Source organism: Terrimesophilobacter mesophilus, from assembly GCF_014200375.1.
GTDB classification, from domain to species: domain Bacteria; phylum Actinomycetota; class Actinomycetes; order Actinomycetales; family Microbacteriaceae; genus Terrimesophilobacter; species Terrimesophilobacter mesophilus.
On sequence record NZ_JACHBP010000001.1, the window covers coordinates 2,329,962 to 2,384,835 of the forward strand.

62 protein-coding genes (2 of these 62 only partly in view) are annotated in these 54,874 nt (G+C 67.0%); 47 read left to right on the forward strand and 15 right to left on the reverse strand.

Annotated features, from left to right (window positions below):
* The 6 genes in view from BKA04_RS11435 to BKA04_RS11460 are tightly spaced (at most 1 nt apart) and all read left to right on the forward strand, a layout consistent with a single transcriptional unit that may run on beyond the window.
* Nucleotides 1–419, forward strand: partial view of a TetR/AcrR family transcriptional regulator gene (locus tag BKA04_RS11435; protein ID WP_104094499.1) — the 3' portion only. Its footprint begins 283 nt before the window's first position; only the last 419 of its 702 coding nucleotides appear in the window; its start codon lies off the left edge, out of view; its stop codon occupies nt 417–419.
* Nucleotides 416–1,162 (forward strand): 3-hydroxybutyrate dehydrogenase, encoded by a 747-nt coding sequence (locus BKA04_RS11440; protein WP_104094500.1) that lies wholly within the window; start codon nt 416–418, stop codon nt 1,160–1,162. The genes BKA04_RS11435 and BKA04_RS11440 overlap by 4 nt, the downstream gene beginning before the upstream one ends.
* Nucleotides 1,159–2,094 (forward strand): alpha/beta fold hydrolase, encoded by a 936-nt coding sequence (locus tag BKA04_RS11445; RefSeq protein ID WP_104096516.1) that lies wholly within the window; start codon nt 1,159–1,161, stop codon nt 2,092–2,094. Before BKA04_RS11440 ends, BKA04_RS11445 begins: the two co-directional genes overlap by 4 nt.
* Nucleotides 2,091–2,861, forward strand: coding sequence for a CoA transferase subunit A (locus tag BKA04_RS11450; protein ID WP_104094501.1), 771 nt, complete (start codon nt 2,091–2,093; stop codon nt 2,859–2,861). The genes BKA04_RS11445 and BKA04_RS11450 overlap by 4 nt, the downstream gene beginning before the upstream one ends.
* A gap of 1 nt (nt 2,862) precedes the next feature.
* Nucleotides 2,863–3,507, forward strand: a complete 645-nt coding sequence (locus BKA04_RS11455; RefSeq protein ID WP_174719799.1) for a CoA transferase subunit B — start codon at nt 2,863–2,865, stop codon at nt 3,505–3,507.
* Nucleotides 3,504–4,556 carry an alpha/beta hydrolase gene (locus BKA04_RS11460; protein WP_104094502.1) on the forward strand — a complete coding sequence of 351 codons (1,053 nt, stop codon included), beginning with the start codon at nt 3,504–3,506 and terminating at the stop codon, nt 4,554–4,556. The genes BKA04_RS11455 and BKA04_RS11460 overlap by 4 nt, the downstream gene beginning before the upstream one ends.
* A gap of 10 nt (nt 4,557–4,566) precedes the next feature.
* Here BKA04_RS11460 and BKA04_RS11465 read toward each other — a convergent pair whose 3' ends face one another.
* Nucleotides 4,567–4,923, reverse strand: coding sequence for a VOC family protein (locus BKA04_RS11465; RefSeq protein ID WP_104094503.1), 357 nt, complete (start codon nt 4,921–4,923; stop codon nt 4,567–4,569).
* A gap of 137 nt (nt 4,924–5,060) precedes the next feature.
* On the opposite strand from BKA04_RS11465, the gene BKA04_RS11470 reads away from it, so the two are divergent.
* Genes BKA04_RS11470 through paaZ form a run of 3 tightly spaced genes read left to right on the forward strand, consistent with a single transcriptional unit; the run spans nt 5,061 to nt 8,742 of the window.
* Nucleotides 5,061–5,828 carry an enoyl-CoA hydratase/isomerase family protein gene (locus BKA04_RS11470; protein ID WP_104094504.1) on the forward strand — a complete coding sequence of 256 codons (768 nt, stop codon included), beginning with the start codon at nt 5,061–5,063 and terminating at the stop codon, nt 5,826–5,828.
* Nucleotides 5,825–6,688: a 3-hydroxyacyl-CoA dehydrogenase family protein gene (locus BKA04_RS11475; RefSeq protein WP_104094505.1), complete on the forward strand. Its 864-nt coding sequence runs from the start codon at nt 5,825–5,827 to the stop codon at nt 6,686–6,688. The genes BKA04_RS11470 and BKA04_RS11475 overlap by 4 nt, the downstream gene beginning before the upstream one ends.
* Nucleotides 6,685–8,742, forward strand: coding sequence for a phenylacetic acid degradation bifunctional protein PaaZ (paaZ, locus tag BKA04_RS11480; protein ID WP_104096518.1), 2,058 nt, complete (start codon nt 6,685–6,687; stop codon nt 8,740–8,742). Before BKA04_RS11475 ends, paaZ begins: the two co-directional genes overlap by 4 nt.
* Before the next feature lie 2 nt (nt 8,743–8,744).
* On the opposite strand, the gene BKA04_RS11485 is transcribed toward paaZ, so the two are convergent.
* From BKA04_RS11485 to paaI, 3 genes are all read right to left on the reverse strand, one after another.
* Nucleotides 8,745–9,437, reverse strand: a complete 693-nt coding sequence (locus tag BKA04_RS11485) for a DNA alkylation repair protein (protein WP_104094506.1) — start codon at nt 9,435–9,437, stop codon at nt 8,745–8,747.
* Nucleotides 9,438–9,561: 124 nt separating this feature from the next.
* Complete coding sequence (locus tag BKA04_RS11490) at nt 9,562–10,155, reverse strand: TetR/AcrR family transcriptional regulator (RefSeq protein WP_104094507.1); 594 nt, start codon at nt 10,153–10,155, stop codon at nt 9,562–9,564.
* A complete protein-coding gene (gene paaI, locus BKA04_RS11495; RefSeq protein WP_198413275.1) occupies nt 10,152–10,625 on the reverse strand; it encodes a hydroxyphenylacetyl-CoA thioesterase PaaI in 474 nt (157 codons plus the stop codon). The genes BKA04_RS11490 and paaI overlap by 4 nt, the downstream gene beginning before the upstream one ends.
* Before the next feature lie 120 nt (nt 10,626–10,745).
* Here paaI and paaA point away from each other — a divergent pair, with 120 nt between their 5' ends.
* The 8 genes from paaA to BKA04_RS11535 all read left to right on the forward strand — a co-directional run bounded on the left by paaA (nt 10,746) and on the right by BKA04_RS11535 (nt 16,247).
* A complete protein-coding gene (gene paaA, locus BKA04_RS11500; RefSeq protein WP_104094508.1) occupies nt 10,746–11,756 on the forward strand; it encodes a 1,2-phenylacetyl-CoA epoxidase subunit PaaA in 1,011 nt (336 codons plus the stop codon).
* Entirely contained in the window at nt 11,756–12,061 is a 306-nt protein-coding gene (paaB, locus tag BKA04_RS11505; RefSeq protein WP_104094509.1) for a 1,2-phenylacetyl-CoA epoxidase subunit PaaB, read from the forward strand. Before paaA ends, paaB begins: the two co-directional genes overlap by 1 nt.
* Nucleotides 12,058–12,888, forward strand: coding sequence for a 1,2-phenylacetyl-CoA epoxidase subunit PaaC (gene paaC, locus BKA04_RS11510; RefSeq protein ID WP_104094510.1), 831 nt, complete (start codon nt 12,058–12,060; stop codon nt 12,886–12,888). The genes paaB and paaC overlap by 4 nt, the downstream gene beginning before the upstream one ends.
* The gene (gene paaD, locus BKA04_RS11515) at nt 12,888–13,415 is read left to right on the forward strand and encodes a 1,2-phenylacetyl-CoA epoxidase subunit PaaD (protein ID WP_104094511.1); all 528 of its coding nucleotides are present in this window, start codon (nt 12,888–12,890) and stop codon (nt 13,413–13,415) included. The genes paaC and paaD overlap by 1 nt, the downstream gene beginning before the upstream one ends.
* Nucleotides 13,416–14,573 (forward strand): 1,2-phenylacetyl-CoA epoxidase subunit PaaE, encoded by a 1,158-nt coding sequence (gene paaE, locus BKA04_RS11520; RefSeq protein ID WP_104094512.1) that lies wholly within the window; start codon nt 13,416–13,418, stop codon nt 14,571–14,573.
* Nucleotides 14,574–14,640: 67 nt separating this feature from the next.
* Nucleotides 14,641–15,411, forward strand: coding sequence for an enoyl-CoA hydratase/isomerase family protein (locus BKA04_RS11525; RefSeq protein ID WP_104094513.1), 771 nt, complete (start codon nt 14,641–14,643; stop codon nt 15,409–15,411).
* Nucleotides 15,412–15,489: 78 nt separating this feature from the next.
* Entirely contained in the window at nt 15,490–15,714 is a 225-nt protein-coding gene (locus BKA04_RS11530; protein WP_104094514.1) for a hypothetical protein, read from the forward strand.
* Between the two features lie 5 nt (nt 15,715–15,719).
* On the forward strand, nt 15,720–16,247 hold the full coding sequence (locus tag BKA04_RS11535) for a P-loop nucleotide/nucleoside kinase family protein (RefSeq protein ID WP_104094515.1): 528 nt from the start codon (nt 15,720–15,722) through the stop codon (nt 16,245–16,247).
* A gap of 357 nt (nt 16,248–16,604) precedes the next feature.
* Here the strand turns inward: BKA04_RS11535 and BKA04_RS11540 are convergent, their stop codons facing one another.
* The 3 genes from BKA04_RS11540 to BKA04_RS11550 all read right to left on the reverse strand — a co-directional run bounded on the left by BKA04_RS11540 (nt 16,605) and on the right by BKA04_RS11550 (nt 21,164).
* Entirely contained in the window at nt 16,605–17,453 is an 849-nt protein-coding gene (locus BKA04_RS11540; RefSeq protein ID WP_167309616.1) for an FRG domain-containing protein, read from the reverse strand.
* Nucleotides 17,454–18,216: 763 nt separating this feature from the next.
* The gene (locus BKA04_RS11545) at nt 18,217–19,710 is read right to left on the reverse strand and encodes an HNH endonuclease signature motif containing protein (protein ID WP_104094518.1); all 1,494 of its coding nucleotides are present in this window, start codon (nt 19,708–19,710) and stop codon (nt 18,217–18,219) included.
* A gap of 89 nt (nt 19,711–19,799) precedes the next feature.
* Nucleotides 19,800–21,164, reverse strand: a complete 1,365-nt coding sequence (locus BKA04_RS11550; RefSeq protein ID WP_104094519.1) for an MFS transporter — start codon at nt 21,162–21,164, stop codon at nt 19,800–19,802.
* Nucleotides 21,165–21,230: 66 nt separating this feature from the next.
* On the opposite strand from BKA04_RS11550, the gene BKA04_RS11555 reads away from it, so the two are divergent.
* The 7 genes from BKA04_RS11555 to BKA04_RS11585 are packed head-to-tail and all read left to right on the forward strand — an operon-like array spanning nt 21,231 to nt 25,943.
* A complete protein-coding gene (locus BKA04_RS11555) occupies nt 21,231–21,842 on the forward strand; it encodes a winged helix-turn-helix domain-containing protein (RefSeq protein ID WP_104094520.1) in 612 nt (203 codons plus the stop codon).
* 33 nt (nt 21,843–21,875) lie between these two features.
* Nucleotides 21,876–22,454 (forward strand): dienelactone hydrolase family protein, encoded by a 579-nt coding sequence (locus BKA04_RS11560; protein WP_104094521.1) that lies wholly within the window; start codon nt 21,876–21,878, stop codon nt 22,452–22,454.
* Between the two features lie 34 nt (nt 22,455–22,488).
* Nucleotides 22,489–22,743 (forward strand): Smr/MutS family protein, encoded by a 255-nt coding sequence (locus BKA04_RS11565; protein WP_104094522.1) that lies wholly within the window; start codon nt 22,489–22,491, stop codon nt 22,741–22,743.
* A 48-nt stretch (nt 22,744–22,791) separates the two neighbouring features.
* Nucleotides 22,792–23,520, forward strand: coding sequence for a LamB/YcsF family protein (locus BKA04_RS11570; protein ID WP_104096520.1), 729 nt, complete (start codon nt 22,792–22,794; stop codon nt 23,518–23,520).
* Entirely contained in the window at nt 23,517–24,146 is a 630-nt protein-coding gene (locus BKA04_RS11575; RefSeq protein WP_104094523.1) for a 5-oxoprolinase subunit B family protein, read from the forward strand. Before BKA04_RS11570 ends, BKA04_RS11575 begins: the two co-directional genes overlap by 4 nt.
* Nucleotides 24,143–25,012, forward strand: coding sequence for a 5-oxoprolinase subunit C family protein (locus BKA04_RS11580; RefSeq protein WP_104094524.1), 870 nt, complete (start codon nt 24,143–24,145; stop codon nt 25,010–25,012). The genes BKA04_RS11575 and BKA04_RS11580 overlap by 4 nt, the downstream gene beginning before the upstream one ends.
* Before the next feature lie 40 nt (nt 25,013–25,052).
* Nucleotides 25,053–25,943, forward strand: coding sequence for an MOSC domain-containing protein (locus BKA04_RS11585; RefSeq protein ID WP_232841898.1), 891 nt, complete (start codon nt 25,053–25,055; stop codon nt 25,941–25,943).
* Here BKA04_RS11585 and BKA04_RS11590 read toward each other — a convergent pair.
* From BKA04_RS11590 to BKA04_RS11605, 4 genes are all read right to left on the reverse strand, one after another.
* Nucleotides 25,940–27,247 carry a dihydrolipoamide acetyltransferase family protein gene (locus tag BKA04_RS11590; protein WP_104094525.1) on the reverse strand — a complete coding sequence of 436 codons (1,308 nt, stop codon included), beginning with the start codon at nt 27,245–27,247 and terminating at the stop codon, nt 25,940–25,942. The two genes, BKA04_RS11585 and BKA04_RS11590, sit on opposite strands and share 4 nt — an antisense overlap.
* Nucleotides 27,247–28,260 (reverse strand): alpha-ketoacid dehydrogenase subunit beta, encoded by a 1,014-nt coding sequence (locus BKA04_RS11595; RefSeq protein ID WP_104094526.1) that lies wholly within the window; start codon nt 28,258–28,260, stop codon nt 27,247–27,249. Before BKA04_RS11595 ends, BKA04_RS11590 begins: the two co-directional genes overlap by 1 nt.
* A complete protein-coding gene (pdhA, locus tag BKA04_RS11600) occupies nt 28,257–29,375 on the reverse strand; it encodes a pyruvate dehydrogenase (acetyl-transferring) E1 component subunit alpha (RefSeq protein WP_104094527.1) in 1,119 nt (372 codons plus the stop codon). Before pdhA ends, BKA04_RS11595 begins: the two co-directional genes overlap by 4 nt.
* A 108-nt stretch (nt 29,376–29,483) precedes the next feature.
* A complete protein-coding gene (locus BKA04_RS11605; RefSeq protein WP_104094528.1) occupies nt 29,484–29,978 on the reverse strand; it encodes an Lrp/AsnC family transcriptional regulator in 495 nt (164 codons plus the stop codon).
* 105 nt (nt 29,979–30,083) lie between these two features.
* Here BKA04_RS11605 and BKA04_RS11610 point away from each other — a divergent pair, with 105 nt between their 5' ends.
* From BKA04_RS11610 to rbfA, 9 genes are all read left to right on the forward strand, one after another.
* Nucleotides 30,084–31,859, forward strand: a complete 1,776-nt coding sequence (locus BKA04_RS11610; protein ID WP_104094529.1) for a proline--tRNA ligase — start codon at nt 30,084–30,086, stop codon at nt 31,857–31,859.
* Between the two features lie 81 nt (nt 31,860–31,940).
* Nucleotides 31,941–32,933: a transcription termination factor NusA gene (gene nusA / locus BKA04_RS11615; protein ID WP_104094530.1), complete on the forward strand. Its 993-nt coding sequence runs from the start codon at nt 31,941–31,943 to the stop codon at nt 32,931–32,933.
* A gap of 105 nt (nt 32,934–33,038) precedes the next feature.
* A complete protein-coding gene (locus BKA04_RS11620) occupies nt 33,039–33,410 on the forward strand; it encodes a PadR family transcriptional regulator (protein WP_104094531.1) in 372 nt (123 codons plus the stop codon).
* Nucleotides 33,407–33,775 carry a DUF1048 domain-containing protein gene (locus BKA04_RS11625; RefSeq protein WP_104094532.1) on the forward strand — a complete coding sequence of 123 codons (369 nt, stop codon included), beginning with the start codon at nt 33,407–33,409 and terminating at the stop codon, nt 33,773–33,775. Before BKA04_RS11620 ends, BKA04_RS11625 begins: the two co-directional genes overlap by 4 nt.
* Nucleotides 33,772–34,530 (forward strand): ABC transporter ATP-binding protein, encoded by a 759-nt coding sequence (locus BKA04_RS11630; protein ID WP_104094533.1) that lies wholly within the window; start codon nt 33,772–33,774, stop codon nt 34,528–34,530. The genes BKA04_RS11625 and BKA04_RS11630 overlap by 4 nt, the downstream gene beginning before the upstream one ends.
* Before the next feature lie 9 nt (nt 34,531–34,539).
* On the forward strand, nt 34,540–35,304 hold the full coding sequence (locus tag BKA04_RS11635; RefSeq protein WP_104094534.1) for an ABC transporter permease: 765 nt from the start codon (nt 34,540–34,542) through the stop codon (nt 35,302–35,304).
* A 41-nt stretch (nt 35,305–35,345) separates the two neighbouring features.
* A complete protein-coding gene (locus BKA04_RS11640) occupies nt 35,346–35,621 on the forward strand; it encodes a YlxR family protein (protein WP_104094535.1) in 276 nt (91 codons plus the stop codon).
* Nucleotides 35,622–35,709: 88 nt separating this feature from the next.
* Nucleotides 35,710–38,382 (forward strand): translation initiation factor IF-2, encoded by a 2,673-nt coding sequence (infB, locus tag BKA04_RS11645; protein ID WP_104094536.1) that lies wholly within the window; start codon nt 35,710–35,712, stop codon nt 38,380–38,382.
* Nucleotides 38,382–38,885, forward strand: a complete 504-nt coding sequence (gene rbfA / locus BKA04_RS11650; RefSeq protein WP_104094537.1) for a 30S ribosome-binding factor RbfA — start codon at nt 38,382–38,384, stop codon at nt 38,883–38,885. Before infB ends, rbfA begins: the two co-directional genes overlap by 1 nt.
* 36 nt (nt 38,886–38,921) lie before the next feature.
* Here rbfA and BKA04_RS11655 read toward each other — a convergent pair whose 3' ends face one another.
* Nucleotides 38,922–39,788 carry an HhH-GPD family protein gene (locus tag BKA04_RS11655; RefSeq protein WP_232841899.1) on the reverse strand — a complete coding sequence of 289 codons (867 nt, stop codon included), beginning with the start codon at nt 39,786–39,788 and terminating at the stop codon, nt 38,922–38,924.
* Nucleotides 39,789–39,805: 17 nt separating this feature from the next.
* On the opposite strand from BKA04_RS11655, the gene BKA04_RS11660 reads away from it, so the two are divergent.
* Nucleotides 39,806–40,441 (forward strand): nucleoside/nucleotide kinase family protein, encoded by a 636-nt coding sequence (locus tag BKA04_RS11660; RefSeq protein WP_104094538.1) that lies wholly within the window; start codon nt 39,806–39,808, stop codon nt 40,439–40,441.
* Here BKA04_RS11660 and BKA04_RS11665 read toward each other — a convergent pair.
* On the reverse strand, nt 40,438–41,457 hold the full coding sequence (locus tag BKA04_RS11665; protein WP_104094539.1) for a ketopantoate reductase family protein: 1,020 nt from the start codon (nt 41,455–41,457) through the stop codon (nt 40,438–40,440). The two genes, BKA04_RS11660 and BKA04_RS11665, sit on opposite strands and share 4 nt — an antisense overlap.
* Before the next feature lie 48 nt (nt 41,458–41,505).
* Here BKA04_RS11665 and truB point away from each other — a divergent pair, with 48 nt between their 5' ends.
* The 5 genes from truB to BKA04_RS11690 are packed head-to-tail and all read left to right on the forward strand — an operon-like array spanning nt 41,506 to nt 45,481.
* Nucleotides 41,506–42,429 carry a tRNA pseudouridine(55) synthase TruB gene (gene truB / locus BKA04_RS11670; protein WP_104094540.1) on the forward strand — a complete coding sequence of 308 codons (924 nt, stop codon included), beginning with the start codon at nt 41,506–41,508 and terminating at the stop codon, nt 42,427–42,429.
* Nucleotides 42,426–42,794: a hypothetical protein gene (locus BKA04_RS11675; protein WP_104094541.1), complete on the forward strand. Its 369-nt coding sequence runs from the start codon at nt 42,426–42,428 to the stop codon at nt 42,792–42,794. The genes truB and BKA04_RS11675 overlap by 4 nt, the downstream gene beginning before the upstream one ends.
* A gap of 38 nt (nt 42,795–42,832) precedes the next feature.
* Complete coding sequence (locus BKA04_RS11680; RefSeq protein WP_104094542.1) at nt 42,833–43,267, forward strand: hypothetical protein; 435 nt, start codon at nt 42,833–42,835, stop codon at nt 43,265–43,267.
* Nucleotide 43,268: 1 nt separating this feature from the next.
* Nucleotides 43,269–44,231, forward strand: coding sequence for a bifunctional riboflavin kinase/FAD synthetase (locus BKA04_RS11685; RefSeq protein ID WP_104094543.1), 963 nt, complete (start codon nt 43,269–43,271; stop codon nt 44,229–44,231).
* On the forward strand, nt 44,228–45,481 hold the full coding sequence (locus BKA04_RS11690; protein WP_104094544.1) for an MFS transporter: 1,254 nt from the start codon (nt 44,228–44,230) through the stop codon (nt 45,479–45,481). Before BKA04_RS11685 ends, BKA04_RS11690 begins: the two co-directional genes overlap by 4 nt.
* A 31-nt stretch (nt 45,482–45,512) precedes the next feature.
* Here the strand turns inward: BKA04_RS11690 and BKA04_RS11695 are convergent, their stop codons facing one another.
* Nucleotides 45,513–46,445 (reverse strand): ROK family protein, encoded by a 933-nt coding sequence (locus BKA04_RS11695; RefSeq protein ID WP_104094545.1) that lies wholly within the window; start codon nt 46,443–46,445, stop codon nt 45,513–45,515.
* 40 nt (nt 46,446–46,485) lie between these two features.
* Between BKA04_RS11695 and BKA04_RS11700 the strand changes: the two genes are divergently transcribed.
* The 8 genes from BKA04_RS11700 to BKA04_RS11735 all read left to right on the forward strand — a co-directional run bounded on the left by BKA04_RS11700 (nt 46,486) and on the right by BKA04_RS11735 (nt 54,021).
* Nucleotides 46,486–46,971 (forward strand): SRPBCC domain-containing protein, encoded by a 486-nt coding sequence (locus BKA04_RS11700; RefSeq protein ID WP_104094546.1) that lies wholly within the window; start codon nt 46,486–46,488, stop codon nt 46,969–46,971.
* A 114-nt stretch (nt 46,972–47,085) separates the two neighbouring features.
* A complete protein-coding gene (locus BKA04_RS11705) occupies nt 47,086–48,030 on the forward strand; it encodes a sugar-binding transcriptional regulator (protein WP_232841900.1) in 945 nt (314 codons plus the stop codon).
* Nucleotides 48,027–49,040, forward strand: coding sequence for a deoxyribose-phosphate aldolase (gene deoC, locus BKA04_RS11710; RefSeq protein WP_104094547.1), 1,014 nt, complete (start codon nt 48,027–48,029; stop codon nt 49,038–49,040). The genes BKA04_RS11705 and deoC overlap by 4 nt, the downstream gene beginning before the upstream one ends.
* A gap of 10 nt (nt 49,041–49,050) precedes the next feature.
* Nucleotides 49,051–50,604, forward strand: coding sequence for an aldehyde dehydrogenase family protein (locus BKA04_RS11715; protein ID WP_104094548.1), 1,554 nt, complete (start codon nt 49,051–49,053; stop codon nt 50,602–50,604).
* Nucleotides 50,601–51,473, forward strand: a complete 873-nt coding sequence (locus tag BKA04_RS11720) for an aldehyde dehydrogenase family protein (protein ID WP_104094549.1) — start codon at nt 50,601–50,603, stop codon at nt 51,471–51,473. Before BKA04_RS11715 ends, BKA04_RS11720 begins: the two co-directional genes overlap by 4 nt.
* 59 nt (nt 51,474–51,532) lie before the next feature.
* On the forward strand, nt 51,533–52,444 hold the full coding sequence (locus tag BKA04_RS11725) for a CAP domain-containing protein (RefSeq protein ID WP_232842049.1): 912 nt from the start codon (nt 51,533–51,535) through the stop codon (nt 52,442–52,444).
* Nucleotides 52,445–52,547: 103 nt separating this feature from the next.
* Nucleotides 52,548–53,453 (forward strand): glycerophosphodiester phosphodiesterase, encoded by a 906-nt coding sequence (locus BKA04_RS11730; RefSeq protein WP_104094551.1) that lies wholly within the window; start codon nt 52,548–52,550, stop codon nt 53,451–53,453.
* Nucleotides 53,454–53,457: 4 nt separating this feature from the next.
* Nucleotides 53,458–54,021 carry a GDSL-type esterase/lipase family protein gene (locus BKA04_RS11735; RefSeq protein ID WP_167309619.1) on the forward strand — a complete coding sequence of 188 codons (564 nt, stop codon included), beginning with the start codon at nt 53,458–53,460 and terminating at the stop codon, nt 54,019–54,021.
* Here the strand turns inward: BKA04_RS11735 and BKA04_RS11740 are convergent.
* Nucleotides 54,018–54,874, reverse strand: partial view of a M20/M25/M40 family metallo-hydrolase gene (locus BKA04_RS11740; protein ID WP_232841901.1) — the 3' portion only. The gene runs 487 nt beyond the window's last position; the window shows 857 of its 1,344 coding nt (coding positions 488–1,344); its start codon lies beyond the right edge, outside the window — the gene reads right to left on this strand; the stop codon is at nt 54,018–54,020. The two genes, BKA04_RS11735 and BKA04_RS11740, sit on opposite strands and share 4 nt — an antisense overlap.

A 54,874-nucleotide genomic window follows, 5' to 3' on the forward strand; every position in this document is an offset into this window, starting at 1 on the left:
CGTTCTTCGAGTTCACCGCGGAACATCCCGCGCTGTACCGCATCGTCCGTGAAGCGGAGTTCGTCTCCCCGAGCGCACTGCGGCTGCACTATTCGCGCATCGTCGAGGGGTACATCAGCGGTCTCGGTGGCGCTCAGCAGCAGGGCGAGGTCGGCGACTTCGACCCGGAGATCGTCGCCTGGATCCTCATGGGCATCGGCGAGATGGTCGGAATGCGGTGGGTGCTCTGGGGCAACGAGGAGGCCGCCGGCGCCCCGAACGACCCGACGGCGAGCGGTACATCGACCGTTCCGCAGGAGGTCTTCGAGCAGATGATGCAGTTCATTCAGCGTGGACTCGGCGCACCGTCCGGTGGCCGGCAAGGGGAAGCCGTCGGGGTGCACTCCGCCGGTGTCGAACAGGGGGAGGACATCCGATGACGGACCTCAGTGGACAGCGAGCACTCGTGACGGGCGGTGCGAGCGGGATCGGCGCCGCGTGCGCGTCCGCCTTCGCCGCAGCGGGCGCCCACGTGATCGTCGCCGACCTGAACGGCGACGCGGCGAACGAGCTGGCGGGAAAGCTCGGGGGGGAGGCGTGGCAGGTCGACCTCAGCGACACGCGTGCGCTCGCCGATCTCACACTCGACGTCGACATCCTCGTCAACAACGCCGGCGTACAGCACGTGAGTCCGATCGAGGACTTCGATCCCGAACGGTTCTCGTTCATTCTGAGGCTCATGCTCGAGTCGCCGTTCCTCCTCATCCGAGCGGCGCTCCCGAAGATGTACGAACGCGGCCACGGGCGGATCATCAACATCTCCTCGGCACACGGGTTGCGGGCATCCGCCTTCAAGTCGGCCTATGTCGCGGCCAAACACGGCCTCGAGGGACTCTCCAAGGTGACGGCGCTCGAGGGCGGGCCGCACGGGGTGACGAGCAACTGCATCAACCCGTCGTATGTGCGCACGCCCCTCGTCGAGAAGCAGATCGCAGACCAGGCGCGCATCCACGGCATCCCGGAGTCGGATGTCGTCGAGAAGGTCATGCTCGCGGAGATCGCGATCAAGCGCCTCGTGGAGCCGGGGGAGGTGGGCGACCTCGCCCTGTGGCTCGCCGGTGGCACGGCGGGGATGGTCACCGGCGCCTCCTACACGATGGATGGGGGGTGGACGGCGCGATGACCGACGGTTTCGAGTCCACGTACCGGCGCACGGCCGTTCCCGTGCGCGGCGGTGAGCTGACCGTGGGGCACTGGGGGCCGGAGGACGGCCCGGTCGTTCTCGCAGTGCACGGTGTGACGGCCAGCCACCTGGCCTGGCCGCTCGTGGCCGCGGGCCTTCCCGGGGCCCGCGTCATCGCGCCGGACCTTCGTGGGCGGGGCAGGAGCAACGAACTCCCCGGACCGTGGGGGATGCCGCAGCACGCGGATGACCTGGCCGACGTTCTCGACGCGCTCGGTGTCGACTCCGCGGTCGTGGTCGGGCACTCGATGGGCGCATTCGCCTCCCTCGTCTTCGCGAACCGCCATCCGGACAAGGTGTCCTCGCTCGTTCTCATCGACGGGGGGCTGCCGCTCCCCACGCCCGCGGGCCTGAGCGACGACGAGGTCATGAGGGCGACCCTGGGCCCGGCCGCCGACCGGCTGTCCATGACGTTCGCGTCGCGCGAAGCGTATCGGGAGTTCTGGCGGCACCACCCGGCGTTCGCCGAAGACTGGAACCCCCTCATCGAGGACTATCTCGACTACGACCTCGTCGGCGAGGAACCGAACCTCCGGCCGTCGAGCTCCTATGAGGCCGTCGCGGCGGACTCGATCGAGCTGCGGGGAGGCGAATCGCTGCTTCGGGCGCTTCGCGAGCTCTCGCATCCGACGACGTTCATCTCCGCTCCGCGCGGACTCATGAACGAGATTCCCCCGCTCTACCCTGAGGCGGCGATCGCCGAGTGGAGGGAGAAGCTGCCGGGCCTGGCGACCGTCGCCGCGGAAAATGTCAACCACTATACGATCGTGATGGCGGAGGACGGGGCCAGACTGGTGGCAGCGAACATCCGTGCGGCGCTGGATGCCGTGCACAACAGTTCGGCGCGTGACGAGGAGGTCAAGCGGACATGAGCATGAACAAGACGGTCGCGTCGGCGGCGGAGGCGATCGCCGGAATCGGCGACGGGGCGAGCATCGCCGTCGGCGGGTTCGGCCTCTCCGGCAATCCCATGGTCCTCATCACGGCGATCCTCGCGGCGGGCGCGAAAGATCTCTCGGTCGTCAGCAACAACTGCGGAGTCGACGACTGGGGGCTCGGAGTGCTGTTGAAGGCGCACCGGATCCGCAAGATGACGTCGTCCTACGTGGGGGAGAACAAGGAGTTCGAACGCCAGTTCCTCAGCGGAGAGCTCGAGCTCGAACTCACCCCGCAGGGCACGCTCGCCGAGAAGCTCCGCGCGGGCGGCTCCGGGGTGGCCGCGTTCTTCACCCCGACCGGGGTGGGCACCCAGGTCGCTGAAGGCGGCTTGCCGCGGAAGTACGCTGCCGACGGCAGCGTCGACGTCCCGTCCCCTGCCAAAGAGGTCCGGGTGTTCGAGTTCGGCGGTCGAGAACGGGAGTTCGTGCTCGAGGAGGCCATCACGACGGACTTCGCCATCATCCACGCACTGAGGGGTGACACGCACGGCAACCTCGTGTTCAACAAGGCCGCACGCAATTTCAACCCCGTCGCGGCCATGGCCGGGCGCGTGTGCATCGCGGAGGTCGAGGAGCTCGTGGAGCCGGGAAGCATCGACCCCGACTCCGTGCACCTCCCAGGCGTCTACGTCCACCGCGTGCTCGAGGTCGGCGCGGATGTCGAGAAACGCATCGAGCGGCGCACCGTGAGGGAGAGCTGACATGGGACTCACACGCGATGAGATGGCGGCGAGGGCCGCGAAGGAGCTTCAGGACGGCACATACGTCAATCTGGGGATCGGGCTCCCCACGCTCGTCCCGAACTATGTTCCGGATGGCGTGACCGTCATCCTGCAGTCGGAGAACGGCATCCTGGGGGTCGGCCCGTACCCGACAGAGGATGCGGTGGATCCGGACCTCATCAACGCCGGCAAGGAGACCGTGACCCTGTTGCCGGGGTCGGCGTTCTTCGACTCGGCGATGAGTTTCGGCATGATCCGCGGCGGAAAGATCGATGCGGCGATCCTCGGTGCGATGCAGGTTTCGGCGTCCGGAGACCTGGCGAACTGGATGATCCCCGGCAAGATGGTCAAGGGACCAGGCGGCGCCATGGATCTCGTGCACGGCGCCGGCACGCTCATCGTGCTCATGGAGCATGTCGCCAAGGACGGTTCGGCGAAGATCGTCAACCACTGCTCGCTGCCGCTCACCGGTCGGGGAGTCGTGAACCGCATCATCACCGACCTTGCCGTCATCGACGTGACCCCCGATGGTCTCGTGTTGCGCGAGCTCGCCCCCGGCGTGACGGTCGACGAGGTGCGCGCCGCGACGGAACCGAAGCTCATTCTCGGAGAGGGACTCGCGTGACCGGAACCCTTCTGGACGGGATCACCGCCCGCACGGTCGACACGGACCGTTACCGGGCGAACATCCTCGAGCGGGCCGGAAGCGGCGACGGGTTGCCCGTCGTGTTCGTGCACGGCAATGTTTCGTCGTCCCTGTTCTGGCAACCGACGATGCTGCGGCTGCAGCCCGAGCGCTGGGCGATCGCGATCGACCTCCGCGGCTTCGGTGACAGCGAGACGGTCGACGTTGACGCCACTCGCGGACTGCGGGACTACTCCGACGATGTCGCAGCCGTGCTGCGCACACTCGGGGTCGAGTCGGCGAACTTCGTGGGCTGGAGCATGGGCGGCGGTGTCGTCATGCAGCTCATACTCGACCACAACGAGCTCGTGGCGTCCGCACTCCTCCAGGCTCCGGTGTCGCCCTACGGATTCGGCGCGACGGCGGGCCCGGATGGCCGGCTCCTGACTCCGGATGCCGCGGGCTGCGGTGCTGGGGGAGCAAACCCCGATTTCGTGGCGCGGCTCGCCGCGGGCGATACGAGCGCCGACGAGCAGACCTCGCCGCGCAGCGTCTACCGCAGCTCCTACGTGAAGCCCGGCTTCGTGTCCGAGTACGAAGACCTCTGGGTCGAGTCGATGCTCTCCACGAAGACCGGTGACGGCAGCTACCCCGGCACGTCGGTCGCGAGCGAGAACTGGCCTGGATCTGCCCCGGGTGCCAAGGGCATCCTCAACACGATGGCGCCGACCGTTTTCGACGCCTCCGGCATCGTCGACCTCGATCGCAAACCCCCGATCACCTGGATCCACGGCGCCGACGACGCGATCGTCTCGGACGCCTCCTTCTTCGACCTCAACTACCTTGGCCAGCTCGGCATCATCCCCGGCTGGCCGGGCGAGGACGCCGCTCCGCCGCAGCCCATGGTCACCCAGACCCGGACGGTCTTCGAGGCCTACCGCGCGGCGGGCGGGGAGTACACCGAGGTCGCGCTCGAGAACTGCGGGCACTCGCCGCAGCTCGAGCATCCGGCGGAGTTCGACGCCGCCCTCGCGGCCATCCTGCGCTGAACCCGGCCGTTCAACCGCTCGCGTCGATGACGCAGAAACGGTTGCCCTCCGGGTCCTCGAGGATGACGTAGTCGGCGTCCGGCGGTCGCTTCGCCCATTCGACGCGTCGTGCCCCGAGCGAGACCAGTCGTTCGATTTCGGCCTCCTGGTCTTCTGCGTAGAGATCGAGATGGATGCGGGGCGGCAGACTGGCCGGAGCAGCGTGCTCGTCGAGCGAGACGTTGGGCCCGAGGCCATCCCTGGGCTTCAGGAGTGCGAAGTCGTCATCGTCGCCCTCGCGGTCGACGTAGTCGAGGGCCGCCATCCAGAACGCCTTCTGTCGTGCGAGATCCTCGACGCGGATGACGACCGAACCGATGCGGATCATGCCCGGTAGCCTAGTCACCGGGCGGTGCCGAACGAAGGTTTGACCGTGCACGGTGCCCGTGACATCCTTGACAGAACGAACGGTCAGTCAGTCGTCTGCTCGGTAGACTGGCGACACACCGGCAGCAAAGGCGGAGTATGGCGCAGGCATCCCTGAGCGTGGAAGAGCGCTCCGACCGCGTCCACATCGTCCTGAACCGCCCGGAGTCCCGCAACTCGATCGATCAGGGCATGATCGACGAGCTTCACGCGGTGTGCGCGAAGCTCGAATCCGGGCCGAAAGTGCTCGTGATCTCCGGCGCAGGCGGCACCTTCGCCTCCGGCGCGGACATCCGGCAGATGATCGACCGGGGTCGCACGGAGGCGCTCGCCGGCATCAACACGACCTTGTTCCAGCGCATCGCCGCCCTGCCGATGCCCGTCATCGCCGCGATCGACGGCTATGCGCTCGGGGGCGGAGCCGAACTCGCCTACGCCTGTGATTTCCGCATCGCGACGACACGCGCGAAGATCGGGAACCCCGAGGCGGGCCTTGGCATCATCGCGGGGGCCGGCGCGACCTGGCGGTTGCCCGAACTCGTGGGAGAGCCCGTCGCGAAGGAGATCCTCCTGGCCGGCCGCGTGCTCACGGCCGCCGATGCCCTCGAACTCCGGCTCGTCTCGGAGGTCGTCGAGCCCGCGGGACTGCTGGATGCCGCCGATGCCCTCGCCGACCGAATCCTGAACTACGACCCGGATGCCCTCATGGCCACGAAGCGCGCGCTCGCGGCGCCGCGCAGTGCACACCCGCAGGTCGACCTCGACGAGCAGGCGATTCTGTTCGAGTCCGATGCGAAGCGCGCCCGGATGACGGCCTTCCTCAATAAGCGAGGCCAGAACAAGAAGACCGCGGAGGGGGAAGAGTGACCGCCGTTCCTGCAGTGGTCGGCGTCCTCGGCGGCGGACGCATGGGCGCCGGGATCGCTCACGCGTTCGTGCTCGCCGGCTCACGGGTCGCCGTGGTCGAACGCGACGCCGAAAGCGTGCGGATGGCACGGGGGCGTGTTCTCGCCGCGTTCACGACGAGCATTGAGCGTGCGACGACGACGGAGCCGCTGGAGAAGCTGACTGCGCGCATCGCAGTGGGAACGGACCTGGCGGCCTTCGCCGAAGCAGAGCTCGTGATCGAAGCGGTACCGGAATCTCTCGAACTCAAGCTCGACGCCCTCGCAAGGGTCGAAGACGCTGTGCCACCTCTCGCGTGGCTTGCGAGCAACACCTCGTCGATCTCGATCACGACGCTCGGCCGAAGCCTGCAGCGCCCTGAGCGGTTCCTCGGGCTGCACTTCTTCAATCCGGTGCCGGCATCCGGGCTCGTCGAGATCGTCGTGGGGGAGGAGTCCGCGGACGAGCTCGTCACCTCGGCACAGGGTTGGGTGCACGCCATCGGCAAGGCGCCCATCACGGTGAAAGACGTTCCCGGGTTCGCCAGTTCGCGCCTCGGGCTCGTGCTCGGGCTCGAGGCCATCCGGATGCTCGAGGATGGCGTCGCAAGCGCTGAGGACATCGATGCCGCCATGGTGCTCGGGTACGGGCATCCGATGGGGCCGCTGAGGCTCACGGATGTCGTGGGTCTCGACGTGCGCCTCGGCATCGCCGAATATCTGCGGGCGACCCTCGGCGAGCGATTCGCCCCGCCGGCGCTCCTGCGCGACATGGTGGAGCGTGGTGAACTCGGACGCAAGTCCGGGAAGGGGTTCTACGAGTGGCCGGCGGTGCACGCATGAATTCAGTGATTCCCAGCTACCTCATGGATGAGTGGTGGACACCGGCATCGGGCGAAGGCTCGCCGATCCTCGATGCAAGCACCGGGGAGATCGTCGCGACGGCGAATGTCTCCGGCATCGACATCCCGGGCGCAATCGGCTACGCACGCACCGTCGGCCAGGCAGCTCTCGGTGCGCTGACGTTCCACGAACGGGCGCTCAAGCTCAAAGAGCTCGCCCAGTACCTGAACGGCCGCCGCGAGGAGCTCTACGCGATCTCGGCGAAGACCGGGGCCACCAGCGGCGACTCGATGGTCGACATCGACGGCGGTATCGGGGTGCTGTTCACGTTCAGCTCGAAGGGCCGGCGGGAGCTTCCGAACTCGAATATCGTCGTCGACGGGCCGCCCGAGGTGCTCTCGAAGGACGGTTCGTTCCTCGGGCAGCACATCTACACGCGGCTGCCGGGTGTTGCCGTGCAGATCAACGCCTTCAACTTCCCGGTGTGGGGCATGCTCGAGAAATTCGCGCCGGCCTTCCTCGCCGGTGTTCCGACGATCGTCAAGCCTGCGACCCCGACGGTGTACCTCGCCGAGGCGGCGGTGCGGATGATGGCGGGCTCCGGCATCCTTCCCGAAGGGTCGCTCCAGCTCATCTCCGGCTCTGCCCGCGATCTGATCGACCACCTCGACTATCGCGACCTCGTGGGGTTCACCGGGTCGGCGAGTACGGCGAATGCGCTGCGCTCGCATCCGAACGTCGTGCACGGCGGAGTGCGATTCACCGGCGAGACGGATTCGCTCAACGCCGCCATCCTCGGTCCGGATGCCGTGGTCGGCACCCCCGAGTTCGACGCCTACATCAAGTCGCTCGTGACCGAGATGACGGTCAAGGCCGGGCAGAAGTGCACGAGCATTCGCCGCGCGATCGTGCCCGCAACGATCGTAGACGAGGTCATTCGGGCTGCTGGAGCTCGCATCAGGGAGCGGATCGTCGTGGGCGACCCGCGCGCGGAGGGGGTGACGATGGGCGCGCTGGTGAGCCGCGAGCAGAAGGACGAGGTGAAGGCGCGCGTGCGCGAACTCGTTGCCGCCGGTGGTGAGATCGTGCTCGGTTCGCTCGATGAACCGGAGGTTCGCCGCGCTGACGGTTCGACGGGCACGGCGCCCGACGGGGCCTTCATGCAGCCCGTTCTCCTGCACTTCGCCGACGCCCTGGTCGCCGCCGCGCACACGATCGAAGCGTTCGGGCCGGTCTCCTCCGTCATCGGCTACGACACGGTCGAGGAGGCCGTCGCGCTCGCGGCGCTCGGCGGCGGGTCGCTCGTCGCGACCGTGGCGACCCACGACCCGGATGTCGCCCGCACCGTCATCGAGGGGATCGCCGCCCACCACGGCCGCACGCTCATCCTCGACCGCGACGACGCGCGATCCAGCACGGGGCACGGGTCGCCGGTACCGCACCTCATCCACGGCGGCCCAGGTCGTGCGGGCGGTGGGGAGGAGCTCGGCGGCATCCGCTCGGTGTTCCATCACATGCAGCGCACAGCGGTGCAGGGCTCCCCGGCGATGCTGACTGCGGTGACCGGACAGTGGTTCGCCGGGGCGCCGCGCAACCTCGACGGGCCGCATCCCTTCCGCAATTCGCTCGCCGAACTGCGCATCGGGGATGCCGTGGCGTCTCCGCTGCGCGAGGTCACGCTCGACGACATCACGGCGTTCGCGAACTCGACCGGCGACACGTTCTACGCCCACACGAACGAGGAGGCTGCGGCCGCGAACCCGTTCTTCCCCGGGATCGTCGCACACGGCTACCTGCTCGTCTCCTGGGCGGCCGGACTGTTCGTGGATCCGGAGCCGGGGCCGGTGCTCGCCAATTACGGGCTCGAGAACCTGCGGTTCATCACCCCCGTGTCGCCGGGCGACAGCATCCGGGTCACGCTCACGGCGAAGAGGATCACACCCCGTGAGACGGATGACTACGGCGAGGTGTGCTGGGACGCGATCATCCACAACCAGAACGACGAGATCGTCGCCACGTACGATGTGCTGACCCTCGTGGCGAAGGAGGCCTGAGCCTACGCCGCTCCCTGTCGTCGCACGATCTCGTTGATCCAGATGGGGGCGAACGGCGACGTGCAGTTCGGGGGAGTCGGGTAGTCCTTGAGCACCTCGAGGCGCTCGCCGATGTCGATCGCGCGGGCGCGGAGCGCGGGGTGGCTGATGCCGATCTGCGCGAGACAGGTGTTCATCGCCCACTGCAGGCGGTCCGGGGCATCCTTCATCTGCGCCTCGATGGTGTCGAGGAGTCCGGGGAGATCGAGCCCCTCCGGGTCCTTCAGGACACGTTCCGCGGTGAGCGCCCAGCCGGCGCTCGCGACCACCGGATCGGCGTCGGTGAACCAGGCGACACGCAGTTCCTCAGCATGCGGGTTCTTCTTGACGACATAGTTCACGAGCCAGTCGTGAACCTTGGGGGCTCTGGCTTCGCGCAGCATCGAGTCCAGCTCGTGGCTGCCGAAGTCTTTCGGGCGGCAGATGAGAAGGGCCAGCAGCTTTGCCGCGGTATCGCCCGTTGCCCATAGCGCACGCGAGAGATCCTGCTGCGTCTTCAGTCGCTTCGCGATCGCACGCAGTTTGCCGAGATTGACGCCGTGGTCGTCGCCGTGCCGTTCGTTGACCTCGCGCGCCCGCGAGTCTTCAAGGGAGGCCAACTCGGCCAGGAGTTCATCCACCGGGCCATCGGTCCGCTGGATCGTGATCTCGTCCATCAACCCAGTATCGCCGAAGTAGACGTGAGGGACTCGACTGTGCCGACTCAGTCTTTCGCCAATTGCGCCCGCAGCGCGCGATTGCGCCGCGCCGCGCGGACGCAATTGCGTCGAACAGGCACAATCACCGTGCGCGAACGCCTCCGAAGGCAACTGCGACGACGTCGTTGGCGACATCCTCTGCGCTGACCGGCCCGCCGGGGCGGTACCAGTCGACGACCGATCCGATCATCCCGAACAGCAGCCGCGTGGTGGTGCGCGGATCGATGTCGCTGCGGATGTCGCCATCCGTTCTGGCCTGATCGACGAGTTCGGCGATGACCTGGTTGAACGCGCGCCGCCGCGTGAGCGCGCTGCGTTCGAGTTCCGTGTTGCCGCGGAGGCGCAACAGAAGCGTGACGAACGGCAATTGGTCGGTGAGCACTCCGACGGACGAACGCAACACGTACATGAGCCGGTCGATGGCTGACCCGGTCGAGGCGAGCGGGTCGACGAGGATCGCCTCCAGGCTGTCGAGCGCGCGGTCGAGCGCAAGCTGGAGCAGATACTCCTTGCTCGGCACGTGGTGGTAGATCGCCGACTTCGTGATGCCGAGGTTCTCGGCGAGCACCCCCATCGACGTGGCGTCGTAGCCGTGCTGGATGAACACCTCCGCGGCACCGCGCAGGATCGACTCCTGGTCGTGATTCTGGCGAATGGTGGCGGCAATATCGGTCATGATGTCTGCTCCATCCCGGCGCCCGGTGCGCGCATCTTCTCGGGCGAGACGGTTCTGCTGTGGCCGCGGAACTCGGCGACGATCCCCTCCCCGTTGCGAACCTCCACGTCGTAGATTCCGGTGCGACCGCGCGTGGAGCGGACTTTGGCGGTGGCGGTGAGCACGTCGCCGGCGTGGCTGGGAGCGTAGAACGTGATGTCAGCGCCGGACGACACCGTGACGCTGCCCTCCGTATTGCACGCCATGGCGAATGCGGTGTCGGCCAGCGTGAAGACGAGTCCACCGTGGACGATCGCGTGGCCGTTGAGCATGTCGCCGCGCACCGGCATCGTCACGACGGCGTGGCCTTCGCTCATCTCCACGACCGTCATTCCGAGCAGTTCGGTCGATGCGCGGTCATCGCGCAGCATCGTGTCGGGGCGTTCGTAGCTCTTGGGAGGCACCGTGGTGCCGGTGTGGGCATCGCTCATCGTTGACCGCCAATCTGTCGGATGTTAGCCTTGGGCAAAGCCTAAACGAACGGTCGGTCAGTTGCTAGTGGCAACACGAGCTCCTGCAGATCGACCCCCGCACTCAAAGGTGATGAGATCATGGCGCCTGCCGCAACGCCCACGCAGCGCAAGGACGTGGACCCCGTCGAGGATCCCGCCGGCCGCGCCCGATTCGACGAGCTGATCACCGCCGACCAGCGGGTCGAGCCCACCGACTGGATGCCGGATGCCTACCGCAAGACGCTCGTGCGCCAGGTCTCCCAGCACGCGCACTCCGAGATCATCGGCATGCAGCCGGAGGGCAACTGGATCACGCGCGCCCCGAGTCTCAAGCGCAAGGCCATCCTCATGGCGAAGGTGCAGGATGAGGCCGGACACGGGCTCTACCTCTACTCCGCGGCGCAGACGCTCGGTGTCACGCGCGACCGGATGACGGAGGACCTCATCTCCGGCAAGGCGAAATACTCCTCGATCTTCAACTACCCGACGCCCACCTGGGCCGACATGGGTTCGATCGGCTGGCTCGTCGACGGCGCCGCGATCTGCAACCAGGTGCCGCTGTGCCGCGCATCCTACGGTCCGTACGCGCGGGCCATGGTGCGTATCTGCAAGGAGGAGTCGTTCCACCAGAGGCAGGGCTTCGAGATCCTGCTGCACCTCTCACGGGGCACGAAGGAGCAGCACGAGATGGCGCAGGAGTCGGTCAACCGCTGGTACGCGCCGGCACTCATGATGTTCGGCCCGCCGGATGCCGATTCACCGAACTCCGCGCAGAGCATGGCCTGGAACATCAAGAGGTTCAGCAATGACGACCTTCGCCAGCGCTTCGTGGACATGATCGTGCCGCAGGCCGAGGTGCTCGGGCTCACGCTGCCGGATCCCGACCTGAAGTGGAATGAGGAGCGCGGTCACTACGACTACGGCGAGCTCGACTGGAACGAGTTCTCCGAGGTGCTCAAGGGTCGCGGGCCGGCCAATGCGATCCGGCTCGAGCGGCGGCGCCAGGCCCATGAGGGCGGTGCCTGGGTGCGCGAGGCGGCGGCCGCCTACGCGGAGCGCCGCCGCGCCATGGCCGAAAAAGCTAGTGCCGAGAAAGTGCAGGCAGCCTGATGAGTTCGCCGGGAGCAGACGAGACGGAGCCGTGGCCCCTCTGGGAGGTGTTCGTGCGTTCGTCGCGCGGACTGTCCCACCTCCACGCGGGCTCGCTTCATGCGCCGGATGCGGAGATGGCCGTGCGCAACGCGCGCGACCTGTACACGCGCCGCAACGAGGGGGTCTCCATCTGGGTGGTGCGCTCGAGCGACATCACGGCATCCGACCCCGACGCGAAGGGGGCCTTCTTCGAGAGCCCGCGCGGCAAGGAGTATCGCCACGCCGGCTACTACACGGAGTCCGAGGGCGTGAAGCACCTGTGAGCGACCAGTCGTTTCGAATTTCGGCGGGGGATGCCCTCACCGCCGAGAAGATCACCGAGGCCGGCGAGAAACCGACAGAGGCGGTGGCAGACTACGCACTGCGCCTCGGCGACGATGCACTGATCCTGGCCCAAAGGCTGGGTTGGTGGATCGCGCGTGCGCCCGAACTGGAAGAGGATGTGGCCCTGGCCAATATCGCCCTCGACCAGCTCGGCCACGCCCGTTCGTTCCTGAGCTATGCGGCGCTCGCCTGGGGCAGGACCGAGGATGACCTGGCGTACTTCCGCACCGAACCGGAGTTCGTGAACGTCCAGCTCGTCGAGCAGCCGAACGGGGACTTCGCCCACACGATTGCGCGCCAGTTCATCGTCTCGTACTACCAGTTCGAGCTGTACCGTCGACTCGTCGATTCGTCGGATGCCACGCTCGCGGCGATCGCGGCGAAGGCGGTCAAGGAGGTCGACTACCACCGCGACCATGCGACCCAGTGGGTGCTGCGGCTCGCACTCGGCACCGAGGAGTCGAGGCGGCGGATGATCGCTGGGCTCGGCGTCATGTGGCCGTATGTCGACGAGTTGTTCCGCGACGACGAGCTTGTGGTGTCGCTCGGCGAGGCTGCGGTGCTGCCGTCAAGCCTGCGCGAAGATTTCGACACGATGACCGGGGCGGTGCGCGCGGAGGCCGAACTGGAGCACCCTGCAACGGATGGGCTCAGGGGGTTCGTCGCGCGGGGCGGCGGCAGGGACGGCATTCACACCGAATTCCTCGGGCCGCTGCTCGCGGAGATGCAGGTGCTCGCCAGGGCGCATCCGGAGGCGACGTGGTGATGGAGACTCTCGAGAGGACCGCCAGGCCGCGGCCGAGCGACGGGGAGTCGGCGCGCGTCTGGGACGTCGCGGCGACGGTGCTCGACCCTGAGGTGCCCGTGCTCACGATCGGGGACCTCGGCGTGCTGCGGTCGGCGGACGTCATCGACGGCAGGGCGCACGTGACGATCACGCCCACGTATTCCGGGTGTCCGGCTATGGATTCGATCAGGACGGATGTCGCCTCCGCGCTCGCGGAGGCCGGCTACGCGGATGCCACGGTCGAGCTCGTGCTCTCGCCCGCCTGGACGACGGACTGGATGTCCGAGGACGGCAAGCGCAAGCTCGAGGAGTACGGGATCGCGCCTCCGTCGGGGCTGACACCGGTGCGGCGTGCCGGCAGCATCCGGGTGGCGATCACGGTCGGCTGCCCGCAGTGCGGCTCGCTCGACACCCGCGAGTTGTCGCGGTTCGGGTCGACGAGCTGTAAGGCCCTCTATGTCTGCAACGCGTGCCACGAGCCGTTCGACTACTTCAAGGTGCTGTAGATGACGCCGGAGCCGTCGTCGCCGGTGTCCGAGTCCCTCAGACCGGCGCCGCAGCGCAAGCGCGCCCGTTTCCACCCGTTGACGGTGCGCGATGTGCGGCGTCTGACCGAGGATTCCATCGAGGTCACGTTCGCGGTGCCTGACGAGTTCGCCGACAACTATGACTATGAGCCGGGCCAGTACGTCGCGTTGCGGATGACCCTGAACGGCCGGGAGTTGCGGCGCAGCTACTCGATCTGCGCGGTGCCCGTGCCCGGCGAGTTGAGGGTCGCCATCAAGCGCGATCTCGGCGGGGAGTTCTCCACCTGGGCGAATGAGTCGCTCGCGCCCGGGGCCGTCATCGATGTCATGAGTCCGCAGGGGACGTTCACGACCGAGCGCGTGTCCGACGGGGCTGAGCGCGCGGCCAACCGGCACTACGCGGCGATCGCGGCCGGCTCGGGAGTCACGCCGATCATGTCGCTCGCCCGCACCATCCTGCGCGGTTCAGAGCACGCGCAGTTCAGTCTCATCTACTCGAACCGCACCGCGAACGATGTGATGTTCCTGGAGGAACTCGCCGAATTGAAGGATGCGTTCCCGGCGCGGTTCGCGCTCTACCACGTGTTGACGCGGGAGAGGCGCGCATCCGATGTTCTGTCCGGGCGGCTGGATGCGGAGCGTTTGGGCACGTTCCTCGAGTACCTGGTGCGTCCTGGCGATGTGGACGAGTGGTTCATCTGCGGGCCGTTCGAGCTCGTGCAGCTCGTGCGGGACACTCTCGAGGAGGCGGGTGTCGATCGCCACCACGTGCGGTTCGAGTTGTTCACGACGGATCGTCCGGACCGGCCGGAGGGTTCTGTCGGGCGGCCGGTGATCGTCGACGAGGGTGATGCGGTGCGGAAGATCACGTTCACGCTCGACGGGCTCACGGCATCCATCAACACGCCGGTGCACGGTCGGGAGACGATTCTGAACGCTGCATTGAGGGTGCGGCCGGATGTGCCGTTCGCGTGTGCAGGGGGAGTGTGCGGTACGTGTCGGGCTGTGTTGGTCGACGGCACGGTGACCATGGACGAGAACTACGCGCTCGAGCCGGAGGAATTGGAGCGCGGGTACATCCTCACGTGCCAGTCGCATCCGACGAGCGAGGCGGTTACTGTCAACTACGACAGTTAGTACGGTTCCCTGTGGATGCCGAAGGCCGTCACGAAGGGATCCCGCTGATGCCCGTAGGATGCAACCCATGATCGACCTGCAGATCGCCGACAACGTCGCGGAGTTGACCCTCAACATCCCCGACAAGCTCAACGCCCTGGACGATGCAGCGCTGGCGGAGCTGGGCGCTCGCCTGCAGGAGGCGGCTGCGGCATCCCCGCGGGCTCTCCTCCTCCGCGGAGAGGGCCGTGCCTTCTGCGCCGGCCGCGACATCTCCGCGGTCGACCCGGCGACGGATGACGCGCTGGCTTTCCTCCAGGACTCGTTCGGTCCGGTCATGCGGGCTCTGGCCGACTTTCCCGCTCCGACGTTCGCGGCGGCTCATGGTGCGTGTCTCGGAATCGGACTGGGACTCCTGATTGCAACGGATGTTGTCTACGTCGCGGAGGGCGCGAAGCTGGGTTCTCCGTTCGCGAACCTCGGGGCGACGCTGGATTCGGGCGGTCACGCCCTGTTCTTCGAGCGGCTGGGTGCGCACCGTGCCCTGGATCTCATCTACACGGCGGAGCTCATGTCGGGCACGGGGGCGGTGGCGGCTGGCTTGTTCAGTCGTGCGATCCCGGATGCCGAACTCCTCGAGTTCGCGCGCGCGAAGGCGGCGACCGCAGCATCCGGTGCCACCCAGGCTTTCCTGGCGAGCAAGAAGCTCATCGCCCGTCTCCGCGACGAGCGCGTGGGACTGTGGGAGTCAGTGGCGGAGGAGAACGTCGCGCAGGAGCGCTTGCGGATGACCGCCGACTACCGAGAAGGCTTCGCGGCGTTCCAGCAGAAGCGCAAGGCGATGTTCGCGGGTGAGTAGCGACTCCGGTCGGCGAATTCGCGACCACGATCGCGGTTTAGTCCCATGAAACGGGCTCAGTCTTGAAAGAATGCCGACATGGATGACTTTCTGCAGAAATCAGACAACCCGATAATCCTTTACATCGTGATACCCGCGGTCGCGATTCTTGTCCTGTACCAGATCATTCGGATTGCCATCACTCTCGCGCTTCGTGACCATGAGAGGTGGTTGGAGAAGCGACGCATCAAGGCAGCTCGCACCACGTATCCGGTGGGGCAGGCCTTCCCGCCGATCACTCCCGACGCGCACGAACCCTTCTGATATCCATGCAAGCCGTCTTCGTGAATGGGATCCCCGGTTCCGGGAAGTCGACGCTCGCGTCGGGTCTCGCCGGTGAACTGGGGTTCCCCGTCGTGGCGAAGGACACGATCAAAGAGGCGCTCGCGGATGTCGTCCGTGTGCCATTGCACACTCGTCGGATCGGCGCGCTGGCATCGGATGTGATGTGGTCGCTGGTCGGGCTGGTCGACGGCCCGGTCATCGTCGAGTCGTTCTGGGCTACCGGGCGTGACGAAGACTTCTTCCAGCGTGGAGTCGCTGACGCCGGTGTCGACGTGGCCGTCGAAGTGTGGTGCGAGGTGTCCATTGAGACGGCCCGGCGGCGTTTCGAAGAGCGACCACGACATCCGGTTCATCAGGACACCGAGCGCGGATTCGAGTGGGAGCAGCTGGCGCGGGCGGCTCGGCCGATCTCGCAGTTCCCGACGGTCATCGTGAACACCGAGGCGCCAGTTGATGTGCCGAAACTCGCCGTCGAACTACGCGCGGTACTTGGCTTGAGCGCCCAGGCCTGACCCGAGCTTCAGAAGTGCGGTATCCGTTTCGCGCCAAGGCAGCGATGGCGGCGTCCAGTGCGACCTAGGCGTCCCTGGCGAGCAAGAAGCTCCTCGCCCAACTGCGTGACAGCCGGGTGGGCTTGTGGGAGTCAGTCGCCGAGGAGAACGTCGCCCGGGATCACCTGCGTATGACCGCCGACTACCGCGAAGGATTCGCGGCGTTCCAGCAGAAGCGCGAGGCTGAGTTTTCGGGGGGGAGTGTCAAACAGATCTATCGCTTAGTCGCGAGTGCGTCGATGACTGGACGCAGACACGACGAGCTGAATTAGCTTGCGTGTTCATGTTGATGGCTACTTAGCCGCCATCCGAGTTTTCCTAGTCGCGAGGAAACATGCTGGCCCGGAACTTGCCGCGCGAGCTGAAACCTTCGAAGTCAGGGAAGAGCACCCGTGCACTTCGGTTGTAAGTCGAGCCTAGGTAAGCGAGAAGCTTCTTTTTGTTTGACGATTTGATGATGATTGCAACATACGGAATATTTGCAGGGCCACCTGGCTTACGGCCCCCCAATAATAGTTGCTCCACAACTTCGGGGCGGGTTGAGGTTGCGTCCGCGACATTCAACCCGAAGAACGCCGTTGACTCGGATTTGAGAAAGGCACTCGATGGTGGGACAGCACTTGCGGCGAAGAAGCCCTCCTGAGCGCGGAGTCGAGCATTAGGGTGCGACGCTTCAACGAGGAATGCTTGCCCGGAGACCAAGCCGGCCAAAAGTGTCTGGCTTTCGCGAGGGGCGGGTTTGCCTTTTTCCTCATCTACTCCCGGGAGACTAGCCCCGACACTCTGATAGTTCTTCCATCCGGTGACATTCAGCGCGAGTACCACACCGCCCTTTGCCTTCTTGTCCTCCTTGGAACGTTGGCACGCGAACCAAAGTGCGGTCATCGGATTACTTGTGAAGTCGATCATTCGAGTCGGCACCGAAAAGTGTTGGAGGTCGGCAAGTAGCTGCAGGTCGTCGCGATAGTCAGTATCGCCGTAGCCGAGTCCCCAATTGCGAGCTTCCTGTAGAATGCTCACCTCCAACCTTCGAACCACCTCTTCAGTCGGCTCCACGGCGACGAGGCGCTGTAGAGAAGAATTGAGGTTGTGGTCCGAACTGGACATGCCGCGCCAGGCGAACCGCGACGCCTGATTGTAGACACCAATTGAGCCGATGACAGCCATCGTTTCTCGAGCGTCCTTAGGCTCTATCCACCACCCCGATGACTTCCAAACTTGTCCAGATCTACCAGTCATTTCAACTTTCTCCGCAAAGCTACTTTGTGTTCGGCCAAAGTCGACGCTTGCCCCTTCGATAACCGAATTGCTATGCACTATGGCACATAGGAACTCCGAGCAATAGTCACAGTGCTCTACTCGACGAAGGATCGTGCCAGCCACCCCTATATCGCCGAGTGCCCGATGGGGGCGTATCCCCAAATTGTTCAGTTGTCTATTTGGGGTAGGTCGATTGTTTTCGGCGTGGCCGACGTAGAGGATCTCGCACCAGGCGACGGGGATCGAGCATCCGGAGATCACGCAGCCGCAATTGCGCGCGATGATCGCCCTGCGCTGTGCGGTGGTGAAGCAGCGCTGCAGTGAATCTGGATCGAGGACGCCAGTCGCTGCTTCGACCAAGGTCCAAACTTGTCCCACCGCAATGGTTGATACACGACGACCGAGTGCATAATGAACTCAACTCTGGACGCTAGGGAGCACTGCAATGGAGTACGAGTCAGCAGAGTGTCCAATGTGTGAGAACTATGAAGCACACTTGCGTACACCCGATGGGATGCTCCAGTGTGCGTTGTGCAACACCTCTTGGGGCGGGACTCCGCCAGACCCCAAGGATGCTTCACGATGGCTTCCTCAGCCACCGCCGATTCGCTAGCCAAAGGCTCATCTTCTGGGCCGAATAGTTGCGTCTGACGGTGCTCTGCATTGACACTCAGCAGCGCAGCATCCGTTTTTCTATCGCATCGGCGAGCATTGTCGGTGACTTCGTCGCTGGTCGCCACGGCGCGCCATGGCTGATCCAGGGCGGCGGTTTGACGTGCGGGGCACCACCGATCATCCTGATCTGCCAGCCCGAGGTCTCGATCGTTCGGTGATGACTCCAGCAGAGCAAAACACCATTATCCGTATGAGTAGGTCCGTTGTTCTCGACGGGGTCCACGTGGTGGATTTCGCACCAGGCTGCGGGGATCGTGCATCCGGGGATCACGCATCCGCCGTCGCGAGCGATGATCGCCCGGCGCTGCGCGGGGGTGAAGCAGCGCTGCGGTGAACCGAGGCCGTGGATGCTGCCGTAGGCGTCGATCGACACGAGCTGGTAGCCGCCGCTGCACGCGAGGTGCCGGATCGTCGTCATCGAGACATCCGACTTCGCCCCATCGATGTGGCCGCGGCCATGGCCGGCCTCGAGGTCCGCGTCGCGCACCGTCACCAGCACCGTCGGCGCCGCGCCACCGATCGTCGGCGGCTCATCGCTGCGGGAGTAGTGGTCGACCATCGCAGCGACCACATCGTGACGCTGCTGGTCGCGACTGCGTGGATCCGCCTCGGCATCGACCTCGGCCTGCTCCTCCGCGGTACGGAACTCGGTCGTCACGCGCGGCGACAGGTACGCGTCGAACAGTCGGTTGAGCTTCGCGGCGATCTCCGGCATGAGCGCGAAACGTCCACGCACCAGCCCACCGCTCAGCGTTCCTGCCTCGAAACCGCGCGCGTTCCAGGCGCGTCGCTCGACCGGCTCCATGCCGTCCGGGTCGAGGTAGGCCTGCCAGACCATCGCCTGCTGGCGGATCTCATCCGCCGTGCACGCGGTCGGCACCAGATCGCTCGTCCCGATCGCGGCGGCCACGAGTTCTTCCTCCGCCGCGCGCACCTCCTCCACGCCCCCACGACGCAGGGTGGGCTGGATGCCGACCACGATCGCGCTCGCGGCGTCCACTCCGATGAGTCCGGCCTCGAGGGCATCGGCGATGGACGGAAATCGGGGAGCGCGTGCCACCCCTGGCTCGGCAAGGTCCGTGCGGGTGAACTGTCCGAGCTTGATGCGCCGCGCGGCGGTCGCGCCGGAAACCCTCGTCACCCGCTCGATGAGCTCCGCCGCATTGCGGCAACCCTTACGTGCGGCCAACCCCTCGGCCCGACAGACGACGAGCGATCGAGCTGATATCTCTGCGGCGGCCTCCACGCGCAGCGCATCCACGTAACGCCCGAGATGCTCGACCGCTCCCGTGACATTGAGCAACTCGTCGTCGCGGAGACCCTGAACGGCGCGCGCGGGAAGTGCCGCAGCGAGCCGCAGGGCCATGCTCCGCAGCGCATCCGAAGCCAGTGCATCCGAGCCCAGCGCATCCGCAATCGGCGCATCCGGCACCACCGGATCGACGGCGCAAGTGGCCGACGAATCGAGGGTGGCGGTGGGGGAGGCCATACCACGATTGTAGCAAAAAGCGTAGATAGATTCTACTGTATTGTCCTACTGTGGATAAAACAATCGAAGAAAGATGCGAACAAATCGATCTACGATTCGGCGACCGTAGCCACCGGCCACTCCACGAGATCCGCCTCCCAGGTATCGGGCTTCCCAATCGACCGAATCGGCTTGTACAGGCTGAACGCCGCGGCGCCGACGACGAAGAAGATCGCCATGATGCCCATCGCGAGGTTCACAGTGAGTCCCGCGAGCAGGGCGCCGGCCGCTACCGGGGCAATGGGAGCGATGGCGACGCCCGAGAGGTTCAATACCGCATTCATCCGACCCTGCAACCTGGAGGGTGTGATCACGCTCGCATAGCCGATGAGGCCTGAGTTGACCGCCGGGATCAGGAAGAGCGTGACGGAGATCCAGACCAGGTACTCCCAATACTCTGTCGAGAGCGCCATGGCCACCCCGCCGACCACGGCAAGGAGAATTCCCACAATGGCGAGTTTTCCTGCCGGGAATCGCTTCACGAGCGGACCGGCGACCACCGCCCCGATGAGCATGGAAGCCCCGGCAGCTGCATCGATGAGGCCGATGAGGAACGGCTCCGTGTGGATCTGGATCAAGTGCAGGTTGAGCGCGAACATCATCCCGTTGAACCCAAGGTTGATGAGCGCGAAGATCCCGATTCCCGCTCGCAGGAACGGTACCGACCACACGAACTTCATGCCGTCAACGAGTGATCCCCACGCGCTCGTGCCCTTCGTGTGCGTGAGATCGCCGTTGAGCGGGCCCTTGACGAAAATCGTGCAGACAAGAACCACGACATATCCGAGCGTGCTTGCCAGGAATGGCACGATACGCCCGATGGAGTACAGGATGCCGCCCACCGGCCCGGAGACCAGCGACGCGACAGCCTGGCGCCCTTGCATCGCGGCCATCGCCGACCCCATCTGGTCCGCACGGACCACCTCCCGGATGCCGCCGGACTCGGCCGGCCCGAAGAACGATGCGACCACGGAGGCAAAGAACAACACAAGGGTGAGGTGCCATGGAGTCAGTGCTGACGCCGCGATGGCGACAACGAGTGACGCAAACAACACGAGGTCGATCGCCGAGCACAGGATGAGCAGCCTTCTGCGGTCGGTCCGATCCGCAATAGCTCCGGCGGGAAGGGTGGCGACCAGGTAGCCGAGTGCGCCCAGCGCGCTGATGAGCCCGGCGAGAAAGACGTCGCCGGTGAGCGCGAACGCGACGAGCGGTACAGCGAAGGTGGCGAAGCCCGAGCCGACGATCTGAGTCGTCTTTCCCGTCATGAGTAGCAGGTAATCGCGGTTGTGCCAGAGCGAGGGGCCGAGAGGATGTTTGAGCTTCGGAGCGTCGGTGCTGTCCACCTTGGCCGCCGTTTCGGCAGAAATGGCGGGGCTGGGCACGGTGTCGTCGCTCGCGGGGATGGAAGGCATGTCGAATACTGTAATTGCGCACAAAGTCTTGCGCAATAGTTGTTGCGCAATTGCTATGCTTGATCCATGGTCACGCAGTCACACCGGGTCACGGACTCCGCCACACTGCGCGCCCTCGCGCATCCGCTGCGGCAGCGGATCCTCCTCGAACTGTCGGTCAGGCGGTCCCTGAGGGCGGCAGACCTGGCCGAAATCGTCGGCGAGCCCGCCAATGCGATCAGCTACCACCTTCGCTCGCTTGCAAAAGTCGGGTTGCTCGTCGAGGCCCCCGAGCTCGCGCGCGACAGCCGGGACCGCGTCTGGACTGTCGCGCATCCGGAAGGCGTGTACGTGCCGCCCGGACCGGATGACGACGCCCCGGATATCTTCGCAGAGCAGTTCCTGGCGTGGGTCAGGGACATGGTGATGGAGAAGGTGCCCGAAGACCCTCGTGCCATCCGCGGACGTTACACCGGTGCGGCGTTGCTGACCAAAGACGAGGGTCGTCAGATGTTCCTCGAGATCGCCGAGGTGCTCGAGCGCTGGCGCGAGCACGGGATGGATGCCGCTGCGGCCAATCCGCAGGACCCCGATCGCGTCTTCCACTACACCGGGGCCTTCGTGGGAAACCGCGCTGATCCGGCGCGGCACGCCGACTCGGACGATGCCGCAGTACCGCCGACGTCGACCGTGACCTGACGGGTCGACAGTGGTGTCGTTCATACTGGGGCGATGACTGAGATCGCACTCTTCCATCACGCCCTCGGCCTCACACCGGGCATCGAGGCATTTGCCGAGACGCTTCGCGAGGCGGGCCACACCGTGCACACTCCGGATCTGTTCGAGGGCGAAACCTTCGCGACCATTGAGGATGGCGTGGGATTCGCCGGCGAGATCGGCTTCGGGGAGATCATGGAACGCGCTCGCCGTGCGGTCGAACCGTTCCCTGCAGAACTCGTGTACATCGGATTCTCGCTCGGCGTCGTGTCGGCCCAGATGCTCGCGCAGACTCGCGCCGGCGCGAAGGGCGCCGTGCTGTGCTACTCCTGCGTTCCGTTCTCCGAGTTCGGCGAATCGTGGCCGGATGGCGTCCCCGTGCAGATCCACGGTATGGATGCCGATCCCTACTTCGCCGAGGAGGGCGACCTGGAGGCGGCGCAGGACCTCGTCGCATCCACCGACCGGGCGGAACTGTTCGTGTATCCGGGGGACCAGCACTACTTCGCGGACAGCACGCTGCCGTCGTACCGACCGGAGGCCGCAGAACTGCTGATGAGCCGCGTACTGGCGTTCCTGTCCACGATCGACTGATCCGCGGGACACTGATCCGCGGGACACTGGAAGTGTGAAACTCACCCTCGACCTGCACGACATCTACAACCGGGGCGTCGACATCGATCGGGCGCTCAACGACATCATGGCAGAGGCCGCAGCGAAGAAGGCGCCACTCGTCGAGATCATTCCCGGCAAGGGCTCCGGCGCGTTGAAGAAGAGAGTGCTGCGCTTCCTGGATCGGCCGGAGATCAAAGCGCAGTACCACCGGGTCGAGAAGGACTCGAAGAACTTCGGCCGCGTCTTCGTGCACTTCCGCTGGAAGTAGGAGCGTTCGAGCCTGTCGGGCATTGGCTATTCTTCGGATGTGGCATCCATCGACCTGAACAGCGACCTCAGTGAGGAGGTCGGAGATGACGCCGCCATGTTCGGCATCGTCACGAGCGCGAACATCGCGTGCGGATTCCACGCCGGCGGCCCCGAGAGCATGCTCGAGAGCGCCCAGCTTGCCGCCGAGAACCGGGTGAGCGTCGGGGCGCACCCTTCCTACCGCGACCGGGAGGGCTTCGGCCGGCGCGACCAGGACGTGGAGCCGGATGAGCTCCGGGCCGACATCCTCGAGCAGCTGGATGCGCTGACGAATGCCGCGGACATCGCCGACGTGCGCATCCGGTACCTGAAGCCGCACGGTGCCCTCTACAACCGCATCGTTGTCGACGCCAGGCAGGCGGATGCCGTGGCGCGCGCAGCACGCGACGCCATGCTGCCGATTCTCGGGCTCGGCGGGACGGAGCTCCACCTGGCGGCCGACCGGCTCGGCGTGCAGTTCTTCCGGGAGGCGTTCGTCGATCGGGCATACCGGCCGGACGGGTCGCTCGTGCCGCGGTCGGAGTCCGGCTCGGTCATCACCGACCCTGACGAGGCCGCGACGCGTGCCGTGCGCATGGTGGAGGACGGGACGGTTGTCGCGATCGACGGCACTCTCGTGCGTGTTCGACTCGACTCGCTCTGCGTGCACGGCGACACCCCCGGCGCGGTCGCCATGGCGGAACGTGTCCGCAGAGGGCTCGTCGCGGCGGGGATCGAGCTTCGGGCGTTCGCATGACGATCCTGCCGTTCGGCGACCGGGCCGTTCTCGCCGAGTTCGCGGACCTGCGCGAGACGATGGCGGCGTTCCGCGCGTTCGAGGCGGGCCGGCGGCCGGGCATCGTCGAACTCGTGCCGGCCGCATCCACGGTGCTCGTGCGCATCGATCCCTCCCGGCTCTCACTGCTCGCGACAGAACAATGGATCATGAGCGTTCTGGAGCGGGGGAGTGCCGACGAGAGTGGCGACGGTGTCGGGAAGCCGTCCGTCACGATCCCCGTTCGCTACGACGGGCCGGATCTCGCGGATGCCGCTGCCGTTCTCGGAATCACCCCCGCGGAGCTCGTCTCGCGCCACTCGCTCGCGGAATGGCACTGCGCCTTCATCGGGTTCGCCCCCGGTTTCGCCTACCTCGTGAGCGAATATGCCGATTTCAGCATGCCTCGGCGCGACACCTCTCGGACCACCGTCCCTGCCGGGTCGGTCGGACTTGCCGGCGAGTTCACCGGCATCTACCCGCGGTCGTCTCCCGGGGGATGGCAGCTCATCGGCACGACCGATACGACGCTGTTCGACGAGTCGAGTCCGACCCCCGCCACCATCACCCCGGGGATGTCCGTGAGGTTCGAGGTCGTGGAACCGTGAGCGACCTCACCGTCATCCGGTCCGGCGCGCTCACGCTCGTCCAGGACCTCGGGCGCCCCGGTCTCGCGCACCTCGGGGTCGGCGCGTCGGGCACCATGGACCGCGGTGCCCTCACCCTTGCCAACCGGCTGGTCGGCAATCCACCGGATGCGGCCGGGCTCGAGATCCTGCTGGGCGGTGCTGAGCTGAGGGCAGGGGGCGACGCGTGGATCGCGGTCACGGGCGCACGGGGAAGCGTGGCGATCGGCGGGCAGGAGGTGTCACCGAACGTGGCGACGCTGCTCGAGGCGGGCCGGGCGATCTCCTTCGGCCCGGCGGAGCATGGCATCCGGTACTACCTCTCCGTGCGCGGTGGGATCGACGTCGCCCCCGTGCTGGGTTCGCGGTCGCGGGACACGCTCGCACACCTCGGTCCGGCGCCCATCGCTGACGGAGACAGCCTGCCCATCGGAAGCGCGCCCGGTGACCCGGTGCCGGTGATCGACACCGTGCCCGTCGACGTGCCCACTGACGGCACGGTGACACTCGAGGTGCGTCCGGGGCCACGGCGCGACTGGCTCGCCGCCGATGCCTGGGAAAGGCTGTTCGCAAGCGAATGGCGCGTGTCTGCGCGGTCGGACCGCTCCGGCATCCGGATCGACGGGCCAGAGCTCTCCCGCGTGGTGACCCGCGAGCTGCCGAGCGAGGGCATGACCCCTGGCGCGATCCAGGTCTCCCCGGATGGTGCGCCCACGATCCTGGCGGTCGACCATCCGGTGACGGGAGGCTACCCGGTCATCGCGGTCGTGACGGATGACTCGCTCGACCTGCTGGCGCAGCTGCGGCCCGGCCAGGGCATCCGGTTCCGACTCGCCACGGGTCGCTGAGTCCGCTGTCGTGCGCGGCGATCGACCCTAGGCTGGGCCCATGACCTCCCCGCTGCGCGTGACCCGACTGCGCACATATCCGGTGAAGTCGTTCGCCGGCAACGACGTGGAAACCGCGGTCGTCGAGCCGTGGGGGCTCGCCGGCGACCGGCGCTGGGCGCTCGTGGATGTCACGGGGAGGAACGTGACGGCCAGGATGGTGCACGAGCTGCTCGGACTCCGCGCAGAGCCGGTCGACGATTCGACGATCCGCCTCTCCGATCGTGGGGGCGGGAGCCTGATGGTGTCGGTTCCCGTGGGTCGGGCCACCGTGGCCGTCGGTTTCTCCGGGCTCGATCAGGCGACGCCGGCCGACGACACCGCGAGCGCCTGGATCAGCGAACGCATCGGCATGGTTCTGCGCCTCGTGTGGCAGCCGGATCCGACCCTCCGCCCGATCGCCGAGAAGCACGGAGGCAGGCCCGGCGAGTCGCTCTCGCTCGCGGATGACGGCCCGCTCCTGCTCGTCACCGCGGCGTCGATGCACCAGCTCAATGACTGGGTCGCAGCAGAACAGGCGCTGCCCGACCTGCCCGACCTCGACCCCGGTGACCTGAGTGGCGACGCGAACCCAGAGGTGAGGCCACTCGACATCGTGCGCTTCCGGCCGAACGTGATCGTCGAGGGCGGAGAGCCGTTCGCCGAGGACGGGTGGGAAACCGTGCGGATTGGCGACGTGGAGTTCCGCAAGACCGTGCTGTGCGACCGCTGCGTCATGACCACCATCGAACCGACGACACTCGAGGGTGGCAAGGAACCGATTCGCACTCTCGCGCGTCACAGGCGCTGGGACGGCAAGACCTGGTTCGGCATCCGTCTCGCCCCGGTCGGGGTCCTCCCGCGCAGTGGAGTCTCGATCGCCGTCGATGACCGGGTCGAAGTCCTGAGTTAGAGTCCGCCCAGCAGCGCGATCGGGTTCTGGACGCAGCGCGTCATGAACGCCATGAACTCGCTCGGAATGTCGCCGTCGCACACGCGGTGATCGAACACCATCGAGAGCACCATGATCTTGCGGACGACGATCTGTCCGTCGACGACCCAGGGGCGATCGAGGATGCGCCCGACACCGAGCATGGCGACCTCCGGCTGGTTGATGATGGGCGCTGAACCGTCCATCCCGAACCCGCCGTAGTTGTTGAGCGTGAAGGTGCCGCCACGCAACTGGTCGTTCGGGAAGTTGCCGGTCTTCGCCGTCTCCACGAGCGTCGTGAGCGCGTCGCGAAGGCCCTCGGTCGTCAGCTCTCCCGCGCCATGGATGACGGGAACCATGAGACCGCGCCCGGTCTGCGCCGCAACACCCAGGTTGATCGCGCTGTGCTGCACGATCTCGCCCGCGGCCATGTCGACGCTCGAATTCAGGATCGGCCACTGCTTGAGCCCGGCGACCACGAAGCGAGCGAGCAGAGCATTGAGGCTCCAGCGTTCCCCCGTCGAGCGCTGCAGTTGCTCCTTCGCCTCGAGCAGTTCCGTCGCGTCGACATCGAGCCAGATCGTCGCCTCCGGGACCTCGCGGCGGGAGGCGGCCATGCGCTCCGCGACGACCTTGCGCAAGCCGGTGATCGGAATCCGGATGTCGCCGGCTGCGCTCGCGATCGCAGCCGGCTGTGCTGTGGCCGCCGAGGCGCGCGCTGTCGCAGCACCGTTCTCCGCGATCCTGCGTTCGACATCCGAGCGCAGGACGAGTCCGCCCTGGCCGCTGCCGGCGATGCTGTGCGCGGCGAAACCGTGGTCCCGAGCCAGCCTTCGCACGAGGGGGGAGACGACGGGGGACCTGCCCGCAGCGTCATCGCGCCGCCGGGGACTCGGGCTGGGGGCTGTTGCCGCCATCCCGCGCACTTCGGCCGTCTCCCGCGGTTCCTCGATCAGCCCGCGGCGCCCGAATCGGCCCGAAGGGACTGCCCTCCTGCCTGGGGCGGCATCACCGGATGGAGCGGCCGCCGCATCCGTCGCGCCCCCTTCGACGGCAACCGTCACGACCGCCTGGCCGGTGTGGATCGTGTCGCCAACCGCCGCGTGAAGCTTCTCCACCACTCCCGCGAAGGGGCACGGCAGCTCCACGATCGACTTGGCGGACTCGACCTCGATGATCGGCTGGTCGACGACGACAGTGTCGCCCTCGGCCACGAGCCAGTTGACGATCTCCGCCTCGGTGAGCCCCTCGCCGAGGTCGGGGAGGATGAAGTCCCGGCTGGCCATCAGTCGTCCCACTCCCACGTGCTCAGGGCGTGCAGGATGCGCTCGGGGTTCGGCAAATAGTACTTCTCGAGAAGCGGCGCTGGGAACGGGATGTCGGCGCCGGTGATGCGCAGAACGGGAGCAGCCAGGTGGAAGAACTCCCGCTCGGTGATGCGAGCGGCGACCTCCGCACCGTAGCCGCCGAACTTCGCCGCCTCGTGGATGACCGCCGCACGGCCGGTCCTGCGCACCGAAGCGCCAACGGTCTCATCGTCGAACGGTGAAAGGCTCCGCAGGTCGATGACCTCGATCGAGAGGCTCTCCTCCGCGGCGAGATCGGCGGTCGCCAGCGCGACGGCGACCGTCGGACCGTACGAGATGAGTGTCACGTCGGTGCCCTCGCGCACGACGGCCGCCCGGTTCATCGGCAGCGGCTCTCCCGCTCGCTCGGTGCTCTCCTTCATCCAGTAGTGGCTCTTCGGTTCGAGGAAGATCACCGGATCGTCGGAGCGGATCGCCTCCCGCAGCATCGAATACGCGTCCGCAGGATTGGACGGGGTGACGACCGTGAGCCCCGGCGTGTGGGTCCAATAGGCCTCCGAGGAGTCCGAATGGTGTTCGACTCCTCCGATCCCGCCCGAGGTGGGAATCCGGATGACGATGGGCAGCGACACACGCCCCCTGGTCCGATTGCGCATCTTCGCGACGTGCGACACGATCTGCTCGAACGCCGGGTAGCTGAACGCATCGAACTGCATCTCCACGATGGGCCGCATGCCATACATGGCCATGCCGATCGCGGTGCCGACGATGCCGGACTCGGCGAGTGGGGAGTCCCACACACGCTGCTCGCCGAAGTCGCGGGTCAGGCCGTCGGTGATGCGGAACACGCCGCCCAGCGGCCCGACGTCCTCGCCGTAGATCACCACGTTCGGGTCCTCGGCGAGGGCATCCCGCATCGCGGAGTTGAGCGCGGCCGCCATCGTGAGCGGCTTCGCCCGCACGGCGTCCGGAGTCTCAGTCTCGGTCGTCATGAACGGGCGCTCCCGTTCTCATCGAGCTCGCCGGCGAGTGCGTCGCGCTGCTCCCGGAGTGCTGGGCGCTCCACGTTGTAGACGTGATCGAACAGCTCGAGCGGGTCAAGGGCCGGCTCGGCGTTCAGCGTGTCCCGCATAGCGGTGGCCGCATCCTCCGCCTCCTGCACGAACGACCGGCGCAGCTCGTCGCCGAGCATGCCCTCGGATTCCAGGTACCGGGCCAGCCGCTCGATCGGGTCGCGCTTCCTCCACAACTCGACATCCGACGAATCGCGGTAGCGGCTGGGGTCGTCGGAGTTCGTGTGCGGCTCGACGCGGTAGGTGAGGCACTCGATGATCGTCGGCCCATCGCCTGTGCGAGCCCGCGCCAGTGCCGCGGAGACCACGGCGTAGACCGCCGCCACATCGTTTCCATCCACGTGGAAGCCCGGGATGCCGTAGCCGACTGCCCGGTCCGCCAGCATCCTGGAGTGGGTCTGCTTCGACAGAGGAACGCTGATCGCGAACTGGTTGTTCTGGATGACGAAAACGATGGGGGCCCGCCACACACCGGCGAAATTGAACGCTTCGTGCGCGTCTCCCTCGCTCGTCGCCCCGTCGCCGATGAACGTCGCAACGGCGATCGGGTCGCCCTTGAGTCTGGCCGCGGTCGCGAGACCGACGGCGTGGAGGGCCTGGGTCGCGAGCGGGGTCGCCTGCGGTGCAGTGCGGTGCTCCTGAGGGTCCCAGCCGCAGTGCCAGTCGCCGCGGAACCCGGAGAGGATCTGCTCGGTCGGCACCCCGCGAGTCATGACGGCGATGCTGTCCCGGTAGGTGGGGAACAGCCAGTCGGCGGCCTCCATGGCCAGGACCGTGCCGATCTCACCAGCCTCCTGCCCGCGTGCAGACGGGTAGGTGGAAAGCCTGCCCTGCCGGGTGAGCGCGGTGACCTGCGTGTCCCAGCGGCGGGCGATGACCATGCGGCGGTACAACTCGAGGAGGGTGTCGGCCCCAGGCAGGTCGATGCCACGCCGCAGCTTCGGGGCGACGACCGTTCCGGTCTCCTCGATGAGTCGAAGCGGTTCGGCATCCGGAAGCCCGATGGTCGCGCGCGTCTCCACGGTGAGGCTCATACCTCTATCGTGCGCTCGGGCGACTCGGCGGGGGAGCCGTCGGCGACGAATCGACACGCTTGGTCGATGCGGTCGGATCGCGCGGGACGAATGGCTCGATTTCGGTGGCTAAAGGTCCCAGGTGTCCGTCGCGAGTTCCGGTGCTGTCCCGGCGAGTTCCTCGAGGATCATGTAGGAGCGGGTGGACGCGACCCCCGGCATGCTCCGGATGCTGCGCAGGATCGTCTCCGAGAGGGCGTCGTGGTCCGGTGCGCTGACCGTGAGCAGGATGTCGATGTCACCCGCGAGCGCCTGCGCCTTCTCCACGAACGGCAGCGCGGCGAGGGCCTCGGACACGGTCGGCCAGTCCGCATCCACCTTGACGATGACGATCGCGGTGATGCCGAGCCCGAGCGCCTCGCGATTGACGTTCGCGGAGAAACCGGTGATGACGCCGAACTCGAGGAGGCGATTCAGCCGGGTGTTCGCTGCGGTGCGCGAGATGTGCACGCGGTCGGCCAGCGCGCGGATCGAGAGGCGCGCATCCTTGCCCAACTCGGCGATGATACGGCGGTCGATGGCGTCGATGCGGTACTTCTTGTCCGGCAGCGTCCTTCCCGTCATCGGCACCCTCCGTAACCTCGTCGTCACACAGCGTACTGCGAGCGGGCGCCTCGAGGTCAGGGGGCCGGTCGGTGGCCCCGGCGCGCATCGGTAGAATCGGATGCTGTGACGACACGCCTCTCCCAGCTCTTTGTCCGCACCCTGCGCGAAGACCCCGCCGATGCCGAGGTGGCCAGCCACCGCCTGCTCGTGAGGGCCGGGTACATCCGGCGCCAGGCTCCTGGCGTGTTCTCCTGGCTTCCACTCGGCCTCAAGGTGCGCCGCAAGGTCGAGCAGGTCGTCCGCGAGGAGATGGATGCCATCGGCGGGCAGGAGGTCCTGTTCCCCGCTCTGCTGCCGCGCGAGCCCTACGAGCTGACCGGGCGCTGGACCGAGTACGGCGACGGGATCTTCCGGCTCAAGGACCGCAAGGAGGCGGACTACCTGCTCGCGCCGACGCACGAAGAGGTCTTCACCCTCATGGTCAAGGACCTCTATTCGAGCTACAAGGACCTGCCGCTCATCGCCTACCAGATCCAGGACAAGTACCGCGATGAGGCGAGACCCCGTGCCGGGCTCCTGCGGGGCCGCGAGTTCAGCATGAAGGACTCGTACTCCTTCGACTACACGGATGCCGGCCTCGATGAGTCGTACCAGAAGCACCGCGACGCCTACGAGCGCATCTTCCGGCGGCTCGGCCTCGACTACGTGATCGTCAAGGCCGACGCGGGGGCCATGGGTGGCTCGCGCTCCGAGGAGTTCCTGCACCCGACCCCCATCGGCGAAGACACTTTCGTGCGCTCGGCCGGCGGATACGCCGCCAACGTCGAGGCGTTCCACACGGCGGCGCCCGAGCCCCGATCCTTCGAGAAGCTGACCCCGGCCGAGGTGCTCGACACTCCGAACACACCGACCATCCAGACGCTCGTCGATGTGGCGAACGAGAAGCATCCGCGTCCGGATGGCCGTGCATGGACGGCGGCCGACACGCTCAAGAACATCGTGCTCGCGGTCACGGCACTCGACGGTGCGCGCGAACTCGTCGTCGTCGGGCTCCCCGGCGACCGGGATGCGGACCTGAAGCGCGCAGAGGTGGTGTTCTCTCCGGCAGGGGTCGAGCCGGCGACGGAAGCGGATTTCGCGAAGCATCCGGGGCTGGTCAAGGGCTACATCGGGCCGTGGAGTGCGGCAGGACCCGTCCTCGGCGAGAAGAGCACGACGGGCATCCGGTACCTCGTCGACCCCAGGGTCTCCGAGGGAAGCGGATGGATCACGGGCGCCAACGAGAACGGCCGCCACGTCTTCGGCCTCGTCGCAGGACGCGACTTCGCGAACGACGGGATCGTAGAGATCGCCACGGTCCTCGACGGCGACCCGGCGCCGGACGGCTCCGGCCCGGTCGAACTCGCCCGCGGCATGGAGATCGGGCACGTGTTCCAGCTCGGCCGCAAATACGCAGAAGCCCTCGACCTCAAGGTGCTCGACGAGAATGGCAAACTCGTGACCGTCACAATGGGCTCATACGGCATCGGCGTCACCCGCATCATGGCCGTCATCGCGGAGGCCAACAACGACGAGAAGGGTCTCGTCTGGCCGCGCGAGGTCAGCCCGTTCGATGTCCACGTGATCGCCGCGACCAGGGAGGATGCGGTCTACGCTGCGGCCGATGCCCTCGTGGCCGAGCTGGAATCGGATGGAGTGGACGTGCTCTACGACGACCGTGTGAAGGTGTCGCCCGGCGTGAAGTTCGGCGACGCGGAGCTCCTCGGCGTCCCTCTCATCGTCGTCGTCGGCAAGGGAGTCGCCGAGGGGAATGTCGAATTGTGGGATCGCCGCACGGGGGAGCGCACCGCCGTCGCCGTCTCCGACATCCGGAGGCTGCTCGCGCAGGAACTCGGGTAGTTTAGAGGGAGAAGCGGACCCTCCGGCGCCCACGTTCCGGCCCCGGAGGACAACAGAAGAAATGAATAGTGGAGGCACTCGGTGGACATCGATCTGAGCGAACTGCGCAACATGGAGCGCGAGCGCGAGATTCCGTTCGATGAACTCGTGACGATCATCGAGCAGGCCATCCTCACCGCGTACCTCAAGCACACCGGCCTGGCGGAGTCCAGGGATGCTGCGCCCGAGGTGCGGGTCGAGCTCAATCGCAAGACCGGGCACGTCTCGATCTTCGTTCCGGAGTTGAACGATGACGGCGAAGTCATCGGCGAGGCGGAGGACGGTGCACAGGACTTCGGACGGATCGGCGCGTTCGCGGCCAAGCAGGTCATCAACCAGAGGCTGCGCGACATCGCCGACGACCACGTCCTCGGGGAATTCCGGGGCCGGGAGGGCGATATCGTCGCCGGGGTCATCCAGCAGGGTCCGAATCCGCGGATGATCCACGTCGACCTGGGCACCGTTGAGGCGATCCTGCCGCCGGAGGAGCAGGTGCCTGGCGAGGAGTATGCCCACGGAACGCGCATCCGCGTGTACGTGACGAGCGTGAGCAAGGGGCTCAAGGGCCCGGCGATCACGGTGTCGCGCACGCATCCTTCCCTCGTGCGCAAGCTCTTCGCGCTCGAGGTGCCGGAGATCGCGAGCGGCGCGGTGGAGATCGTGTCACTTGCGAGGGAGGCCGGCCACCGTACGAAGATCGCCGTGAAGGCGAACGAGCCGGGCATCAACGCTAAGGGCGCCTGCATCGGCGAGATGGGCCAGCGCGTGCGCGCGGTGACGGCAGAACTGAACAACGAGAAGATCGACATCGTCGACTACAGCCCGGATCTCGCGACGTTCGTCGCGAACGCGCTGTCGCCGGCCAAGGTGTCGAGCTCGTTCGTCATCGACGAATCGCTCAAGGCGGTTCGCGCCCTGGTCCCGGATTACCAGCTCTCGCTCGCGATCGGCAAGGAGGGCCAGAACGCCCGCCTCGCCGCCAAACTCACGGGCGCGCGCATCGACATCCAGCCGGACAGCATCCTCGAGGGCTAGGGCTTCCGCGACCCCGTCCGACTCTTTCGAGAGGACTTGCGCTTTCGGTAGTCAGTGTTACTATCTACCAGTAGTCAATAACACTGAGTAGTTGCGGAGCGCGCGATGGGCAAGCAGGAGACGGAGATGCTCAAGGGCATCCTGGAGGGCATCGTCCTCGGGATACTCGCGGGCCGTCCCGCCTACGGTTACGAGATCACCGCCTGGCTCCGGGAGCAGGGCTTCTCCGACATCGCCGAGGGTACCGTGTATGCGCTGCTCATCAGGGTCGAGCAGCGCGGCCTCGTCGACGTGGAGAAGGTGCCGTCGGAGAAGGGACCGCCCCGCAAGGTCTACTCGCTCAACGCCCTCGGCAGCGACTACCTCGAGGAGTTCTGGCAGAACTGGGACTTCCTCTCGGCGCGGATCGAGCGGCTTCGCCGCACGGTCGACCGCCCGGAAGAACCAGAATACGAACAAGAAGGACGACAGTCATGACGGCCAAGTGGATCGAGACCCTCACCGGATCGCTCGAGCAGAAGAAGACCTATCGGCAGGACAAGGCCCGGATCGACGCACTCCCCGAGCCGTACGCGACGGCGGCGAAGGCTGTGCACCGCTACCTCCTGTATTACGGCGGCATCACCGACGGTGACACCCTCACGAGAATGTTCGGCGACCTCGCCGACCTGTGGGAACGCGCCGCCGCCGACGGCACGCCGGTGCGCGAGATCGTCGGGGACGATCCGGTGGACTTCGCCGAGACCTTCGCGCAGTCCTATCTCGGCAGGCAGTGGATCGACAAGGAACGCGCTCGCCTGAACAAGTCGATCGAGGATGCGGAACGCGGTGAGGCGAGATGAGTGCCGACACCGCGATCCGGGTGCTGGGTGTCGAGAAGGCCTTTCAGGGTCTGCCCGTGCTGCGCGGCGTCGACCTCGACGTGCCGACCGGAAGCATCCTGGCCCTCCTCGGTTCGAACGGGGCGGGGAAGACCACTCTCGTGCGCATCCTCTCGACCCTGCTGATGGCCGACGCCGGCACGGCGGAGATCCTCGGGTTCGACGTCGCTGCCAGCGCTCGGGAGGTGCGCGAGTCGATCAGCCTCACCGGACAGTTCGCCGCGGTCGACGACCTGCTGAGCGGGAGGGAGAATCTCATGCTCGTCGCGAGGCTGCGTCACCAGAAGAACCCGGATGCCGTCGCCGACGACCTTCTGGCCCGCTTTGGACTCACGGATGCCGGCCGGCGCAGGGCGTCCACCTACTCGGGAGGCATGCGGCGCAGGCTCGACATCGCCATGAGCCTCATCGGCGACCCTCCGGTCGTGTTTCTCGACGAACCGACGACGGGCCTCGACCCCGAGGGCCGGCTCGAGGTGTGGCAGACGATCCGCACGCTCGCCGGCAAGGGCACGACCGTGCTGCTCACGACGCAGCACCTCGACGAGGCCGAACAACTCGCCGACCGCATCGCGATCCTGCACGACGGCAGGATCATCCGGAAGGGAACGCTCGACGAGCTGAGAGCGCTCCTGCCGACGGCATCGATCGAATACGTCGAGAAGAAGCCATCGCTCGAGGACGTCTTCCTCGCCATCGTCGGACCCACGGACTGAGGTGCGGCCATGACCACGAACATCCTCGCCGACACCGGCGTGCTGACCGGGCGCTCGCTCCGCCACATCCTGCGCAGCCCCGACACCATCGTCACGACCGTCATCACCCCGATCGCGCTCCTGCTCCTGTTCGTATACGTCCTCGGCGGCGCGATCCGCACCGGGTCCGGTGGCTCGTACATCGACTATCTGCTCCCCGGTATCCTGCTCATCACGATCTCCTCCGGCATCGCCTACACCGCGTACCGCCTGTTCCTCGACCTCAAGGACGGGATGGTCGAGCGCCTGAGGTCCATGCCGATCGCGAGGTCGAGCGTGCTGTGGGCGCACGTCGTCACGTCACTCGCGGCGAACCTGTTCTCCGTCTCGATCGTGATCGGCGTCGCCATCGCCATGGGGTTCCGGACCGGAGCGTCCGTCGCGGCCTGGCTCGCGATCGCCGGCATCATGGTCCTTGTCATCCTCGCCCTGACCTGGCTGGCCGTGATCGCGGGGCTCACGGCGAAGACCGTGGACGGGGCGAGTGCGTTCAGCTACCCGCTCATCTTCCTGCCGTTCATCAGCTCGGCGTTCGTGCCCACGGAGTCGATGCCTGCGCCGGTCGCCTGGTTCGCAGAGAACCAGCCGGTGACCTCGATCGTGAACACCCTTCGCGCCCTGTTCGCCGGGCGACCCGTCGGCGGTGAGGCCGTGATCGCGCTCGGCTGGCTCGTCGGCATCGCCGTCGTCGCGTGCACCATTGCCACCATGATCTACCGGCGGAAGATCGGCTGACCGCATCGCACGAGAGGCCAAGCTCCGTGAGAAGGTCTAGTATGGAACCCGTTAGAACCTGTCTCGGCTGCCGAAGGCGAGCCGATCGCTCCGCACTGGTGAGAGTGGTCGCCCGCGACGGCGAGGTGGTGGTGGATCGCTCCGGCACCCTTCCCGGTCGAGGCGCGTGGGTGCATCCCGCCCGCGAATGCATCGACATCGCCATCCAGCGCAAGGCCTTCGGCCGAGCACTGAGGGTACAGTCGGGGCTCGCCACCCGGCAGGTTCTCACCATGATCGAGGCTCCGACCGGAGCCCCTGAAGAACAGGCTGATTGACCTATGGACAACTAATGAGCGGCTCGAAATGAGACCCGTCCGCAACTAGGTCTGCTCCCGTCCGGGGCAGACCCCAGACAGGAGAATTGTGGCGAAACCACGCGTGCACGAGATCGCAGCAGAACTCGGCATTGACAGCAAGAAGGCCCTTGAGAAGCTCAAGGAGATGGGCGAGTTCGTCAAAGGACCGTCCTCCAGCATCGAACCACCCGTCGCGCGCAAGCTGAAGGCAGCGCTCGAGGCGGATGGCATCACCGCCCCCAAGGCGGAGGAACCGAAGAAAGCACCGGCCAAGGCCGCGCCCGCACCCGCGCCGACGGCCGCGCCGGTGGCGGAGACGACCGCCCCGTCCGACCAGGCGGTCGATGCTCCGGCGACCCCGCCTGCGCCGACCGTGCCGGATGCCGCACCCTCGGCGGATGCGCCGGCAGCCGAGGGCGGCTCCGGCATCCCTCGCCCGGGGACACCCCGACCGGGCAACAACCCGTTCGCCTCGACGCAGGGGATGCAGCGCCCCGGCGCACCGCGCCCCGGAAACAACCCTTACGCGAGCGCGCAGGGCATGCAGACCCGGCCACCGTCGTCCAGTGGGATTCCGCGACCGGCGGCGCCGCGGCCCGGTTCGCCGCGCCCCGGCGCCGGAATCGGCCAGCGTCCGGGCGCGCCCGGCGCCCGTCCGGGCGGCCCCGGCGGCGCCAGGACCGGAGCGGGTGCACGTCCGGGCGGCGGAGGAGGATTCCGCCCCGGTGGCGCACCGGGAGGAGCACCGGGAACCGGATTCGGCCCGAACCGCCCGGCGGGAGGCGGCCGTGGCCGTGGCCCCGGCGGCGGTACCGCCGGCGCGTTCGGTCGTGGTGGCGGGCGCGCGAAGTCGCGCAAGTCGAAGCGGACGAAGCGTGCGGAGTTCGAGCTCAGGGAAGCCCCTTCGCTCGGTGGTGTGAGCGTTCCCCGCGGCGATGGCAGCACGGTCATCCGTCTGCGTCGCGGAGCATCCATCACCGATTTCGCCGACAAGATCGATGCGAGCCCCGGCAATCTCGTCACCGTGCTCTTCCACCTCGGTGAGATGGCGACGGCAACGGAGTCGCTGGATGAGGCGACCTTCGAGGTCCTCGGTGAAGAGCTGGGCTACAAGATCCAGATCGTCTCCCCGGAGGACGAGGACCGCGAGCTGCTCGAAGGCTTCGACATCGACCTCGACCAGGAGCTCGAGGACGAGGACGACTCAGAGCTGGAGGCCCGCCCGCCGGTCGTGACGGTCATGGGCCACGTCGACCATGGTAAGACCCGGCTGCTCGATGCCATCCGCAAGGCGAACGTCCGCGAGGGCGAAGCCGGCGGCATCACGCAGCACATCGGTGCATACCAGGTGCTCGAGGAGCACGACGGAGTCGAGCGTGCCATCACCTTCATCGACACCCCCGGGCACGAGGCCTTCACGGCCATGCGCGCCCGCGGTGCCCAGGTGACGGACATCGCGATCCTCGTCGTCGCCGCCGACGACGGCATCATGCCGCAGACGGTCGAGGCTCTGAACCACGCCCAGGCGGCGAACGTGCCGATCGTGGTCGCGGTGAACAAGATCGACAAGCCGGATGCGAATCCGGCGAAGGTGCGCCAGCAGCTCACCGAGTTCGGGCTCGTCGCCGAGGAGTATGGCGGCGACACCATGTTCGTCGACGTGTCAGCGCTCAACAACATCGGTATCACCGAGTTGCTGGACGCTGTGCTCCTCACGGCGGACGCAGGGCTCGACCTGCGTGCGAACCCGAACAAGGACGCGCGCGGTGTCGCCATCGAGGCCAAGCTTGACAAGGGGCGCGGCGCCGTGGCGACCGTGCTCATCCAGTCCGGGACACTCGAGGTCGGGGATCCGATCGTCGCCGGCACGGCCTACGGCCGCGTTCGCGCGATGTTCGACGAGAACGGCGACCCGGTCGAGGAGGCGACGCCGGCACGCCCGGTCGCCGTGCTCGGCCTGACGTCGGTGCCCCGCGCGGGCGACACGTTCCTCGTGACCGATGACGACCGCACCGCCCGGCAGATCGCCGAGAAGCGCGAGGCCGTGGAGCGCAACGCGCTCCTGGCCCGCAGCCGCAAGCGCATCAGCCTCGAGGACTTCACGAAGGCGCTCGAGGATGGCAAGGTCGAGTCGCTCAACCTCATCATCAAGGGTGACGTCTCCGGTGCCGTCGAGGCGCTCGAGGAGTCGCTGCTCAAGATCGAGGTCGACGAGAGCGTGCAGCTGCGCATCATCCACCGCGGTGTCGGCGGGGTCACGGAGAGCGATGTCAACCTCGCAACGGTCGACAACGCCATCATCATCGGATTCAACGTCCGCCCCGACCCGAAGGCGCGCGAGCGCGCCGCCCGCGAGGGTGTGGACGTCCGGTTCTACTCCGTGATCTACTCCGCACTCGAGGATGTCGAGAATGCCTTGAAGGGCATGCTCAAGCCCGAGTACGAGGAGATCCAGTCCGGTGTCGCCGAGATCCGCGAGGTGTTCAGCTCCTCGAAGTTCGGAAACGTCGCCGGCGTCATCGTGCGGTCCGGAACGATCACGCGGAACGCCAAGGCGAGGGTCATCCGGGATGGCGTCGTCGTCGGGGATGGCCTCGCGATCGAGTCGCTGCGCCGGTTCAAGGACGATGTCACCGAGGTCAAGACCGACTTCGAGGCCGGCATCGGCCTTGGCAAGTTCAACGACATCCGCGTCGGCGACGAGATCGAGACGATCGAGCTGAAGGAAAAGGTCCGCTGATGGCCGATCCGGCGAGGGCTCGCAAGCTCGCCGATCGCATCAAGGTGATCGTGGCGAAGCGGCTCGAGAAGGGGATCAAGGATCCCCGGCTCGGCTTCGTCACGATCACCGATGTGCAGGTGACCGGCGACCTTCAGCACGCGAGTATCTTCTACACCGTGTACGGCACCGATGAGGAGCGCGTCGACTCTGCCGCCGCGCTCAGGTCGGCGACGGGGATGCTGCGCACCGAAGTGGGCAGGAACATCACGGCCAGGCTGACTCCGAGCCTCGAGTTCATCGCCGATGCGATCCCCGAGAACGCGAAACTCATCGAGGACCTCCTCGCCGAGGCGCGCAATCGGGACGGCGAGGTCTCGTCTCTCGCGGCCACCGCGCAGTACGCCGGGGATGCCGACCCGTACGTCAAGCCGCGCGAGCTCGCAGCCGCCGACGAGGACGACGAGGACGACAGCGAGGACGACGGCGAGGACGACGGCGAGGACGACGGCGAGGAGGAGTGATCACCCGCGCGGCCCTTGTGGCCCGCGACCGTGCCCTCACTGTGGCAGTGTGAAGTCACTCCCGGAGGCGACTACGAGGCCGTCGGCGACGAGGCTCGCCAGGGCGCGCTCGCGCTGGGCGGCATCCGGCCACAGGGCTTCCAGTTCGTCGCGCGTCACGGGGATGTCGCTCGTGCGAAGCTCAGCGAGGATGAGTCCGCGCACCTGACGGTCCGAGCCCTCGTACCTCGCCTGCGCCGCCCGCGCAGGGCCGCGGTATTCCGGATAGCCGTCTGCTCGCCACGCGCACACGTCAGCGATCGGGCATTCCGCGCACTTCGGGCTGCGCGCGGTGCAGACGATCGCCCCGAGTTCCATGATGGCGGCGTTCGTGACGCGAGCGTCGGCGTCGTCCTGAGGAAGCAGTGCCGCCATCGCGGCCAGGTCGCGGTTCGTCGATGCCGGCCCGGCATCCGCCTGCCCGTCGATCGCCCGGGCGATGACTCGTCGCACGTTCGTGTCGACGACGGGATGCCGGTGCCCGTATGCGAACACCGCGACGGCTCGGGCGGTGTACTCGCCGACGCCGGGCAGCGTGAGGAGATCGTCGACGCGCTCGGGAACGACGCCGCCGAACTCCTCGGTGATGACGACCGCGCAGGCGTGCAGCCGGAGCGCGCGGCGCGGATAACCCAGCCTGCCCCACGCGCGAACGGCCTCCCCGACGGGAACCGCTGCGAGGTCCGCCGGCGTCGGCCACCGCTCGAGCCAGGCGGCAAGCGGCTCGATCACGCGTACGACGGGCGTCTGCTGGAGCATGAACTCGCTCACGAGGATTCCCCAGGCTCCGAAGCCGGCCCTCCGCCACGGAAGGTCGCGGCGGTTCCGGAGGAACCACTCGTTCACCGGCGCCGCAATCGTCACCGCACTACTCTAGAGATATGGCTCGATGGGCACCGGAGAAGAAGGACCAACTCGAATCGCTGGCGGACGAGATCCTTCACAACTATTCCCACGGCAGGGCCATGGTCGCGGTCGACGGGCGTCATGGGGCAGGGCAGCAGGAATTCGCCGATGGTCTCGCCGAAGCACTGCGCCGCGATGGCGCCCACGTGTTCCGCGCCTCGATGGACGACTTCTTCCGCCCGCGCGCCGACCGAGAGCGCTCCGGAGCCCAGGATGGGGCTGCCTACTATCGGGACGCCTACGACTACTCGCTCCTGCGCAGGGTTCTCATCGACCCGTTCCACACGAGCGGGAGCACAGGGTTCGTCCTGACCGGGTTCGACGTCGTGCGCGACCAGCCGGTCTTCCAGCCGAAGTGGATGTCGGCCGGGCCCGACGCGATCCTCGTCATGGATGGCACGTTCCTGTTGCGCCCGGACCTCGCCGGCGTGTGGAACTACTCGGTCTGGCTGAGCACACCGCTCCAGAGCGGCGATGAGGATCTCGAAATCCGTCGCGCCGCCTCGGATGAGGTGTACCTGAAGGATGCGAATCCGAGCGAGAAGGCCAACACCATCATCGACAACCAGGACCCGGATCACCCCAGGAGAGTGTTCGCGGACTCCTGTTAGGCCGCTGGCGGTTCGGTCGTGTTTCGGCGCCCGTCGACCTCCGCGACGATCTCCGCGGCGTCCAGGAACACCCCGGTTCGCTCGACCTCGTGGACGAGGCGCACGAGCGCGGCGTTGATCGGGGTCGGGACACCCACGGCGGTACCAGCATCCACGATCGCGCCGTTCAGGAAGTCGATCTCCGTCTTGTGGCCCCTCTGGATGCTCTGCAGCGTCGAACCCGGATTCGGCACGCGACCCATCCGCCACCTCATGACGAGCGGCAGAAGCTGGGCGATCGCGGCCGGAAGGCGGCGAAACAGGCGAAGCAGACCGTTGGACAGCCCCTGAACCTTCTCGAACCGGATGCCGGAGGCGATCGCGACGGCCACCGCCTCCTGCATGCTCCTCGTGAGCACCTCGCGAAGCGCGGAGTTCGCGATGGTCGCCTGCGCGCTCGTCCCCGTGATCGCCGGGAGCGCATTGATCTGGTTGACGATGAGCTTCGTCCACTGGGCGCCGGCGAAGTTGTCGCTCGATTTCACGGGCATGACGGCGCCGAGCACCGACACGACGTAGTCGACGCCGAGGCCGCCGTCGTCATTGCCGAGGTACGTCGCACCCGACGTGGTCACGGCGACGCGCCCCGGTTCGACGAGCGACGCGGCGAACATGGCGAGACCGCCGACGAGATCCGTGTGCCGCAGGATGGCGCGCGCGGTGCTGATCGACCTGATCCCGTTCTGGACGATCACGACGGGCACGCCCCGGATCCAGTCGGCGTTCTCGCGGAGCGCGGCGGCGGCATCCAGCGCCTTGGTCGTCACGATCGCGAGCTCCGGCGCCTTCGTGAGGGTCGGATTCGCCGTCACCGGGGCAACATGCTCGCCCCATGCCCCGCCCAGCCTGATCCCGCCGGAACGGATGGCCTCGAGATGGTCTCCACGCGCGGTGACCTCGACCTCGTGACCTGCTCGCTCGAGGAGCGCGGCGATGGTCCCTCCGACGGCCCCCGCGCCGATCACCGCTACCCTCATGTTCGGAATCCTACGGGGCGCCCCCGAGATTGGTAGCCTCGAGGGGTGATGGATACCCGTTCGCGCAGCGGCATCCTTCTCGTCGACAAGGACGCAGGCATGACGAGCCACGATGTCGTCTCTCGCACCAGGAGGCTCGTCGGCACGCGTCGTGTCGGGCACGCGGGCACCCTCGACCCGATGGCGACCGGGCTTCTCATCCTGGGCCTGAACGGCGCAACGAGGCTCCTCACCTACCTCGTCGGTCTCGATAAGGAGTACTCGGCCACGATCCGCCTCGGCGGCTCGACGCCCACCGACGACGCCGACAGCGAGGTGGATGTCGTGGCGGATGCTGGGCGGCTTGCGGCTGTGACCGACGCTGACATCGCCGGGTCGATCGCCGCGCTGACCGGTGACATCGAGCAGGTCCCGTCCACGATCAGTGCCATCAAGGTCGACGGTCGTCGAGCCTATGCGCGTGCGCGAGCGGGCGAGACCGTCGAGCTGCGGGCCAGGCCGGTCACCGTCAGCGCGTTCGAGGTGCTCGGCACCCGTCGCGGCGAATTCATCGACCTGGATGTGCGTGTGGAGTGCTCGACGGGCACCTACGTCCGTGCCCTCGCGCGCGACCTGGGCGCCGACCTCGGCGTCGGAGGGCACCTCACAGCACTGAGGAGGACGAGGGTGGGGCCATTCGGCGTGTCAGAAGCCCACCGACTCGACGAGCTCGATCTCGGCGCCGATCGCCGAGCGCCATCCGACATCGCCAGGGCACTGTTCCCCGTCCTCGAACTGACCGCCGAGGAGAGCGTCGACCTCGGTCACGGGAAGAAGGTGGAGGTGGGCGAACGTTCGTTCGGCATGGCGGGGGATGCCTCGGGCCCCGTCGCGGCGATCGCACCGGATGGCCGCCTCGTCGGGCTCGTGACGGTCGGCAACGGTCATGCGGCACCGTTGATCAATCTTCCGGCAGAGGGGGATGCGGCATGATCGAGTGGTTCACGTGGATCCAGGTGGCCGTGGCCGTCGCGGCGGGTGTGCTGTGCCTCGTCCTCGGAGCAGCGGGTAAGGAGCCGAACGACTACAGCCTCGGCGCCATGCTCGTCGTCGAATTCCTGCTCGTCGCACAACTCCTGGTCGCGGTGCTCGCGCCGGCATTCGGCAACCACGCAACGGGCAACCCCCTCGAGTTCTACACGTACCTGGTGTCCGCCATCATCCTTGTTCCGCTGGCCGGGTTCTGGGGACTCGTGGAGCGAACCAGATGGAGCACGATCATCCTCGGCGTTGCGGGGCTTGCCGTGGCGATCATGCTCTATCGGATGCTGCAGATCTGGACCGTCCAGCTCTCGTAGCGCGATCCGGACCCCCGCTATCGCCTAACCTTGAAGCGATGACAACCCCACACACCCCGCCAGGGCCGGTTCGCTCACGGTCCCGCGGGATCGGAGGCGTGCTGATCGCCGTTTACGGCGTTCTCGCGCTCGCGGCGACGGGGCGCTCCTTCGTGCAGATCGTGACGAAGTTCGACCACGCCCCTGTCGCCTATCTGCTGTCTGCACTCTCCGCCGTCGTCTACATCATCGCGACGATCGCCCTGCTCCGCGGCGGACCCGTCTGGTATCGCGTCGCCTGGTGGACGATCTCCTTCGAGCTGCTCGGCGTGCTCGTCGTCGGCCTGCTCAGCATCTTCGATGGACAGCTCTTCCCGAGCGATACCGTATGGTCGGTGTTCGGACGCGGCTATCTCTTCATTCCGCTCGTGCTGCCCGTCCTCGGGATGGTCTGGCTGTCCACTCGCGGCCGGGAACGCGAAGGGAGCGACTGACGTGGACGTGTACACGCGACTCTCCGACGTGCCGGCGGAGTTCGGCCCTTCCGTCGTGACCATTGGGAAATTCGATGGGGTGCATCGCGGGCACGAGCTCATGATCGATCGACTGCTCACTGACGCGAGGGCGAATTCGTTCGTCCCGACCGTTCTCACCTTCGATCGGAACCCGCTGAGCGTCCTCGCACCCGACGCCTGTCCGCCCGAGCTCGTGAGCAATGCGCAGAAGCTCGAACTCCTCGACCGGGCGGGCGTCGAAGCGACCGTCATGCTCGAGTTCACGCGCGCGTTCAGTGAGAACTCGCCGCGAGAGTTCGTCGAGCTGATGCTCGTGCAGGCCCTGCACGCGAAGATCGTCCTGATCGGCGAGGACTTCCGGTTCGGGCGGCGCGGTGCAGGAGACAGCGAGGTTCTCCGAGATCTGGGCGGCGAACTCGGCTTCCGCGTCGACATCCTGCCGCGCGTCGAACACGACGGCCGCAGGGTCTCCTCGACGTGGGTGCGCGAACTGCTCGACGCCGGCGACGTCCGCGGTGCGGAGACGATCCTCGGGAGGCGCCCCTCCGTCCGCGGAACGGTCGTTCGCGGGGAGCAGCGCGGGCGCGAATTGGGATTCCCCACCGCCAATCTGGCGCCCAAGCCGGAAGGGTTCGTTCCTGCGGACGGCGTCTACGCCGCATGGGCGGACGTCGACGGTGCCCGATACCCTGCCGCGGTGTCGATCGGGAACAACCCGACATTCGCCGGCGTGCCTGAGCGACAGGTCGAGGCCCACATCATGGGCCACGGTCGGGACGCGATCGAGCTCGAGCTGTACGGGAAGCTGCTCGAGTTGCAGTTCGTCGACCGGGTGAGGGGCATGGTGGCCTTCGACGGGCCCGCAGCGCTCGTCGATCAGATCGCCGACGACGTCGAGCAGGTCCGCTCGATGCTGTCGAGCGATCCCGAGCGCGCTCGATGACGGGAAGCGCGGAACCCGGGTCGCCGAGGGTTCCGCTGTGGGCGGGCCGCACGATGGCGCTGGTCGGGATCGTGCTCGTGAGCCTCAACCTCCGGACGGCGGCCACGTCGTTGTCACCGATCGTGGGCGCCGTCTCCCGTGACATCCCTCTCGACGCTCTCGGGCTCGCCGTGCTCGGGATGCTTCCACCGATCATGTTCGCGCTGTCCGGGCTCGTCGCTCCGCGGGTTGCGCGACGCCTGGGGCTCGAACTCTCGCTCATCGTCTCCATTGTCGCGATGATCGCGGCCCTGTCGCTCCGAGCGGTCGCGCTGGAGTACTGGGCCCTCTTCGGCGGCACGCTCATCGCGCTCATCGCCGCGGGTGCGGGAAACATCCTCCTCCCTCCCATCGTCAAGAGGTACTTTCCCGACCGGATCGGTCTCATCACGTCCCTGTATGCGACGGCTGTGGCGGCGGGGACCGCTCTGCCGCCTGCCGTCGCGTTCCCGATCGCCGACGCCGCCGGATGGCGCACCTCCCTCGCGGTGTGGGCGATCCTGGCCATGATCAGCCTCCCGCCCTGGATCGTTGCGCTCGCGCAGAGGCGACGGTCGCTGCGCTCTGTGGTGGAGGACTCGGCCCCCGAACTCGAGGAACCGGCCCCCGGCATGGTCGGCAGGGTCTGGCACTCCAGGACTGCATGGGTCATCGCGATCGTGTTCTCGCTCACGTCGTTCCAGGCGTATTCGCTGTTCGCCTGGCTCCCGAAGCTCCTCGTCGAACAGGTCGGCACGAGCGAACTCGAGGCCGGGCTCCTCCTCGCGTTCTGGGGCATCCTCGGGATGGGAGCATCGCTCGTCGCCCCCATCCTCGCCACCCGCCTGAAGAATGCAGGGTGGATCCTGCACGTGGGCGCAGCAGGTTTCGTCATCGGGTATCTGGGACTGCTGCTCGCTCCAGCAGTGTCGCCGTGGCTCTGGGTCGGGTTCTGCGGTCTCGGCCAGATGGTCTTCCCGGCCTGTCTCGCTCTCATCAATCTTCGAACGAGATCCCACGACGGTTCGATCGCGCTGAGCGGCTTCGCGCAGGGGGTCGGCTACTCGATCGCGTCGCTCGGGCCGCTTCTCGTCGGGCTCCTGCACGACATCACGGATGGCTGGGCCGCCTCGCTCATCCTCATGTCAGCCACGGCCGCACTCTTCGTGTACTTCGGGTTCGTCCTCCGGATTCCTCGATTCGTCGAGGACGAGACGGCGGGCAGACGCTGAACAGCGGCTCCGCAAGGTCCGGCGCAGGAGGTCAGTCCAGGATGTCTGCCCGATGCACGAGCGCCGCGGCCCCGATGAGCGGTCCCTCATCGGAAAGGGCGGAGGGGACGACGCTCACCTTGCGGACGAAGCCGAAGGACGTGTGTTCGTCGATCCCGGCCCGGATGTGGTCGAAGAGTTCTGGCGTGATGCGCGAGAACCCGCCACCGATCGTCACGAGCTCGAGGTCCACGAGCGAGGTGACCGATCCGATGGCGCGCCCGATCGCCCGCCCGGCCCTGGCGACGGCGGCCTGAGCGATCCCGTCGCCGGCGACATGGCTCTCCGCCAGCTCCTCGCCGGTCGACCCGCTCCAGCCCTGCGCGCGCGCCCACGCGACGCTTCGCGGGCCGGACGCAACGGCCTCGAGGCATCCGTGGCCACCGCACGCGCAGTCATCCGTGAATCCGGCGACTTCGACGTGACCGATATGGCCGGCATTGCCGGTCGGCCCCGACACCGTCCTTCCGCCGAGGATGAGGCCCCCGCCGATCCCGGTGGAGACCACCATGCCCATGTGGTTGGAGCTGTCACGGCCTGCTCCCACCCAGTGCTCGGCGAGCGTGATACACAGCCCGTCCATGCGCAGGGTGATCTCGTGACCCGGCGCTGTCGTCGCGACGAGCTCGGTCAGCGGAAAATCTCGCCACGCCGGAAGGTTGAGCGGTGAGACGAGCCCATCGTCCTGGCGGATCGGTCCTGCGGCGCCGATGCCGATGCCGAGGAGCCCGGAGCCGGTCGGCAGCGTGCCGAGTGCCGCTGCGACAACGCCGGTCACGCTCCCGGAGAGTTGTTCGGAGTCGCTGGATGCCCCGGTCGGTCGCCGGAACCGGCTGCCGTCGATGATGCGCCCTCCGGAGTCGACGAGCGCCGCCTCGACCTTGGTTCCGCCGAGATCGACGGCGAGCGCGAGGTCGGATGGCATCTTCAGATCCTATTGCGGTGGCTGCGCGTAGGGTTGGATCATGACCCCCGGCACCACGCGTCTGGAGTTCACTCGGCGGCTGGATTTCCATCCCGCGATCGTGTTCGACGCGCTCATCGACCCCGACCTGCTCGGTGGCTGGCTCGCGCACGCGGTCGTCGAGCCGCACGAGGGCGGTGCCTTCGACCTCGCGTGGCTCACGAGCACGAGCTTCCCGCCGACGCGCGGTCGGATCAGCCTGCTCGACGAGCCGAGAGCCCTCGACGTCGTGACGGACAATCGCGGCCGGTTCCGGTTCGATCTCGACCCGAGCCCCGGGGGAGAGCGAGGCACGGTCACCACGCTGACCACTGCCGTCGACGTCGTGGTCGACCGCGCGTTCGTGCCGCGAGTCGCGGCGGACTGGCAAAGCAGCCTCGACCAGCTGGATGGCCTCCTGCGCGGGCATCCGGTGGACTGGATTCACTGGGATCGGGACCGTTCCGGTGCATGGCGGGAGTACCTGGCGGCGGCCGGAGGGCACTGATCCGACCAACATTGGTGCACGTTCGGCGACGATTCCTGCTCATCTGAGCAGAACAGCAACGAATGTTGAGTTTTTCAGGTCCGGTATCTAGCCTTGACGGGAGAGGAGACCGCCGTGCCCGTGCGAACCATCGACGACAGCGAGTTGCTCACCGTGCGCATCGCCGAGCTGTATTACGACGAGAACAAGACCCAGGACGAGATCGGCGCACTTCTCGGTGTCACACGCTGGAAGGTCGGCCGGATGCTCACCCAGGCGCGAGAGCGAGGCATCGTCCGCATCGAGATCGTTCATCCCCGGGCGCGCAGGCTCGGCGTCGAGCGCGAACTGTGCGAGCGGTTCGGTCTGGCGGATGCCGTCGTCGTGCCCCTGGCGGAGGATCTCCGGTCACGCGTCGCGCAGGCGGCCGCCGATTACCTCACAGCCCTTCGACCGGTCCCGCGCGCGCTGGGGATCAGCTGGGGCAGGACCCTGGATGACGTCGCGCATCACCTGCATCAGGGGTGGGCGAACGGGGTGACCGTTCTGCAGATCAACGGCAGCGTGAGCCTCAACCGGCGCCCGGGCACCGCATCCACGACGGCAGCGGAGATCGCCCACAAGGGCGGAGGCCAGGCGATCCTGCTCCCGAGCCCCGCCATTCTGGAGCGCCTCGAGACGGCGCGCGCGATCTCCTCCGACCGCACCGTCGCGGCCGTGCTCGATCGCGCGATCAGCGCCAACGCCTACCTCTTCAGTGCGGGGGTCGCCGACTCGACATCCATTCTCGTCAGCAGCGGCTACCTGTCGCCCGACGATGTCTCGGAGCTGGTTCGGAAGGGTGCGGTGGGCGATGTCGTCGGCCGCTACATCGACGCGAACGGCAACCCCGTGGATCCGGGGCTGGATGAGCGTACCGTGGGAGTGGGTCTCGATCATCTGCGTGCCGCCGAGAGGGCCATCTTCGTGGTCACCGGCGAGCCGAAACACGACATCGCCCGAGCGGTGGTCACAAGCGGCCTGTGCAGTGTCATCGTGACGGACGAGGGCACCGCAGCGGCACTTCTGGAGGAACAATGACAATCGAACAGTCTGTCGCGCTGGCGCCCGCTGCGAGAGCGATCCAGCTCATCGGGACCGACCTCACCGAGAAGAGCCTGAAACTCCATCTCGATGGTCTCTCCGGGGTGGATGCCGTCGGTCTTGAGGCGCGTGCAGCCGGTCTCGCGACGCGCTCCATCAAGACGACATCGAAGGCGTGGGCGCTGGACACCATCATCCGGCTCATCGACCTGACGACGCTCGAAGGGGCTGACACACCGGGGAAGGTGCAGTCCCTCGTCGCCAAGGCCATGAACCCCGACCCCTCGGACCCGACGACGCCTCGAGTCGCGGCGGTCTGCGTCTACGGGGACATGGTCGCCGATGCCGTTGCAGCGCTCGGAAGCGCCCACGCGGCAGGGGGCCCGACGGGCATCAACGTCGCGGCGGTCGCCACGGCGTTCCCGAGTGGTCGCGCATCGCTCGCGGTCAAACTCGCCGACACGCGGGATGCGGTGGCAGCGGGGGCCGACGAGATCGACATGGTCATCGACCGCGGTGCCTTCCTGTCCGGCAGGTACGGTGTCGTCTTCGAGCAGATCGTCGCGGTCAAGGAGGCCTGCCGGCGCGATGACGGCTCGATGGCTCATCTCAAGGTCATCCTCGAGACCGGTGAGCTGAACACCTACGACAATGTGCGGAAGGCATCCTGGCTGGCGATTCTCGCGGGTGCCGACTTCATCAAGACGTCCACGGGCAAGGTGCAGCCGGCCGCCACGCTTCCCGTGACCCTTCTCATGCTCCAGGTCGTTAACGACTGGAACCGCCTCACCGGCGAGAAGATCGGCGTGAAGCCCGCGGGAGGCATCCGCTCATCGAAGGACGCGATCCGCTACCTCGTCACGGTCGCGGAGACCGTCGGCGAGGAGTGGCTGCATCCGCACCTGTTCCGGTTCGGAGCGTCGAGCCTCCTGAACGATGTGCTGCTCCAGCGCCAGAAACTGAAGACCGGCCACTACAGCGGCCCCGATTACGTCACGATCGACTAGGAGAGACACCATGAGTTTCCTCGAATACGCGCCAGCGCCGGAGTCGAAAAGCATCCTTCACCTCAAGAAGGACTACGGGCTCTTCATCGACGGCGATTTCCGAGACGGGCATGGAACCCCGTTCACCACGATCTCGCCGGCCGACGAGAGTCCCATAGCTCGCATCGCGAATGCGAACACCGCGGATGTCGACACGGCCGTCGCCGCCGCCAGGCGTGCGTACGACAAGACCTGGTCGCGCATGAGCGGAGCTGACCGCGGCAAGTACCTCTTCCGGATCGCACGGCTCGTGCAGGAGCGCTCCAGGGAACTCGCGGTCGCCGAGAGCCTCGACAACGGCAAGCCGATCAAGGAGAGCCGGGATGTCGATGTCCCCCTCGTCGCGGCCTGGTTCTTCTACTACGCCGGATGGGCGGACAAGCTCGATCACGCCGGTCTCGGCCCTTCGCCTCGCGCCCTCGGGGTCGCTGCGCAGGTCATTCCGTGGAACTTCCCGCTGCTCATGCTCGCCTGGAAGATCGCGCCGGCGCTCGCCGCCGGCAACACCGTCGTCCTGAAGCCGGCGGAGACCACCCCGCTGTCCGCGCTCGTCTTCGCCGAGATCCTGCAGCAGGCGGATCTGCCCGCGGGCGTCGTCAACATCATCACCGGAGCCGGGGACACGGGTTCTGCGCTCGTCAACCATCCGGACGTCGACAAGGTCGCGTTCACCGGATCGACGGCGGTCGGACGGGCGATCGCCAGATCGACGGCGGGAACCGGCAAGAAGATCACGCTCGAGCTCGGTGGAAAGGCCGCGAACATCGTGTTCGACGACGCGCCCATGGACCAGGCGATCGAGGGGATCGTCAACGGGATCTTCTTCAACCAGGGCCACGTCTGCTGCGCAGGGAGCCGCCTGCTCGTGCAGGAGAACATCCACGACGAGGTCATCGACCGGCTCAAGCAACGGCTCTCGACCCTGCGAATGGGCGACCCGCTCGACAAGAACACCGACATCGGCGCGATCAACTCCAAGGCGCAGCTCGAGCGGATTCGCGCACTGTCCGAGGTCGGGGAGCAGGAGGGGGCGACGCGCTGGAGTGCGGACTGCGAGATCCCGGCGAAGGGCTTCTGGTTCGCACCCACGATCTTCACGAACGTCGAGACGAGCCACCGCATCGCGCGGGAGGAGATCTTCGGCCCCGTGCTGTCCGTGCTCACCTTCCGCACGCCTGCGGAGGCCATCGCCAAGGCGAACAACACCCCGTATGGGCTCTCCGCTGGCATCTGGTCCGACAAGGGCAGCCGCATCCTGGGTGTCGCCGATCGCCTGAAGGCGGGTGTCGTCTGGGCGAACACCTTCAACCGGTTCGACCCCGCGAGTCCGTTCGGGGGTTACAAGGAGTCCGGCTACGGGCGTGAAGGCGGCCGTCATGGGCTCGGCGCATACCTTCAGTCCGGATGGTCGGATGCGCTTCCCGCATCCCGATCGCCGCGGCCATCACGAGCCATCCGGCCGTCGACGAAGGCGAAGCCGGCCGAGAAGGCCGTTCGCGCGGCCTCGAAGGGAGCGGCGTCATGACCGCGCACCTCACCATCCCGAAAACGTACAAGCTCTACATCGGTGGCGCTTTTCCGCGCAGCGAGTCCGGCCGCACCTACGAGGTGGCCACTCGCTCCGGGGCGTTTCTCGCCAATGCGGCCAAAGCGAGCCGCAAGGATGCGAGGGACGCGGTCGTCGCGGCCCGTGCAGCGCAGTCCGGATGGGCGGGAGCGACCGCGTACAATCGCGGCCAGGTTCTCTACCGCATCGCGGAACTGCTCGAAGGGCGTCGCGCACAGTTCGTCGACGAGCTGCGGAGCGCGGGAGGGGTCACCGAGGCCGCAGCGCAGCGTGAAGTCGATGCGGCGATCGACGTGTGGGTCTGGTACGCGGGATGGGCCGACAAGTACCTGCAGGTGACCGGAAACGGTAACGCCGTCAGCGGGCCGTACTTCAACATCTCGACGCCGGAGCCCACCGGCGTCGTCGCGGCGATCGCGCCTCAGGATGCCGCGGCCTGGGGAGGCGGACTGCTCGGCCTGGTGTCGGTCATCGCCCCCGTGCTCGTCAGTGGGAACACGCTCGTCGTCGTGGCGAGCGAGTCGACGCCGCTGCCGGCCATCAGCCTCGCCGAGGTTCTCGCGACGAGCGACGTGCCCGGCGGAGTCGTGAACATTCTCACCGGATCTCCCGCTGAGATCGCACCGTGGCTCGCGAGCCACGCTGACGTCAATGCACTCGACCTCACCGGTGCGGAGGGCATGGACTGGATCGACCTCCAGATCGCCGCCGCGGACACGCTCAAGCGAGTTCTCCCTCCCGAGTCCGGTATTCCCACGCCATCGTTGGATCGTGTGCAGTTCTATACGGAGACGAAGACGGTCTGGCATCCGAAGGGCATCGTGTAGTCGCGGAGGCATCGCCCCTCGACTGTTGCCCGGACTTCGCGTACCCTGTTGCCGTGGGGATGGCCGGGGGGCTCTTCGTGCGGCGCTCCGTCGCACGGTGGTTCGGCATGCTCGCCGCAGGTGCGATTGTCGCCTCGTTCATGGTGTTCGCGACGGCTGCGCCGGCGTCCGCTGCGGGCGAGAACACGATACTGACGCTCATCAACCGGGATCGCGCTGCCGTTGGTCTCGGTCCGCTCAAGTTCAACGCCGCGATCAATGCCGTTGCGTTGGCCTGGGCGAAGACGATGGCGGCGAACGACTCGATGGTCCACAACCCCGATTACTCCAGCCAGATCCCCACCGGATGGACTCGCGCAGGCGAGAACATCGCTCGTGGGTTTCCGACGCCAGAGGCGGTCCACGACGCGTGGATGCATTCGACGGGGCACCGAGCCAATATTCTCGGCGATTACACCGACGTGGGAATCGCGTTCATCACGGTCGACGGAACGACCTGGGCGGTCGAGGATTTCGCCAAGTACGGCACGACCTCGGCACCCGCGACGCCGAAGCCGAAGAAGCCGCCGGCTCCGTCCTCTCCCGCCAGGCCGTCGACACAGGACTGGTCGTTGACGCAGCAGGGGTCCCCGTCGTCGACGCCGGAGAAGTCCCCTGCGGAGAGCGATCCGGCGAGGGCCGCGCGGATTCCTCACGAGATCGACCTGAGCCTGCTCCCCGACGAGGAGCCGACGAGTGTACCGCCGTCGACCCCGGATGCTGCTGAGAACAGGAGCACGCGGCCCGGTCAGGACACGGACGCGAATCCCTCCGGGGAGCCGCGGAATTCCCTGTCGTTGGTCGCAGCGATGTGGCACAGCGGCCCGGGACTCGGCGGCGTGGTGCTCGGCGGCGCGGGACTCGCCGGCCTGGTGCTCGCCGCGGGCGCCGTCACCGGAGCGAGACTCCGGCGGCGGTGGCGTCGCGGCTGATCACGCGCGAAGCCGAATGTAAAGTAACAGAACGGTAACGGAACCGGTATAGTAGGCACACCCGCTTCGGCGGGACACTGTCGAACTACCGAATGGCGTGTCAATGGCGACTGCCCACCACCCGAGAGCGCGTGCGGCGCGACGCTGGGTCATCGTGAGCGCACTGTTCGTCGGATTCCTCGGCGTGATGGTGTTGGGTCCGGGTCCGTCGAAGGTCGAGGCCTCGAATCTCTTCGGGGGGTTGAGGGCCCCCGGGGAGGCCGCGTTCATCGCCGGCCACCGGGGCGACCGCTCTGTCGCACCTGAGAACACGATGGCATCGATGCAGGCCGCGCTCGACGGGCCCATGGAATTCGTCGAGGCGGACATCCAGCTGACGCGCGACGGCATCCCCGTCCTCCTGCACGACACCTTTGTGAATCGGACGACGAACGGAAGCGGAAGGGTGGGAGACCTCACGCTCCGGGAGTTGCAGGAGCTCGATGCGGGATCGTGGTATTCGCCCGCGTTCGCACGCACCAGGATTCCGACGCTCGAGTCGCTCCTGTCCGCGCTGCAGGCCAAACAGGCGGCGGGGAATGCCAAGAAGGCCCTGCTCGAACTCAAGGGGTACTGGAGCACCGGCGAGGTCCGCATCGTCACGGACCTCATCGCCGACTACGGCGTCGGAAACCTCGTCATCATGTCGAGCTTCGACCTCTCGACGATCGATCACCTCGGCGAGGCGGACGGCACTCTGCCCGTCGCGATCATCACCTCGCACCTGCCCAATGACCCCGTGGGTTTTGCGAGACTCTATGGGGCGATGGCCATCATCACGAGCCAGTCCGCCGTCGAGGGAGACCTCTGGGTCGTCGATCGGATGCACCGCGCGGGCCTCGGCCTCGTGCTGTACACGCTCAATACCAAGTCGGCGTGGAAGAACGCCCTCGCGCTCGGTGTGGACGGGGTGATCACCGATCGCCCGGATCGCCTCGACCGGTGGCTGCTCGCCGCATCAGAGGGTTGATGTCGTGGCGAGCACTTCCGCGCGAACCGTCGTCTTCCTCGGTGACAGCATCACGGCGGCCGGACGGTGGAGCGACTGGTTCCCGGACTCGACTGCCGTCAACCTCGGCGTGTCCGGCAACAAGACCGCGGACATCCTGAACCGGATCGATGAGGTCGTCGCGGCAGCGCCGGACGGGATCTCGCTGCTCATCGGGACCAACGACCTCGGGGCAGGATATCCCGTCGACCGTGTCGTCGACGGGGTGGGTTCAGTCGTCGATGTACTCCGACGCGAGGTGCCGGACGCCCGATTGCTCCTGCAGTCGATCATGCCGAGGGGGCGCGAGTTCGCCAGGCGGATCAGGCGTGTGAACCGCCGGCTGCGTCGTATCGCCCCGACCGTGCATGCCGAATACCTGGACCTCTGGCCGGGGATGGCGACGTGGCGTGGCGCCCTGCGCGACGAACTCACGATCGACGGGCTGCACCTGAGCGAAGCAGGATATGCCGCGTGGCTGGAGCTCCTGCGCCCTGCGGTGTCGAGGCTGCCCCTGTCTCCGCCTATCGGCTCGGGGACAGAGCGCTAGAGCTTCCCGATGAGCCGGGTGTAGAACCCGACGCCGCACAGGAACGTCGCGACGCTGATCCGCTCGTTCTTCGCGTGGAGGGTCCCGCGCTCCTCCTTCGACATCTCGAACGGGCTGAAGCGGTAGACGTGTTCGCTGATGCGCGTGAAGTGGCGGCTGTCGCTCGCCCCGAGCATGACGTACGGCGTGACGATCGTGCCGCCGAACGTCTCCTCGATGGTGGACTTCACGAGCTCCCACGCCCGTCCGCTCGTCGGCGAGACGGGGGAGGGCTCCGTGGGGTGAAGGGCCTCGACCTGCACCGCCTCATCCCTGATCGCCCTGCGCACGTGCGCGATCGACTCTTCGACGTTCGAGTCGATCGCAATTCGGATGTTGACGATCGCCTCCGCGCGTTCCGGCAGCGCGTTGGCCGCCTGTGCTCCGCTCAACTGGGTCACGACCTGTGTCGTGCGCACCATGGCGTTCGTCTCGTCGCCAAGACGCGCAAAGAGTCCGAGGAGAGGGAGCTTCGACAGCCAGAGATTCGTGAACACCCACTTGAGCGGCTGTCTGGCGTGCGCACCGAGCGTCCTGATCATCTCGAGGTTCGTCGGCACGAAGGACTTCCGAAACGGCTTGCGATTGAGGCGCATGATCGCTCGCGCGAGGCGCACGGTCGCGGCGAACGCGGGAGGCGTCGAAGCGTGTCCGCCCTGCTGGTCGACGACGAGCCGAAGGCTCAGGATGCCCTTCTCGCTCACCCCGACGACGGCGATCGGTTCCGTCACCCCCGGGAAGATGCCCTCGACGACGGCACCGCCCTCATCCAGCACGAGAGCGGGCCGGATGCCACGTTCCTCGAGGAGATCGA

Bases quoted from the DNA above. Each gene is read 5' to 3' on its own strand.
- BKA04_RS11440 (WP_104094500.1), top strand. From the start codon at position 416: ATGACGGACCTCAGTGGACAGCGAGCACTCGTGACGGGCGGTGCGAGC.
- BKA04_RS11445 (WP_104096516.1), top strand. From the start codon at position 1,159: ATGACCGACGGTTTCGAGTCCACGTACCGGCGCACGGCCGTTCCCGTG.
- BKA04_RS11450 (WP_104094501.1), top strand. From the start codon at position 2,091: ATGAGCATGAACAAGACGGTCGCGTCGGCGGCGGAGGCGATCGCCGGA.
- BKA04_RS11455 (WP_174719799.1), top strand. From the start codon at position 2,863: ATGGGACTCACACGCGATGAGATGGCGGCGAGGGCCGCGAAGGAGCTT.
- BKA04_RS11465 (WP_104094503.1), bottom strand. From the start codon at position 4,923: ATGATCCGCATCGGTTCGGTCGTCATCCGCGTCGAGGATCTCGCACGA.
- BKA04_RS11470 (WP_104094504.1), top strand. From the start codon at position 5,061: ATGGCGCAGGCATCCCTGAGCGTGGAAGAGCGCTCCGACCGCGTCCAC.
- paaZ (WP_104096518.1), top strand. From the start codon at position 6,685: ATGAATTCAGTGATTCCCAGCTACCTCATGGATGAGTGGTGGACACCG.
- BKA04_RS11485 (WP_104094506.1), bottom strand. From the start codon at position 9,437: ATGGACGAGATCACGATCCAGCGGACCGATGGCCCGGTGGATGAACTC.
- BKA04_RS11490 (WP_104094507.1), bottom strand. From the start codon at position 10,155: ATGACCGATATTGCCGCCACCATTCGCCAGAATCACGACCAGGAGTCG.
- paaI (WP_198413275.1), bottom strand. From the start codon at position 10,625: ATGAGCGATGCCCACACCGGCACCACGGTGCCTCCCAAGAGCTACGAA.
- paaA (WP_104094508.1), top strand. From the start codon at position 10,746: ATGGCGCCTGCCGCAACGCCCACGCAGCGCAAGGACGTGGACCCCGTC.
- paaB (WP_104094509.1), top strand. From the start codon at position 11,756: ATGAGTTCGCCGGGAGCAGACGAGACGGAGCCGTGGCCCCTCTGGGAG.
- paaD (WP_104094511.1), top strand. From the start codon at position 12,888: ATGGAGACTCTCGAGAGGACCGCCAGGCCGCGGCCGAGCGACGGGGAG.
- paaE (WP_104094512.1), top strand. From the start codon at position 13,416: ATGACGCCGGAGCCGTCGTCGCCGGTGTCCGAGTCCCTCAGACCGGCG.
- BKA04_RS11525 (WP_104094513.1), top strand. From the start codon at position 14,641: ATGATCGACCTGCAGATCGCCGACAACGTCGCGGAGTTGACCCTCAAC.
- BKA04_RS11530 (WP_104094514.1), top strand. From the start codon at position 15,490: ATGGATGACTTTCTGCAGAAATCAGACAACCCGATAATCCTTTACATC.
- BKA04_RS11535 (WP_104094515.1), top strand. From the start codon at position 15,720: ATGCAAGCCGTCTTCGTGAATGGGATCCCCGGTTCCGGGAAGTCGACG.
- BKA04_RS11540 (WP_167309616.1), bottom strand. From the start codon at position 17,453: ATGGCTGTCATCGGCTCAATTGGTGTCTACAATCAGGCGTCGCGGTTC.
- BKA04_RS11545 (WP_104094518.1), bottom strand. From the start codon at position 19,710: ATGGCCTCCCCCACCGCCACCCTCGATTCGTCGGCCACTTGCGCCGTC.
- BKA04_RS11550 (WP_104094519.1), bottom strand. From the start codon at position 21,164: ATGCCTTCCATCCCCGCGAGCGACGACACCGTGCCCAGCCCCGCCATT.
- BKA04_RS11555 (WP_104094520.1), top strand. From the start codon at position 21,231: ATGGTCACGCAGTCACACCGGGTCACGGACTCCGCCACACTGCGCGCC.
- BKA04_RS11560 (WP_104094521.1), top strand. From the start codon at position 21,876: ATGACTGAGATCGCACTCTTCCATCACGCCCTCGGCCTCACACCGGGC.
- BKA04_RS11575 (WP_104094523.1), top strand. From the start codon at position 23,517: ATGACGATCCTGCCGTTCGGCGACCGGGCCGTTCTCGCCGAGTTCGCG.
- BKA04_RS11585 (WP_232841898.1), top strand. From the start codon at position 25,053: ATGACCTCCCCGCTGCGCGTGACCCGACTGCGCACATATCCGGTGAAG.
- BKA04_RS11590 (WP_104094525.1), bottom strand. From the start codon at position 27,247: ATGGCCAGCCGGGACTTCATCCTCCCCGACCTCGGCGAGGGGCTCACC.
- BKA04_RS11595 (WP_104094526.1), bottom strand. From the start codon at position 28,260: ATGACGACCGAGACTGAGACTCCGGACGCCGTGCGGGCGAAGCCGCTC.
- pdhA (WP_104094527.1), bottom strand. From the start codon at position 29,375: ATGAGCCTCACCGTGGAGACGCGCGCGACCATCGGGCTTCCGGATGCC.
- BKA04_RS11605 (WP_104094528.1), bottom strand. From the start codon at position 29,978: ATGACGGGAAGGACGCTGCCGGACAAGAAGTACCGCATCGACGCCATC.
- BKA04_RS11620 (WP_104094531.1), top strand. From the start codon at position 33,039: ATGGGCAAGCAGGAGACGGAGATGCTCAAGGGCATCCTGGAGGGCATC.
- BKA04_RS11625 (WP_104094532.1), top strand. From the start codon at position 33,407: ATGACGGCCAAGTGGATCGAGACCCTCACCGGATCGCTCGAGCAGAAG.
- BKA04_RS11630 (WP_104094533.1), top strand. From the start codon at position 33,772: ATGAGTGCCGACACCGCGATCCGGGTGCTGGGTGTCGAGAAGGCCTTT.
- BKA04_RS11635 (WP_104094534.1), top strand. From the start codon at position 34,540: ATGACCACGAACATCCTCGCCGACACCGGCGTGCTGACCGGGCGCTCG.
- BKA04_RS11640 (WP_104094535.1), top strand. From the start codon at position 35,346: ATGGAACCCGTTAGAACCTGTCTCGGCTGCCGAAGGCGAGCCGATCGC.
- rbfA (WP_104094537.1), top strand. From the start codon at position 38,382: ATGGCCGATCCGGCGAGGGCTCGCAAGCTCGCCGATCGCATCAAGGTG.
- BKA04_RS11660 (WP_104094538.1), top strand. From the start codon at position 39,806: ATGGCTCGATGGGCACCGGAGAAGAAGGACCAACTCGAATCGCTGGCG.
- BKA04_RS11665 (WP_104094539.1), bottom strand. From the start codon at position 41,457: ATGAGGGTAGCGGTGATCGGCGCGGGGGCCGTCGGAGGGACCATCGCC.
- truB (WP_104094540.1), top strand. From the start codon at position 41,506: ATGGATACCCGTTCGCGCAGCGGCATCCTTCTCGTCGACAAGGACGCA.
- BKA04_RS11675 (WP_104094541.1), top strand. From the start codon at position 42,426: ATGATCGAGTGGTTCACGTGGATCCAGGTGGCCGTGGCCGTCGCGGCG.
- BKA04_RS11680 (WP_104094542.1), top strand. From the start codon at position 42,833: ATGACAACCCCACACACCCCGCCAGGGCCGGTTCGCTCACGGTCCCGC.
- BKA04_RS11690 (WP_104094544.1), top strand. From the start codon at position 44,228: ATGACGGGAAGCGCGGAACCCGGGTCGCCGAGGGTTCCGCTGTGGGCG.
- BKA04_RS11695 (WP_104094545.1), bottom strand. From the start codon at position 46,445: ATGCCATCCGACCTCGCGCTCGCCGTCGATCTCGGCGGAACCAAGGTC.
- BKA04_RS11700 (WP_104094546.1), top strand. From the start codon at position 46,486: ATGACCCCCGGCACCACGCGTCTGGAGTTCACTCGGCGGCTGGATTTC.
- deoC (WP_104094547.1), top strand. From the start codon at position 48,027: ATGACAATCGAACAGTCTGTCGCGCTGGCGCCCGCTGCGAGAGCGATC.
- BKA04_RS11715 (WP_104094548.1), top strand. From the start codon at position 49,051: ATGAGTTTCCTCGAATACGCGCCAGCGCCGGAGTCGAAAAGCATCCTT.
- BKA04_RS11720 (WP_104094549.1), top strand. From the start codon at position 50,601: ATGACCGCGCACCTCACCATCCCGAAAACGTACAAGCTCTACATCGGT.
- BKA04_RS11725 (WP_232842049.1), top strand. From the start codon at position 51,533: ATGGCCGGGGGGCTCTTCGTGCGGCGCTCCGTCGCACGGTGGTTCGGC.
- BKA04_RS11730 (WP_104094551.1), top strand. From the start codon at position 52,548: ATGGCGACTGCCCACCACCCGAGAGCGCGTGCGGCGCGACGCTGGGTC.